The organism is Streptomyces sp. NPDC031064, from assembly GCF_055570965.1.
In genome coordinates this window covers 1-55,232 of sequence record NZ_JBVIGF010000009.1, presented here as the reverse complement: position 1 = coordinate 55,232, position 55,232 = coordinate 1, and the positions used below count along the sequence as shown (strand labels likewise).

Below are 55,232 nucleotides of genomic sequence, written 5' to 3'. Positions count from 1 at the left end.
CCACAGCGTCGTCGTCCACGAACCCGTCGGCGTCTGCGCGCTGATCACACCGTGGAACTACCCGCTCCTCCAGGCGAGCTGGAAGATCGCCCCGGCGCTGGCCGCGGGCAACACCTTCGTGATCAAGCCGAGCGAGATCACCCCGCTCACCACCGTCGCCCTCATCCGGCTCCTCGCCGAGGCCGGTCTCCCGGCCGGCGTCGCCAACCTCGTCACCGGCCCCGGCGACCCCGTCGGCGCCCGCATGTCCGAACACCCCGACGTGGACCTGGTGTCCTTCACCGGCGGACTCGTCAGCGGTACGAAGGTGATGCGCGCCGCCGCCGACAGCGTCAAGAAGGTCGCCCTCGAACTGGGCGGCAAGAACCCCAACGTCGTCTTCGCCGACGCCTGCGCCACCGACGAGGGCTTCGACACCGCCGTCGACCAGGCCCTCAACGCCGCGTTCATCCACAGCGGCCAGGTCTGCTCCGCCGGCTCCCGGCTCATCGTCGAGGAGTCGCTGCGCGAGCGGTTCGTCGCCGAACTCGCCCACCGCGCCGAGAAGATCCGCATCGGCCGGGGCACCGACAAGGGCGTCGAGTGCGGCCCCCTCGTCTCCGCCCAGCAGCTCGCCCGCACCGAGGAGTACGTCGCCTCCGCCCTCGCCGAAGGCGCCGTCCTCCGGGCCGGCGGCGAACGGCCGCAGGGCCCCGGCTTCTTCTACCGCCCCACCGTCCTCGACCGCTGCCACCGCGGGATGCGCGTCGTCCGCGAAGAGGTCTTCGGCCCTGTCCTCACCGTCGAGACCTTCCGCACCGAGGACGAGGCCGTCACCCTCGCCAACGACACCGAGTACGGGCTCGCCGGCGGCGTCTGGTCCGCCGACCCCGGCCGCGCCCGCCGCGTCGCCGGGCGGCTCCGCCACGGCACCGTCTGGATCAACGACTTCCACCCCTACCTGCCGCAGGCGGAGTGGGGCGGCTTCGGCAAGAGCGGCATCGGCCGCGAACTGGGCCCGGCCGGGCTCGCCGAATACCGCGAGACCAAGCACGTCTACCAGAACCTCGCCCCGCGCCCCGTGCGCTGGTTCGCGGGCTGAGCAGGGAAACGAACGCACCATGAACGAGCACACCACGTACGACTACGTCATCGTCGGCGGCGGCACCGCCGGCAGCGTCATCGCCCACCGCCTCACCGCGAACCCCGACGTCACCGTCGCGGTCATCGAAGGCGGCCCGTCCGACGTCGACCGCCCCGACGTCCTGACGCTGCGCCGCTGGATGGGCCTGCTCGGCGGCGACCTCGACTACGACTACCCCACCACCGAACAGCCGCGCGGCAACTCCCACATCCGGCACAGCCGCGCCCGCGTGCTGGGCGGCTGCTCGTCGCACAACACGCTCATCTCCTTCAAACCCCTGCCGTCCGACTGGGACGAGTGGGAGGAGGCCGGGGCGGAGGGCTGGAACGCCGCCGCCATGGACCCGTACTTCGACAAGCTCCTCAACAACATCGTCTCGGTCGACGAGAAGGACCGGAACGCCATCGCCCGCGACTTCGTCGACGCCGCCCAAGCCGCGCTCGGCGTCCCGCGCGTCGAGGGCTTCAACAAGAAGCCGTTCCACGAGGGCGTCGGGTTCTTCGACCTCGCCTACCACCCGGAGAACAACAAGCGTTCCTCGGCGTCGGTCGCCTACCTCCACCCGATCATGGACGAGCGCCCGAACCTCCATCTGATGCTGGAGACCTGGGCGTACAGGCTGGAGCTGGACGGCACCCGCGCCACCGGCGTCCACGTCCGTGCCAAGGACGGCACCGAGCAGCTCGTCACCGCCCGGCGCGAAGTCCTCGTCTGCGCGGGCGCCGTGGACACCCCCCGGCTGCTGCTGCACTCCGGCATCGGCCCGGCCAAGGACCTCGAAGAGCTCGGCATCCCGGTCGTCCACGACCTGCCGGGCGTCGGCGAGAACCTGCTCGACCACCCCGAGTCGGTCATCGTCTGGGAGACCGACGGGCCCATTCCGGAGAACTCCGCCATGGACAGTGACGCGGGCCTCTTCGTGCGCCGCGACCCCGAGTCCAAGGGCCCGGACCTGATGTTCCACTTCTACCAGATACCGTTCACCGACAACCCGGAGCGGCTGGGCTACCAACGCCCCGCCCACGGCGTGTCGATGACCCCGAACATCCCCAAGCCGCGCAGCCGCGGCCGCCTCTACCTCACCAGCGCCGACCCCGAGGTCAAGCCCGCCCTCGACTTCCGGTACTTCACCGACGAGGACGACTACGACGGCCGCACCCTCGTCGACGGCATCCGCATCGCCCGCGAGATCGCCAAGACCGAGCCGCTCGCCGGCTGGCTCAAGCGCGAGGTCTGCCCCGGCCCCGAGGTCACCGGCGACGAGGAGCTGAGCGAGTACGCCCGCAAGGTCGCCCACACCGTCTACCACCCCGCCGGCACCTGCCGCATGGGCGCCGTGGACGACGAACAGGCCGTCGTCGGACCCGACCTGAGGATCCGTGGGCTCGACGGCATCCGCATCGCCGACGCGTCCGTCTTCCCGACCATGCCCGCCGTCAACCCGATGATCGGGGTGCTGATGGTCGGCGAAAAAGCAGCCGAACTCCTGGGAGGTGGTGCCCGATGAGTACGACCCCGGTCGACACGACACCCGTCTTCTCCGTCGAGAACCTGTGGAAGGTCTTCGGCCCCAAGGCCGACCGCGTACCCGGCTCCCCCGAGCTGGCCGCCCTCCCCACCGCCGAACTGCGCGAACGCACCGGCTGCACCGCCGCCGTCCGGGACGTCTCCTTCGACGTCCGCAAGGGCGAGGTGTTCGTCGTCATGGGCCTGTCCGGCTCCGGCAAGTCCACCCTCGTGCGCTGCCTGACCCGGCTCATCGAGCCGACCTCCGGCACCGTCGCCATCGACGGCGAGGACATCCTGTCCATGGACAAGTCCCGGCTGCGCGAACTGCGCCGCCACCGGGCCGCCATGGTCTTCCAGCACTTCGGGCTGCTGCCGCACCGCTCGGTCGTCGACAACGTCGCCTACGGCCTCGAGATCCAGGGCATGAGCCGCGCCGAACGGCGCGCCAAGGCCGCCGAGGTCGTCGCCAAGGTGGGCCTGGAGGGCATGGAGGACCGCAAGCCGGGCCAGCTCTCCGGCGGCCAGCAGCAGCGCGTGGGCCTCGCCCGCGCCCTCGCCGTCGACCCCGAAGTGCTGCTGTTCGACGAGCCGTTCAGCGCCCTCGACCCGCTGATCCGGCGCGACATGCAGGAGGAGGTCATCCGGCTCCACCGCGAGGAGGGCCGCACGATGATCTTCATCACCCATGACCTCAACGAGGCGCTGCGCCTGGGTGACCGCATCGCGCTGATGCGCGACGGCCGGATCGTCCAGCTCGGCACGCCCGAGGAGATCGTCGGCTCGCCCGCCGACGACTACGTACGCGACTTCGTGCGGGACGTGCCGCGCGAGCAGGTGATGACCGTGCGCACCGCCATGCGCCCGCCGTGCGACGGCGACGCAGACTCCGGTCCGGCCGTCGCGCCCGGCGCGACCGTGTCCGAGGCCATCGAGGCGGTCGCCCGCAGCGGCGGCCCGGTACGGGTCGTCGACTCCGGCCGCTGCGTGGGCGTCGTGGACCACGAGGGCCTGCTGTCGGTCGTTGCCGGTGTCCCCGCCGGGAAGGCGGCGGCATGACCGCAGCCGTCACCGCCCCCGCCCGGCCCCGCCTGCCGGCCGCCGCCCTGCGCCGCTACTGGCCGCTGGCCGCCGCCCTCGTCCTCCTGCCGCTCGGCTTCCTCCTCGCCGGCGGCGGCAGTTGGCCCGCCGCCCTCTCCGTCGACCTGTCCGGGCCGCTCGGCACCGCCAGCGACTGGATCGTCGACAACCGCGACAGCCACCCGCTGTTCCTGTACTTCTTCGGGCACGTCAGCAACGCCGTCGTCCTGTCCGTGCGCGCCGTCTACCTGGTGCTCCTCGCCGCCGGCTGGGCCGGCGTCACCGCCGTGGCCGGCATCGTCGCCTGGCGCGTCGCGGGCCTCCGGCTCGGGCTGACCACCGTCGCCGCGTTCGCCGTGTGCGGGCTGCTCGGCATGTGGGTGCCCACCATGCAGACCCTGGCCCTCATGGTCGTCGCGGTGGCCGCGTCCGTCGTGCTGGGCGCGCTGCTCGGCCTCGGCGCCGGGCTGTCGGACCGTACGTACCGGGCGCTGCGCCCCGTCCTCGACACCATGCAGGTGCTGCCCGCCTTCGCGTACCTGCTCCCCGTCGTGCTGGTCTTCGGCATCGGCGTCCCCGCCGCCGTCCTCGCGACCGTCGTCTACGCCGCCCCGCCCATGGCGCGCCTCACCGCGCTCGGCCTGCGTGGCGCCGACCCCGGCGTGCTGGAGGCCTCCGCCTCGCTCGGCGCCACCGGCAAGCAGCGGCTGCTGACCGCCCGCCTGCCGCTGGCCCGCAAGGAACTGCTCCTCGGCGTCAACCAGTCGATCATGATGGCCCTGTCGATGGCGGTCATCGCGTCCGTCATCGGCGCGGGCGGCCTCGGCGACCGGGTCTACCAGGCGCTCGCCTCCGTCGACGTGGGCGCCGCCCTCGCCGCCGGCATCCCGATCGTGCTGCTCGCGGTCGTGCTGGACCGCACCGCCACCGGCGCGCGTGCGGTACGCGGCCGGGACTGGGCGGCCTGCGGCGTGGCCGTGGTGGCCGCCGCGGTGACCGGCCGGCTGGCCGGCGGGCTCACCTGGCCCCAGGCGTGGCACGTCGACATCGCCGAGCCGGTCAACCGCGCCGTCGACTGGATGACCGCCCACCTCTACTCGGGCGTCCCCGTCATCGGCGGCACCGCCGACTGGGCGGCCCACTTCACCGGGTGGGTCCTCGACCCCGTACGCGACGGGCTCCAGGCGCTGCCCTGGTGGTCGCTGCTGCTGGTGGTCGGCGTGCTCGCGCTGCTCGTCGGTACGTGGCGCACCGCGCTGACGGCCGTCGCCGCGATGGGCGCCATCGGTGTCCTGGGCGTGTGGGACGCGTCGCTCGACACCCTCTCCCAGGTGCTGGCCGCCGTCGCGGTCACGCTGGTGCTCGGCTTCGCCATCGCGGTGGCGGCGGCGCGCAGCGCGCGCGTGGAGCGCTGCCTGCGCCCGGTCCTGGACGTCTTCCAGACCATGCCGCAGTTCGTGTACCTGATCCCGGTGGTCGCGCTGTTCGGCGTGGGCCGCGCCCCGGCGGTCGCCGCCGCCGTGGTGTACGCCCTGCCCGCCGTCGTCCGCATCACCACCCAGGGCCTGCGCGGCGTCGACCCCGTCGCGCTGGAGTCCGCCCGCTCGCTGGGCGCCACCGGCTGGCAGCAACTGCGCCAGGTGCAGCTCCCGCTCGCCCGCCCGGCGCTGCTGCTGGCCGTCAACCAGGCGGTCGTCCTCGTCCTCGCCGTCGTCATCATCGGCGGCCTGGTCGGCGGTGGCGCGCTCGGCTACGACGTGGTGTTCGGCCTCGCCCAGGGCGACCTGGCGACCGGCCTGGTCGCGGGCGCCGCGATCGTCTGCCTGGGCCTGATGCTCGACCGGGTCACCCAGCCGACCGGAAAGGAGGCCTGAGCATGCGCAAGCGCATCATGGCCCCCCTGATCGCCGCCGTGACCCTGCTGCCCCTGGCCGGCTGCGGCGCGGCCGACATGACCAAGCAGGCGTCCCCGTACGCCGCCGCCCAGGGCTCCAGGACGGTCACCCTGTCCGTCCAGTCCTGGGTGGGCGCGCAGGCCAACGTGGCCGTGGCGAAGTACCTGCTCGAACACGAACTGGGCTACCGCGTCGACACCGTCCAGGTCGACGAGATCCCCGCCTGGGACGCCCTCAGCCAGGGCCGGGTGGACGCCCTCCTGGAGGACTGGGGCCACCCGGAGCAGGAGCAGCGGTACGTCAACGACAAGAAGACCATCGCGCGCGGCGGGGACCTGGGCGTGACCGGCCACATCGGCTGGTTCGTCCCCACCTACTTCGCCAAGGCGCACCCGGACGTCACCGACTGGAAGAACCTCAACAAGTACGCCGACCAGCTCCGCACGGCCGAGAGCGGCGGCAAGGGCCAGCTCCTGGACGGCTCCCCGTCGTACGTGACGAACGACAAGGCGCTGGTGAAGAACCTGGGCCTGGACTACAAGGTCGTCTTCGCGGGCTCCGAGGCGGCTCAGATCACCCAGATCAAGCAGTTCGCCAAGGAGAAGAAGCCCTTCCTGACGTACTGGTACAAGCCCCAGTGGCTCTTCGAGAAGGTCCCGATGACGGAGGTGAAGCTCCCCGCCTACAAGGAGGGCTGCGACGCCGACCCGAAGAAGGTCGCCTGCGCCTACCCGCACACCCCGCTCCAGAAGTTCCTCAACGCCGACTTCGCCGAGAAGGGCGGCAAGGCGGCCGCCTTCCTGAAGAACTTCCGCTGGACGACGGAGGCCCAGAACGACGTGTCCCTGATGATCGCCGAACAGAAGCTGTCGCCCGAGGAGGCGGCCGAGAAGTGGGTCAAGGCCAACGAGGCGACGTGGCGGGCCTGGATGCCGTAGCGACTAGAGGTCGTCGAACATGGCCAGGAGGGACTGCTCGTCCGGTTCGGGGGCGGAGTGCGGGCCCGGGGGGACCTGTTCGGCCCAGACCGTCTTGCCCTGGGGCATGAAGCGGGCGCCCCAGCTCTTGGTGAACTGCGCCACCAGGAAGAGGCCACGGCCGCCCTCTTCGGTGGTGGCCGCGCGGCGGATGCGGGGAGAGGTGTTGCTGCGGTCGGAGACCTCGCAGATCAGGGAGCCGTCGCGGAGCAGGCGGAGGCAGACGGGGCCCTGGCCGCCGTAGCGCACGGCGTTGGTGACCAGCTCGCTGACCACCAGGCCGGTGCTGAAGTCCAGGTCGGTCAGGCCCCATTCGGCGAGCTGGCGGTGCGTCAGGGACCGTGCCTCGGCCACCACCGAGGGGTCGGAGGGCAGCTCCCAGGAGGCGACCCGGTCGGCGGGCAGGGCGTGGACGCGGGCCAGGAGCAGGGCCACGTCGTCGCGGGGGCCGTCGGGCAGGAGGGTGGCCGTGACCCGGTCGCAGACCCGCTCGAGTGACGGTTCCGATCCGGTGAGCGCGGCCAGGAGCTGTTTGGTGCGGGCGTCGGTGTCGGTGTCGCCGAAGCCGCGGCTCTCCTTGAGCAGGCCGTCGGTGTACAGCGCCAGCAGGCTGCCCTCGGGCAGATCGGCGGTGGCCGGTTCGTACGGCTGGAGCCCGCCGAGCCCGAGGGGCGGGCCGGCCGGCAGGTCGAGCAGCCGGGCCGGGCCGTCCGGTGGCAGCAGCGCGGGCGGCGGGTGACCGGCCCTGGCGGCCGTGCAGTGGCAGGAGACCGGGTCGTACACGGCGTACAGGCAGGTCGCCGCCGTGGCGGGGTCCTCCTCGTGGGCCGGGCCGGACGCACGGGAGACCAGGTCGTCCAGGTGGCTCAGCACCTCCTCGGGCGGCAGGTCCATGGCGGCCAGCGTGTGCACCGCCGTCCGCAGCCGGCCCATGGTGGCCGCCGCCTGGAGGCCTTGACCGGCCACGTCCCCGACGACCAGGGCCACGCGCATGCCCGACAGCGGGATGGTGTCGAACCAGTCGCCGCCCACACCCGCCCGGGCGTCCGCGGGCAGGTAGCGGGAGGCGACGTCGACGGCCGTCAGCCGGGGCGTCTCGCGCGGCAGCAGGCTCCGCTGGAGGGTCAGGGAGGCCTGGTGCTCCCGGCTGTAGCGGCGGGCGTTGTCCACGCTGATCGCGGCCCGCGCCGCGAGCTCTCCCGCCAGGGTCAGGTCGTCCTCCTCGTACGGCCTGGTCCTGCCGCGCCGGTAGAACCCCGCCAGGCCCAGCACGGCGCCCCGCGCGCGCAGCGGGGCGCCCAGGTAGGAGTGGACGCCCTCGCCGAGCAGGTCGATGGGGTGCTCGTCGCCGGCCGGGGGCCCGGTCAGGGCGGCGGTCAGCACCGAGTCCGTGACCGGCCGGCCGCCGGCCAGGCACCGGGCCTGCGGGGTGCCCGGCGGGTAGGCGACCGGCTCGCCGAGGCGGCCGATCCGCGCGTCGCGGGAGTCCTCGCCGGCCCAGACCGCCGCCCGGCGCAGCGCCGCGCCGGTGACCACGCCCCCGGCCGGGGGCTCCTCGCCCGCCAGGGCGCTCTCGACCAGGTCGACCACGACGACGTCGGCGAAGCGCGGTACGGCGATCTCCGCCAGCTCCTCGGCGGTGCGCCGCGCGTCCAGGGTGGTGCCCAGGCGGGCGCCCGCCTCGTTCAGCAGCGCCAGCCGCCCGCGCGCCTCGGCGGCCAGCCGGCCGACGCCCGGCTCGCCCACCAGCAGCAGCCACGCGTCGGGCCGTGACGGGCCGGACGCGGAGGGCCGGTCGGGCGGGCCCGGCGGGCGCCCCAGCAGCGGTACGTCACGTCCGTCCGGCGCGGTCGCGGTGGCCCCCGTACCGGCGCGGTCGCCGGCGAGGCCGGCGGTGCGGTCACCGAGGCATCCGTCCGGCGCGGTCGCGGTGGCCCCCGTACCGGCGCGGTCGCCGAGGCGTTCGCCCACGCCGTCCTCCCGGAAGGTGACCTCCACGGCCGCGCCCTCCGCGTCGCCGTGGTGCAGTTCCCGGCGCCGCAGCGTCGCGACACGTCCGCCGCCCAGCGACACCTCGGCGAACGGCTCGCCGCTGGAGGAGATCAGGTCGATGGCGTTCTCCAGCAGCGCCAGCCGCTCCTCCGGGGCCAGCCGGGGCGCCGCCGCGCCGAGCCGGGCGAGTTCGCCGGAGTCGAGGCGCAGCTCGGCGTGCTCGCCGCGCTCCCGGGCGTGGAGGAAGGAGCTCATCAGGTTGCGCTCGCGTGCCGTGCTCAGTTCCAGCAGGCGTTCGGCGATGCGGTCGGTGGCGTCCTGGAGGGCGAGCGCCATGCCCGGCTGGGCCAGTTCCCGGGGGATGGAGAGGTTGACCGCGCCCTGCACGGTGCCGCCCACGGGGTCGCGCACCGGGGCGGCCATGCAGGTCAGTTCCTTGAGGTTGTGCAGGAAGTGCTCCTGGCCGACGACCACGAAGGGTGACCGGGTGCTCAGCACCATGCTGACGCTGCTGGTGCCCATGAACCGTTCGTCGACATTGGCGCCCGGCACCAGCGAGGCGGCGTCCATGAGCTCCAGCCCGACCGGGTCGCCCCGCCGGTCCACGATGTTGGCCTTGGCGTCGGCCAGCGTCACCGTGACGGGCAGCCCCGAGAACCGCTCGCACAGGTGCTCCAGCACGGGCGCGGCGGCCCTGATGAGCCGGGAGTCCGGATCGAGGTCGCTCTCGACCGGCAGGGCGGCGCCGCCCTCGGTGTCGATCCCCAGCGACTTCGAGCGCTGCCAGGAGGCGAGGATCTCCGGACGCACTCCGTCCTCGCGTGGCCTCTGCTCACCGCGATCATCCACATAACCAGGATAATCGGGCGAATCCCCCCGCGCGGTTCCGCCAGGTCAGCCCGCGGCGAGCGTCTCCGGGTCGATGACCTTGGTGTTCTGCGCGGCGGCGACCCGCCACACGCCGTCGTCCTTGGCCAGGACGTACAGCGGGGTACCGGGCACCGCGTCCGGGTGGGCGGCCACCAGCGCCTCCGGGTCCGCCTGCCCGTGGAACACCGCGTCCAGCCGCTCCCCGTCGCGGGTGACCGGCCGCTGGCGCACCTTGACCGCGGCGACGTCGGGGCGGACGAACAGGATGTGCTCGACCTCGTAGGTGGCGGTCACGTCGTGGTCGATCGTGGCGGGCAGGACCTTGTGCGTGAAGGCGCTGATCTCCTCGTAACCGGTCAGCAGCTTCCCGTGGGCGGTGGTCCAGAACGCGTCCTGGCGGAACCCGCTCATGAACGCGTCGGGCAGGGCGTGCTGCTGCGCGTGCTGCACACCCGCGACGAACGCGACGATGGCGTCCACGTCCTCCTGCGGGACGGCGACGCCGGTGACCTGAGGGCTCATGATGTCTCTCCAAGCGGCTGCGGGCTCGTTGCGGACCTCGTTACGCCGGACAGCCTCCGACCTCAAGTGCGGTTGATGTCAACGCCCTGGGCGATCAGGGCCCGACCGTGCCGTCGACGCCCTCGCGGAGGAAGTCCGCGTGGCCGTTGTGGCGGGCGTACTCGTGGATCAGGTGCAGCATGACGTGGCGCAGGGACACGTCGACGTTCCAGCGGGCGTTGTGGCCGGTGACGTCGAGGGACGGGGCCGACTCCTCGATACGGCGGGCGTGGTCGACCTCCTCCCGCCAGGCGGCGAACGCCTCGGAGCGGGTGGACGCCGTCGCGTCGTACGCCACCTGGTAGTCGCCCTCGGGCGACCAGACGAGCGGGACGTCCTCGCCGTTGATGGTCCGGCGGAACCAGGCGCGTTCCACCTCGGCCATGTGGCGGACCAGGCCGAGCAGGGAGAGCGTCGACGGCGGCATCGAGCGGCGGCGCAGCTCCTCGTCGGACAGGCCGTCGCACTTCATGGCGAGGGTGGCGCGGTGGTAGTCCAGGAAGGCGCGCAGCATCTCGCGTTCGTCGCCGACCAGCGGCGGGCCTATGCGTTCGGTGGTCATGGACCAATCCCTTCGAAGGGCACGTGCGGACGGGTCCCAGGATGGATCAGCCGCCAGGGCGCGGCCCAGCGGTTATCCGCGAAAACCGGTGGCTGCGCCGGGCGTTCGGCCCTAGGGTCGCGGCCATGACGATCACGGCGGCGCAGGACGTCGACGAAGCGGTCGCCGTCACCGCCCGCGCTCTGCGCGAGGTGGCGGACCGGGACTGGACCGGCGCGGCGGCCGGGCTGGAGTGGAGCTGTTACGACACGGCGGTCCACATCGCCGACGACTTCATCGGCTACGCCACCCAGTTGACCGGCCGGGCCACCGACTCCTACGCCCCCTTCGGGATCGCCGCCGAGCCCGGGGCCACGCCCGCCGGGCTGGTCCGCGTCATCGAGGCGACCGGCGGGCTGCTGTCCGCCGCCGTGCGCACCACGCCCGACGACGTACGGGCCTGGCACCCGTACGGCATGGCCGGGCCGGGCGGCTTCGCGGCGATGGGCGTCGTCGAGACGCTGCTGCACACGTACGACATCCTCGGCGCCCTCGGCGTCCCCGGCTGGCGGCCGCCCGGTCACCTGCCCGCCCGCGTCCTGGACGCCCTCTTCCCGCACGTCCCGCGCACGGACGACCCGTGGCGGGCCCTGCTGTGGGCGACGGGGCGGGCCGAGTTGGACGACCGGCCGCGCCTGGCCGCCTGGCGCTGGTACGCCGACCCGGTGGTCGCCGAACGCCTGGTGCTGTGCGAGGTCTCCCCGCACGTCGCCGCCGACCTGCACGGCGGCGGTACCGGCGGCTTCGCGTGGGCCGACGGCGGCCCGCCGGAGGGCACCCGGTTCGCCGCCGGGATGGTGACCGAGGCCCGCGAGGCGGGGACGTACCGCCCCGGCTGGGGCACGTACGCCATCGTCCGCGCCTCCGACCGCCGCGCGGTGGGTGCCATCGGCTTCCACGCCGCCCCGGACGCCGACGGCCGTGCGGAGATCGGCTACGACCTGGTGGCGGGCGCCCGCGGCCACGGTTACGCCACCGAGGCCGTGCGCGCCCTCACCGGCTGGGCCCTCGCCCGGCCGGGGGTGACCGTGCTGCGCGCCACCGTCGACCACGGCAACACCCCCTCGCACGGCGTCGTCACCCGCGCCGGTTTCACCAAGGCCGCCGAGGACGGCGACAACACCGTCTACGAGCTGCGCCGCAACTGACCGGCGATGTCCCGCACCGCGTCCATCGCGCGGTGCAGCAGCCCCGGCCCGAACGTGATCCGCGTGGCACCCAGCCGGCCCAGCTCGGCGACCGGCGGACCGCCGGGGAACGGGGCCACGTTGACGGGCCCGTCGACCCCCGCCCGGAGCGCCGGGATCCGCTCGGGTGGCACGCCGATGGGGTAGACGCAGTCGGCGCCCGCCGCCACGTACAGCCGTGCCCGGGCGATGGCGTCCTCCGGGTCGGGCAGGCCCCGGATGAAGGTGTCCACGCGGGCGTTGACGAACAGCCGGTCGCCCGCCTCCGCCCGCACCTCCGCCAGCCAGTCGGCGTGCGCGCGCGGGTCCCTGAGCGTCCCGGCCCGGGAGTCCTCCAGGTTCACGCCCACCGCGCCGGCGTCCAGGACGCGGGCGACCAGCTCCTTGGGCGCCAGCCCGTAGCCGCCCTCCACGTCCGCCGACACCGGGACGGACACCGCGCGGGTGATCCGGGCGACGGCCGCGAACATCTCGTCGGCGGGCGTCGCCCCGTCCTCGTACCCGAGCGACGCCGCCACCCCCGCGGACGGCGTGGCGAGGGCCGGGAACCCGGCCTCCTCGAAGGCCCGCGCGCTGGCCGCGTCCCACGGGCCGGGCAGGACCAGGGGGTCCTCGGGGGCCCGGCCGTGGTGCAGGGCGCGGAACGCGGCTACGGCGTCCGTCACTTGGCCGTGCCCTTGAACTGGCCCGGGGTGTAGTGGCCCGGCACCATGCGGGTGGAGACGGCGAACCGGTTCCAGGCGTTGATGACGGTGATCGCGGCGATGAGCTGGGCCAGTTCGGTCTCGTCGAACTGCTTGGCGGCCTTCTCGAACACCTCGTCCGGCACGAAACCGTCCGTCACGACGGTGATCGCCTCGGTGAGTTCGATCGCCGCCAGCTCCTTCTCGGTGTAGAAGTGCCGCGACTCCTCCCAGGCGCTGAGCTGGACGATCCGCTCGACCGACTCACCGGCCGCCAGCGCGTCCTTGGTGTGCATGTCCAGGCAGTAGGCGCAGTGGTTGAGCTGCGAGGCACGGATCTTCACCAGCTCCAGCAGGACCGGGTCGAGGCCCTGCCGGGCGGCCGCGTCCAGCCGGACCATGGCCCGGAAGACCTCGGGCGCGTGCTCGTGCCAGGTGAGTCGGGGGGTGTGCTCGGTGGCGTACTCGGCGGTCTTCGTGCCGGTCGTCTCTGTCGTCGTCATGGCTATGACCGTACGGGGATTGTGGCGCAGGGGTATGGTCCACTTCCATGACGGATTCCTGGGCCACTTTCGGGGCCGACCTGCACCTGGAGCTGCGCGGCCCGGGGCTGCGGTCCGGCCTGATGGACGCGCTGCGGGAGGCCGTCCGGACCGGGCGGCTCGCCCCCGGGACGCGGTTGCCGTCCTCCCGGTCGCTCGCCGCCGACCTGGGCATCGCCCGCAACACGGTCGCCGACGCGTACGCCGAGCTCGTCGCCGAGGGCTGGCTCACCGCCCGGCAGGGCTCCGGCACCCGCGTGGCCCGGCGCGCCGCCCCGCGCCCCGGCCCGGGCACGGGGGCGCGCGGCGGGACGCGCGGCGCGTCACGCGGGGGCGCCCAGGCAGGCCCCGCGCCGGTCCGGCGCCCACCGGTCCGCCGCCCCGCCGCGCACACCCTGCACCCCGGCACGCCCGACCTCGGGTCGTTCCCGCGCGGCGAGTGGCTCAAGGCGGCCCGCCGCGCGCTGACGTCCGCCCCCAACGAGGCGTTCGGCTACGGCGAACCGCACGGCCGTATCGAGCTGCGTACCGTCCTCGCCGACTACCTGGCACGGGCCCGGGGCGTGTACGCCCACCCCGACCGCATCGTCGTCTGCTCCGGCTTCGTCCACGGGCTGCGCCTGATGGCCCAGGTGCTGCGCGGGCGCCAGGTGCGCGACGTCGCCGTCGAGTCGTACGGGCTCGACATCCACTGGGACCTGCTCACCGGGGCCGGCCTGCGCACGCCCGCGCTGCCGTTCGACGAACACGGCACGCGCGTCGGCGCCTTGGGCGGCCAGGGCGCGGTGCTGATGACGCCCGCGCACCAGTTCCCGCTCGGGGGCGCGCTGCCGCCGGACCGGCGCGCCGAGGTCGTCGACTGGGCGCGGCGGACGGGCGGGCTGATCCTGGAGGACGACTACGACGGCGAGTTCCGCTACGACCGGCAGCCGGTCGGCGCCCTCCAGGGCCTGGACCCCGAGCGCGTGGTCCACCTCGGTACGGCGAGCAAGTCCCTGACGCCCGGGCTGCGGCTGGGGTGGATGGTGCTGCCCGAGGCCCTGGTGGGGGACGTACTGGCGGCGAAGGACCACTCCGACTGGGTGTCGAGCGCGCTGGACCAGCTCACCCTGGCGGAGTTCATCCGCTCGGGCGCGTACGACCGGCACGTGCGGGGCATGCGGCTGCGCTACCGCCGGCGGCGCGACCAGCTCGTGGCCGCGCTCGCCGAGCGGGCGCCCGACATCCGCGTCACGGGCATCGCGGCCGGCCTCCACGCCGTACTCGCACTCCCGCCCGGCACGGAGCGGTCCGTCGTTCAGTCAGCCGCCTGGCAGGGCCTGGCCGTCCAGGGCCTGGACCGCTTCCGCCACCCGGACGTCCCGCGCGGCCGCGACGCCCTGGTGGTGGGCTACGCCACCCCGACCGACAGCGCCTGGGCGGGCGCCCTGGACGCCCTGTGCCGCGCGCTGCCCTGAACCGTCAGCGCAGCACCTGGCGCAGTTGCTCCAGGCCCCAGTCCAGGTCCTCCTTGCTGATCACCAGGGGCGGGGCGATGCGGATGGTCGAGCCGTGGGTGTCCTTCACGAGGACACCGCGGTCCATCAGCTTTTCGGAGATCTCCCGCCCCGTGCCCAGGCTCGGCACGATGTCCACGCCGGCCCACAGGCCACGGCCGCGCACCGCCTCCACGGCTCCGCCGCCCACCATGAGCCCCAGCTCGTGGTGGAGGTGGTCGCCCAGCTCGGCCGCGCGCTGCTGGTACTCGCCGGTGCGCAGCATCGCCAGCACCTCCAGCGCCACCGCGCACGCCAGCGGGTTCCCGCCGAACGTCGACCCGTGCTCGCCCGGCCGGTGGACCCCGAGCACCGCCGCGCTCGACACGACCGCCGACACCGGTACGACGCCGCCGCCCAGCGCCTTGCCCAGCAGGTACATGTCCGGGACCACGCCCTCGTGTTCGCAGGCGAACGACCGGCCCGTGCGCCCCAGGCCCGACTGGATCTCGTCCGCGATGAACAGCACGTCCCGCCGCCGGGTCAGCTCCCGGACCGCCGGCAGGTACCCGGGCGGCGGCACCAGCACCCCGGCCTCGCCCTGGATCGGCTCCAGCAGCACGGCCACGGTGTTGTCCGTCATGGCCTCGTCCATCGCCGTCAGGTCCCCGTACGGCACGATCTCGAACCCCGGCGTGTACGGGCCGTGGTCCGCCCGGGCCTCGGGGTCGGTGGAGAAGCTGACGATGGTGGTCGTCCGGCCGTGGAAGTTGTTCGCCGCCACGATGATCTTCGCCATGCCGTCGGGCACGCCCTTGACGCGGTAACCCCACTTGCGGGCGGTCTTCACGGCGGTCTCCACCGCCTCCGCGCCGGTGTTCATCGGCAGCACCATCTCCATGCCGCAGAACTCGGCGAGCCGTGTGCAGAACTCGGCGAACCGGTCGTGGTAAAACGCCCGCGACGTCAGCGTCACCCGCTCCAACTGCGCCTTCGCCGCCTCGATCAGCCGCCGGTTGCCGTGGCCGAAGTTGAGCGCCGAGTAGCCGGCGAGCATGTCGAGATAGCGCCGCCCCTCGACATCGGTCATCCAGGCACCCTCCGCCGACGACACGACGACGGGCAACGGGTGGTAGTTGTGCGCGCTGTGCGCCTCGGCGGAAGCGATCGCGTCTTGTGTGCTCGACACGGGATCTCCGTTCGTCCTGCGGCGTGGGGCGGGAGTGGCGCCTCTTTCTATCGTCGCTCGCCATGCGGACGAAGAAACCTCGCGCCCTGGGTGGCGGCTAGGCTAAGGGATACGCGCGGCGACTGGCGTACGGGGAAGCGACCCCGGGGGAGCCGTGCGCGGCAGACCACACGAGGGTGCCGCCCGCCTGGGCACCCGGAGACCTCGTCCGTGCTGCCGGCCCCCTGGAGGACGCCATGACCAGCCTTCCCCTTCCCGCCCACCACCCGGCCCTGTCCGCCGCCGATCCCGAACTCGCCGCGCTCGTCGGCGCGGAGGAGCGGCTTCAGGCCGAGACGCTGCGGCTGATCCCGAGTGAGAACTACGTCTCCCACGCCGTACTGGAGGCCTCGGGCACCGTCCTGCAGAACAAGTACAGCGAGGGCTACGCGGGCCGGCGCTACTACGAGGGCCAGCAGAACATCGACCAGGTCGAGCTGCTCGCCATCGGCCGGGCCAAGGCCCTCTTCGGCGTCGACCACGCCAACGTCCAGCCCTACTCCGGCTCCCCGGCCAACCTCGCCGTCTACCTCGCCTTCGCCGAGCCCGGCGACACCGTGATGGGCATGGCCCTCCCCATGGGCGGCCACCTCACCCACGGGTGGGGCGTCTCCGCGACCGGCAAGTGGTTCCGGGGCGTGCAGTACGGGGTGCGCCAGGACACCGGGCTGATCGACTTCGACGAGGTGCGCGACCTGGCCCTCAAGGAGCGCCCCAAGGTCATCTTCTGCGGGGGCACCGCCCTGCCGCGGACCATCGACTTCGCCGCCTTCGCCGAGATCGCCCGTGAGGCCGGCGCCGTCCTCGTCGCCGACGTCGCCCACATCGCCGGCCTGATCGCGGGCGGCGCGCACCCGTCGCCCGTGCCGCACGCGGACGTGATCTCCACGACCACCCACAAGACCCTGCGCGGACCGCGCGGCGCGATGCTCATGTGCCGGGAGGAGCACGCCAAGGCCATCGACAAGGCCGTCTTCCCCGGCCTCCAGGGCGGCCCGCACAACCAGACCACCGCCGCCATCGCCGTCGCCCTCCACGAGGCGGCCCAGCCCTCCTTCCGGGACTACGCGCACCAGGTCGTCGCCAACGCCAGGGCCCTCGCGGAGGAGCTGCTCGCCCGCGGTTTCGACCTGGTCTCCGGCGGCACGGACAACCACCTGATCCTGATGGACCTCACCCCCAAGGACGTGCCGGGCAAGGTCGCCGCGAAGGCCCTGGACCGCGCCGGGATCGTCGTGAACTACAACACCGTCCCCTACGACCCGCGCAAGCCCTTCGACCCCTCCGGCATCCGCATCGGCACCCCCTCGCTCACCTCCCGGGGTCTCGGTACGCAGCACATGGCGGCCGTCGCCGACTGGATCGACCGGGGCGTCACCGCCGCCCGCACCGGCGACGAGGACGCCCTCACCACGATCCGCGCCGAGGTCGCCGCCCTGATGGCCGAGCACCCGGCCCCCGGCATCCCGGCGTAACGAGCCCCGTCGGCGCCCCTCGGCGTCCCGTCGGCGCCCCGGCCGTGACACCGCCGGGGCGCCGCCGGGCACTGTGTTTCTCGTCTCATTCGCGGCGGTCACCGGCAGCGGCCCGCATCCGTTCCCGAGCTGTCGGTGGCACCTGAGAGAATGAGGAACATGGCCTCTGATCGTCCTCGTGTGCTCTCCGGAATCCAGCCCACCGCCGGCTCGTTCCACCTCGGCAACTACCTCGGCGCGGTCCGTCAGTGGGTCGCGCTGCAGGAGACCCACGACGCCTTCTACATGGTCGTCGACCTGCACGCGATCACCGTCCCGCAGGACCCGGCCGAGCTGCGCGCCAACACCCGGCTCGCCGCCGCCCAGCTCCTCGCCGCCGGCCTCGACCCGGAGCGGTGCACGCTCTTCGTCCAGAGCCACGTCCCCGAGCACGCGCAGCTCGCCTGGGTCATGAACTGCCTCACCGGCTTCGGCGAGGCGTCCCGCATGACCCAGTTCAAGGACAAGTCCGCCAAGCAGGGCCTCGACCGCGCCACGGTCGGCCTGTTCACGTACCCGATCCTCCAGGTCGCCGACATCCTGCTGTACCAGGCCAACGAGGTGCCGGTCGGCGAGGACCAGCGCCAGCACATCGAGCTCACCCGCGACCTGGCGGAGCGGTTCAACGCCCGCTTCGGTGAGACGTTCACGGTCCCGGCGCCGTACATCCTGAAGGAGACCGCGAAGATCTACGACCTTCAGGACCCCTCGGTCAAGATGAGCAAGTCGGCCTCCACCCCGAAGGGCCTGATCAACCTCCTCGACGAGCCGAAGGCGACCGCGAAGAAGGTGAAGAGCGCGGTGACCGACACCGACACCGTGATCCGCTTCGACCCCGAGAACAAGCCGGGCGTCAGCAACCTGCTGACGATCATGTCCACCCTCACCGGCACCTCCGTCCCCGACCTGGAGCGGAGCTACGAGGGCAAGCTGTACGGCGCGCTGAAGACCGACCTCGCCGAGGTCATGGTCGACTTCGTGACCCCGTTCAAGACCCGCACCCAGGAATACCTGGACGACCCCGAGACGCTGGACTCCATCCTGGCCAAGGGTGCGGAGAAGGCCCGCGCGGTCGCCGGCGAGACGCTCGCGCAGACGTACCAGAAGGTGGGCTTCCTGCCCGCCAAGCACTGAGACCGGCGCGAGCGCCGGTGCGTGTCCGCACAGCACCGGCACAGCACCGGCGCTGCTCCGGTGCCGGATCCAACGACTCTGGCCACACGACGGGTCCAGCCGCCACACTGGCGGCTGAAGCCGATGACTGGACGACCGAACTGAGGAGAACGACGTGGGGACCGTAACGCTCGGCGTTTCGATCGCGGTCCCGGAGCCGTACGGCAGCCTGCTCCAGGAGCGGCGCGCGGGCTTCGGTGATCCCGCCGCGCACGGCATCCCCACGCACGTCACGCTGCTCCCGCCGACCGAGGTCGATGCGGTGCGACTGCCCGCGATCCGGGCGCACCTCGCCGAGGTCGCCGCGGCCTGCCGGGCGTTCCCGATGCGGCTGTGCGGTACGGGGACCTTCCGGCCGCTGTCGCCGGTCGTCTTCGTCCAGGTCGTGGAGGGCGCGGCGGCCTGCTCCTGGCTCCAGAAGCGGGTCCGGGACAGCTCGGGCCCGCTGGAGCGGGAGCTCCAGTTCCCGTACCACCCGCACGTCACCGTGGCGCACGGCATCGCCGATGAGGCGATGGACCGGGCGTACGAGGAGCTGGCCGACTTCGAGGCGTCGTGGACCGTCGGCTCCTTCGCCCTGTACGAGCAGGGACCGGACGGGGTGTGGCGGCAACTGTCCGAGTACGAGTTCGGCGTCGGCCGCCCGGCTCCCTCCGTGCCCGCCCAGGGCTCACCCGTCGACGAGCCGGCCACCACCCGTAGCTGACGCCGGCGCTTTCACAGCGGCAGGCGGCGGAAGACCGGGCGCGGCAGGTGCCGCAGGGCCGCCATCACCAGGCGCAGCGCGCCCGGCACCCACACCGTCTCCGACCGGCGCCGCAGCCCCAGCTCGATCGCGTACGCCACCGCCTCCGGCGTCGTCGCGAGGGGCGCCTCGGCCAGCCCGGCGGTCATCCTCGTCCGTACGAAGCCGGGCCTGACGACCATGACGTGGACGCCCGTGCCGTGCAGGGCGTCGCCCAGGCCCTGGGCGAAGGCGTCCAGCCCGGCCTTGCTGGAGCCGTAGATGAAGTTGGCGCGCCGGGCGCGCTCGCCGGCCACCGACGACAGCACGACCAGGGAGCCGTGGCCCTGGTCCTGGAGGGCGCCGGCGCAGGTCAGCCCGGCCGAGACGGCGCCGGTGTAGTTGGTCTGGGCGACCTGGACGGCGGCGAGCGGCGTCGCCTCGTCGTGCGCCTGGTCGCCCAGGACCCCGAAGGCGAGCAGCACCATGTCGATGTCGCCCTCGGTGAAGATCTTCCCCAGGGTCTCCTGGTGCGCGGCCGGGTCCAGCGCGTCGAACGGCACGGTGTGCACGACGACACCGGCGCGCAGCTCCCGGAGGGACGCGGCGGCGGCGTCCAGGGCGGGGGAGGGGCGGCCGGCCAGCCAGACCGTGCGCGTGCGGCGGGCGATCAGCCGGCGGGCGGTGGCGAGGGCGATCTCGGACGTGCCGCCGAGGACGAGCAGGGACTGGGGGGCGCCGAAGGCGTCCTTCATGACGACGTACTCCTTGCGTCGGGGCTACATGCCGAGGCGGCGGGCGAGGTCCGAGGTGAACACCGCGCGGGGGTCCAGCTCGGCGCGGAGGGCGAGGAAGTCCGGCAGCCGCGGGTACATGGCGCGCAGCGCGTCCGGGCGCAGCCGCGAGTCCTTGGCGAGGTAGACGCGCCCGCCCGCGCCCGCGACCTCCTCGTCGAGCTCGTCCAGGAACGTGCCGAGGCCGCTGAGCCCGGCCGGGATGTCCAGCGCCAGCGTCCAGCCCGGCATGGGGAAGGAGAGCCAGCCGGGGTCGCCCTCCCCGAACCGTTTCAGGACGGCCAGGAACGAGGGGCAGCCCCGGCGCGCGATGCGGCGCACGATGCGGCGCAGGGTGTCCTCCCGCCCGTACCCGACGACGAACTGGTACTGGACGAAGCCGCCGCGCCCGTACACCCGGTTCCAGTGCGGGACCCCGTCCAGGGGGTGGAAGAAGGCGGACAGCCGCTGGAGCTCGCCGGTGCGGTGGCGGGGCGCCTTGCGGTACCAGAGCTCGTTGAACAGCCCGACGGTCGCGCGGCTGAGCAGCCCCTCGGGTACGCGGGCGGGGGCGGCCGGCAGCCTGCCGGGGCGGAACGCGAGGGGGTCGCGCCGCAGCCGGGCCGGGAGCGCGTCGTACGGGGCGTGGTCGCCGCGCGTGAGGACGGCGCGGCCGGTGGCGGCGCCGCGCGCGAGGAGGTCGATCCAGGCGACGGAGTAGCGGTAGCCGTGGTCGTTGGCGGTGAGGCGGGCCATCAGGTCGTCGAGGTCGGCGGCGCGTTCGGTGTCGACGGACATCAGGGACGTCTCGACGGGGAGGAGCTGGACGGTGGCGGAGAGGATCACCCCGGTCAGGCCCATGCCTCCGGTGGTGGCGTCGAACAGGTCGGTGCCGGGGACGACGGTGCGGATCGTGCCGTCGGCGGTGAGGAGGTCGAAGGCCCGCACGTGGCGGCTGAAGGAACCGGAGACGTGGTGGTTCTTGCCGTGGATGTCGGCGCCGATGGCTCCGCCGACGGTGACGTAGCGGGTGCCGGGGGTGACCGGGACGAACCAGCCGAGCGGCAGCAGCACCTCCATCAGGCGGTGCAGGCTGACGCCCGCGTCACAGACCACGACGCCCGCGTCCGCGTCGATCGAGCGGATGCGGGCGAGGGCGGTCATGTCGAGCACGGCGCCGCCGGCGTTCTGCGCCGCGTCGCCGTAGGCGCGGCCGAGACCGCGGGCGATGCCCCCGCGCGTGCCGCAGGCCCGGACCGCCTCGGCGGCCTCCTCATAGCTGCGGGGACGCAGGACGCGGGCGACGCTGGGGGCGGTGCGGCCCCAGCCGGTCACCGGCTCGGCGGGCTCGGCGGAGGTGTCGACGTGAGACATGAATGCGACCGTATCGCCGAGGTTGTCACGTTTGACGGGTTTGTCGGTCGAGTCGCCCGGCTCGCCGAAATGGGTGATTAAACGAGTGTCATGAAAGATTGCCGCCTCCTCCGGCGCGCGGCGCGCCAGAGTCGCCCTTGGTGCACACGTCCACGGACGACGAAAGGGGTGGCGGAGGATGCGATACGCGGGGGCCGACCGGTCGTTGCTGTACGCGCTGCACGCCTGGGGGTGCCGCCGGCCGACGGTGGCGGCGGCCGCGCGCACGCTGTCGTACGCCGGCGAGCACGGCGCCCTCTGGCTCGCCGCCGGCCTCGCCGCCGCCGCGGCCGACCCCGCACGCCGCACCCCCTGGCTCCGCGCCACGGCCCTCACGGCCACGGCCCACCTGGCCGCCATGGCCCTCAAACCCCTCGCCCGCCGCCCCCGCCCGGCCTTGGCGCCCCCGCCGGTAGCGGTGCCCTCCGGTGGTCCTCCCGCCACGCCCGCGCCCCCGCCGGGCGCCGTGGCCCCGGTCGCCCCACCCGTCCCGGGCGCGCCCCCGCCGGGCGTCGTCGCCCCGGTCATGGCGCCCGCGCCCGCCGCGCGGGCCCTGGGTGGTCGCCCTTGCCCGTGCGCCGAGCCCGCGCCCGGTTCCGGCGCCCCGGGCGCCGCGCCCGGTGGCGTGGGCGCCTGCTCGTGCGTCGCGCCGGTGTCCGTGGTGGCGGGTCCGGGTGTCGCGGATCCGGCCGGCTTCACCGTCGTCCCGTACGGCTCTCCCGTCCCGGCCGTCGAGGGCGTCCCGGCCGTCGAGGGCGTCCCGGCCGTCGAGGGCGCCCCGGCCGTCGAGGGCGCCCGGGGCCGCGTGGGGCGGGGCCTGCCGGCGCCCGTCGTGGGGCGGTACTCGTTCCCCAGTTCGCACGCCGCGTCGGCGGCTGCCGCGGCGGTGGCGTTCGGGGCGGTGCGGCCGGGCGCGCGGTGGGTGGGCGTGCCCGTGGCGGCGGCGATGTGCGTCTCCCGCCTGGTGGTGGGCGTGCACTATCCGACCGACGTGGCGGCCGGAGCCCTGCTGGGTGCCGTGACGGCCTGGCGCCTGCGGGACGCGGCGGATCGTTTCTGCAATAGGTGCCGCCGTGGCTGAGCCGACCGTCGCGGCGGCCGCCGCCACCCGGCCGGTACCCCCGGCGGTCGTCCTGCCGCTCGGGCTCGTACGGGCGGCGCGGCCCCGCCAGTGGGTCAAGAACGTGCTCGTGGCCGCCGCGCCCGCCGCCGCCGGGCAGCTCGCCTCCCGGCACACCGCCCTCCAACTGGGCATCGTCTTCACGCTGTTCACCGCCGCGGCCGCCGCCGTCTACCTCGTCAACGACGCCCGTGACGCCGACGCCGACCGCGCCCACCCGGTCAAGTGCCACCGCCCCGTGGCCGCCGGGGAGGTACCCGTGTCCGTGGCGTACGGGACCGGCGGCGTCCTCGCGCTCGGTGCGCTCGCCGGCGGGGCCGTGCTGTGCAACACCCTGACGGCCGCGCTGCTGGCCGCGTACCTGGTGATGCAGCTCGCCTACTGCCTCCGCCTCAAGCACGTCCTCGTCGTCGACCTCGCCGTCGTCACGACCGGCTTCGTCATGCGCGCCATGATCGGCGGGGTGGCGCTCGGCATCCCGCTCTCGCGCTGGTTCCTCATCACCACCGGCTTCGGCGCCCTCTTCATGGTTGCCGCCAAGCGGTACTCGGAGGCCGTGCAGATGGAGGGAAGGGGCGAGACACGGGTGCTGCTCACCGAGTACACGACCGGCTACCTCCGCTTCGTCTGGCAGCTCGCCGCCGGTGTCGCCGTGCTCGGCTACTGCCTCTGGGCCCTGGAGCACAGCGGCACCTGGCGCCAGCTCTCCACCATCGCCTTCATCCTCGCCGTCCTCCGCTACGCCGTCTTCGCCGACCGCGGCACCGCCGGCGCTCCCGAGGACGTCGTCCTGCGCGACCGCCCGCTCGCGGTCATCGGCCTCGCGTGGCTCGCGATGTACGGGATGGCGGTGGCGGACCTGTGAGGCGCGAGGCGGCGGGCTTCCTGCTCGCGGGCGGTGTCGCGTACGCCGCCGACCTCGGCCTCTTCCTCCTGCTCCGGCCCCACCTCGACCCGCTGCCCGCCAAGGCGCTCGCCTTCCTCGCCGGCTGCACCGTCGCCTACCTGGGCAACGCCCTCGGCACGTACCGCCGCCGCGGCGTCCACCTCCGCGAGTACGGGGCGTTCTTCGGGGTCAACCTGGCGGGCGCGGCCGTGCAGATGGCGTGTCTCGGCGCGTCGCACTACGGGCTCGGGCTCACCTCCCCGTTCGCCGACACCGTCTCGGGGCTCGGCGTGGGCATGGTGCTCGCCACCTGCCTGCGCTTCTGGGGCACCCGCACCCTGGTCTTCGGGTCAGTCGGATCAAGGGGGTAGGGGCACGGCATGGACTGGCTGACCAAGCTCCCCGTCATCGGCCCTTGGGCCGCTCGCCTGCTGCGGACGCACGCCTGGCGCTCGTACGAGACCCTCGACCACGCCCACTGGACCCGCCTGGCCGCGGCCATCACGTTCATCAGCTTCCTCGCCCTCTTCCCGCTGATCGCCGTCGCCGCCGCCGTCGGCGCCGCGCTGCTCAGCGCCGAACAGCTCCGCGACATCGAGGACAAGCTCGCCGAGCAGGTCCCCGGCATCTCCGAACAGCTCGACCTGGACACGCTCGTCGCCAACGCCGGGCCCGTCGGACTCGTCGCCGGCGCGTTCCTCCTCTTCACCGGCATCGGCTGGGTGGGCTCCATGCGCGAGTGCCTGCGCGCGGTGTGGGGCCTGGACGACGGGGACGACAACCCCTTCGTACGCAAGGGCAAGGACGCCGTGATCCTCCTCGGCCTCGGCGCGACCGGGCTCGCCTCGCTCGCCGCCTCGGGGCTGGGCTCCACCGCCGTCGGCTGGACCGCCGAACGGCTCGGGATCTCCGGGAGCGGCGCCGGTGGCGTCCTCCTCCAGGCCGGGGCCCTCGCGGTCGCCGTCCTCGCCGACTTCCTGATCCTGCTGTACGTCCTGAGCCTGCTGCCCGGCGTCCAGCCGCCCCGCCGCCGCCTCGTCGTGGCGGGGCTGATCGGCGCGGTCGGCTTCGAGGCGCTGAAGCTGCTGCTCGGCGGCTATATGAAGGGTGTGGCGGCGAAGTCGATGTACGGGGCGTTCGGGGTGCCCGTGGCCCTCCTGCTGTGGATCAACTTCACCGCCAAGCTGCTGCTGTTCTGTGCCGCGTGGACGGCGACCGGCTCTAGGACGGAGGCTGCTGAGAAGGAGCCTGCTGCCGACGACGGCGTACCAGCTCCGGAAGCGGCCAACGGCGGTTGACGAGGAAGACCCCGCCCGCCAGCAGCACCAGCACCCCGCCGGCCACCGCCAGCGCCGTCCCGGCCCCGCCCGCGCCGCCGGCCGCCGCGACCGTCGCCTTGCCGTTGCCGTTGCCGTCACCGGCCGCCTGGTCGCCGCCACCCGTCCCGGTCTGGCCGTTCCCGCCGCTCTCGCCCGTCCCGGTGCCGGTCTTCGCCGACTTCGGCGGCACCAGCTCACCGACCGGCTTCACCTTCCCGGACGCCGCGAAACCCCAGTCCAGCAGGCGCGCCGCCTCCTTGTAGACGGCGTGGCTCTCCTTCGCCGACGGGTTCATGACGGTGACCAGCAGCACCTTGCCGTTCCGCTCGGCGACCCCGGTGAAGGTGGCGCCCGCGTGCGTGGTGCTGCCGTTCTTGACCCCGGCGATGCCCTGGTAGGCCGGGATGCCGTAGTCACCGGTCAGCAGCCGGTTGGTGTTCTGGATCTCGAACGTCGAGCGCTTCTTGTTGCCGGGCTTGACCTCCCCGGGGAACTTCGCGCGGGGCGTCGAGCAGTACTCCCGGAAGTCCTTGTTCTGCATGCCGCTGCGCGCGATGAGGGTGAGGTCGTACGCGGAGGAGACCTGGCCCACGGCGTCGTACCCGTCCGGGGAGACGACGTCGGTGTCGAGCGCCTGGAGTTCGTCGGCGCGGTCGTTCATCTCCTTGACCGTCTTGTCGATGCCGCCGTTCATCGCCGACAGGACGTGCACGGCGTCGTTGCCGGAGCGGAGGAAGACGCCGAGCCACAGGTCGTGGACGGTGTACGCCTGCTTCTCCTTGACGCCGACGAGGCTGGAGCCCTCACCGACCTTCGCGAGGTCCTGGGGCGTGACCAGGTGCGACCGGGTGCGGGGCAGCTTGGGCAGCAACGTGTCCGCGAACAGCATCTTCAGGGTGGAGGCGGGAGGCAGCCGCCAGTGCGCGTTGTGCGCGGCCAGCACATCGCCGCTCTCCGCGTCCGCGACGATCCAGGAGCGCCCCGTCACCTCCTTGGGCAGCACGGGCACGCCGGGGGCCAGGTTGACCTGCGTACCGGGCTTGCCCAGCATCGCCCCGCCGACCGTGGACATGACGGCGGGCGGCTTCGGCTGCTTGTCCTCCTTGTCCGGGCCCGGAGCCGCCACGGCCGGGGCGGCGGTGAGGACGGGCAGCAGCGCGGCGGCGGCGACCGAGAGCACGGTCTTTTTCAAAGCTGACACGGTCGAGAACGTACAGGGAGCGTTCATCGAACCCGACACCACACCCCGCAGAAGGCCCCCGACCGGCGGTGGTGATACTGAACCCATGAAGCTCAGCCGCTCCGCCTCCTGGTTCCTGCTCGCATTCGGGGTGTGGAGCTGGTTCATCTGGATCACTTTCGTCAAGAATCTCTGGAACGACGGGAGCGGTCTCGCCTTCGACGACGCGGGCGACCCGACTGCCTACTTCTGGGTTCATCTGCTGCTCGCCATCACGTCCTTTGTTCTGGGGACGGTGGTGGGCGTCATCGGGTTGCGTGGCGTACGCGCATTGCGCCGCGACCGCGGATAGGGGAGTACGGGGTCGTGCTGGTCGTCCTGTTGGTGATCGTGGTCGTGCTCGCCCTGCTGGCGGCGGTGCACTGGTACGTGTGGCGCCGCCTGGTGCGCGACGTGACGCGGCCGGGCGGCGTGGCGCGACGCGTGGGCACGGTCGCCGTGGTCGTGCTGCCGCTGCTGTCGGTGGGCGCGCTGACGGCGGGACGGGCGGGGGCGCCGTTCGCCCTCCAGCAGGCCGTGGCCTGGCCGGGCTTCCTGTGGCTGGCGCTGCTGCTGTACGTGGTGCTCGCCCTGGTGGTGGGCGAGGCGGTCCGTCCGCTGCTGCGCCGCGCCCTGGAACGCCGGGCCGCCTCCGCTGTGGCGCCCGCGCCCGAGCCGGACGCCGCACCCGAGCCCGGTGCACCCGAGCCGGACGGTGTACCCGTGCCCGGTGCACCCGTGCCGGTCGCCGCGCCGGGCCCCGCCCAGGCCGCCCCCGAGGCGCCCGCACTCGCGACCGCTCCCGCTCCCGCTCCCGCGACCGCTCCCGCTCCCGCGACCGCTCCCGCTCCCGCGACCGCACCCGCTCCCGGGCCCGGCGGCCCGGCCTCCCCACCACGGGAAGTGGGCGACACCCCCGCCGTCTCCCGGCGGCTGTTCGTGTCCCGGGTCGTCGGCGGCACCGCCGCGGCGGCCGCGCTGGGCACCGTCGGGTACGGGACGTACGGCGTCATGCGGGGGCCGCGCGTCAAGCGGGTCACCGTGCCGCTCGCGAAGCTCGCCCGGGGCGTGCACGGGTACCGGATCGCGGTCGTGAGCGACATCCACCTGGGGCCCATCCTGGGGCGGGCCCACACCCAGCGGATCGTCGACGCGATCAACGCCACCCAGCCGGACCTCGTCGCCGTCGTCGGCGACCTGGTCGACGGCAGCGTCGAGAACCTGGGCCCGGCCGCCGAGCCGCTCGCACGGCTCCGGGCCCGGGACGGCTCGTTCTTCGTGACCGGCAACCACGAGTACTTCTCCGGCGCCGAGGAGTGGGTCGACCACGTGCGCGAACTCGGGCTGCGCCCGCTGCGCAACGAGCGCGTCGAGATCGCCGGGTTCGACCTCGCCGGGGTGAACGACGTCGCCGGGGAGAACTACGACGACGGCCCCGACTTCGCCGCCGCCCTCGGCGACCGCGACCGGGCGCGCGCCGCCGTGCTGCTCGCCCACCAGCCGGTCGTCATCCACGACGCCGTACGGCACGGGGTCGACCTCCAGCTCTCCGGCCACACCCACGGCGGCCAGCTCTGGCCCGGCAACTTCCTCGCCGAGCTGGCCAACCCCACCGTCGCCGGGCTCGAACGGTACGGCGACACCCAGCTCTACGTGTCCCGGGGCGCGGGCGCCTGGGGCCCGCCCGTCCGCGTCGGCGCCCCCTCCGACATCACGCTCGTGGAGCTCGCCTCCAAGCAGACCTGAGAACTCCATGTGATGGCGGTGTGAAGGTTCAGACTTCCACAATTCAACAGCGTGTGATTGGGTGACTCCGTCGCGGCAGGGGTGGCGTGAAGGGAATCACGGCATGCGCTCGGTGCGTCTTCGGATCCTCGTCTTGTGCGTCGTCTTACTCGCCGCCGGGATCGGGGGATGGCAGTTACTTCCCTCGGCCGGCGCCCGGGACGACCCGATCACCGTCGGTACGACGGACGAGGTCACGTCCCTCGACCCCGCCGGGGCGTACGACGCCGGCTCGTGGGCCCTGTACAGCAACGTCTTCCAGTCGCTGCTGACCTTCGAACCGGGCTCCCCGGTCCCTGTCCCGGACGCCGCCACCGGCTGCGAGTTCACCGGGATGAACCTCCAGACCTACCGCTGCGAACTGCGCGACGACCTCCGGTTCGCGAGCGGCCGCAAGGTCACCGCCGAGGACGTCAAGTACTCCTTCGACCGCATGCTCGGAATAGGGGCGGACGTCGGGCCCCGCGCCCTGTTCACCGCTCTGCGCCGCGTCGACGCCGACGGCTCCACGGTGACGTTCCACCTCGGCGCCCGGGACGCGACCTTCCCCCAGAAGCTGGCCACCGGCGCCGGCGCCATCGTCGACCGCACCCAGTACCCGAGGGGCGCCCTGCGCGAGGGCCACGGCGTCGACGGCTCGGGGCCGTACGTCCTCGCGGCGTACGAGCCGGGCGTCCGTGCCCTGCTGGAGCCCAACCCGCGCTACAAGGGCGCCGTCCGCAAGATCGGCGGTCCGGTGGAGGTCCGTTACTTCAAGGAGTCCGGTGACCTCGCCGCCGCCTGGACGGACCGTCAGGTCGACGTCATCCACCGTCAGTTGCCGCCGAAGACGCTGTCCGGGATGGACGCGAACGCGGACGGCACGCACATGACGGAGGCCGGCAGCGCCGAGATCCGCAACCTGGTCTTCAACGTGCGGCCGGGCTCGCCGATGGCGGACAAGGCCGTACGCCGGGCCGTCGCCGCGCTCATCGACCGGCCCGCCATCGTCACCCGCGCGCACCACTCCACCGTGGAGCCCCTCTACTCGCTGATCCCCCAGGGCTTCGCGGGCCACAACACCGCCTTCCACGACGTGGACCCGGAACCCAGCGCCGAGCGCGCGAGGCGACTGCTGCGCGACGCGGACGTCGAGACGCCGGTCCGGTTCACCTACGCCCACCGCGCCGGTCCCACGTACGCCGCCGAGGCCGCCGAACTGCGGAGGCAGTTGGAGGCCGCCGGCCTGTTCGAGCTGAAGGTCGTCGAAGTGGAGTGGAAGGCCTTCCAGAAGGGGTACGCGAGCGGCGCCTACGACGCCTACGGGCTGGGCTGGGTCCCGGACTTCCCCGACCCCGACAGCTTCACCCAGCCCCTCGTCGGCCGTGCCAACACCCTCCACAACGGCTACGCCAGCCCACGCGTCGACCGGCTGATCGCCTCCACCCAGCAGTACGGCGACCGGGGCCGGGCCATGAAGGACTTCGAGTCGATCCAGCGGGAGGTGGCGGCGGACGTGCCGCTCGTCCCGCTGTGGCAGAAGAAGGACTACGTCGTGAGCACCGACGACGTCGCCGGTTCGCCGTACCTGTCGGACGGCACGGGCATCTGGCGTTTGTGGCGGCTCAGTTGGATCTAGTCCGCCGCTCGACGGCACCCGGCATGAACTCCTCCAGGACCTCGTGCACCTGCCGCACCAGCGGCCGCAGCACCCGGAACCGCGACAGCCCGATGGCGCGCGCGGCGATGGGCGCGGTGCGCTCGACGAGGCGGCGGCTGCGTTCGGTGCCCTCCGTCCGGTCGTACACCCAGAACAGCACCAGCCCCATCTGCATCAGCCACATCAAGTGGGGGAGCATCTGGGCAAGTTCGGGCGCGGTCTTGGTGTCGGAGCCGAACAGGACCCGCTCGTGGATGGAGATGGCGGCCTCACGGGCGGCGACCGACTCGTCGGAGAAGGGGCTGAGCGGGCTCTCGGGGTCGGCGGCGTTCTTGAAGAACTGGGTCGCGAACGGGTGGTACGGCTCCGCCACGTCCAGCCACGTCAGCAGCGAGTCCCGGATCCGTACCGCCAGGTCCTCGTCGCCCGACAGGACCGGCTGGACCGCAGCCTCGTGCTCGGCGGCCAGCCGGTCGTAGAAGCCCTGGACCAGGTGCTCCTTGGAGGAGAAGTAGTAGTAGGCGTTGCCGACGGAGACGCCCGCCTCCTGGGCGATGGCCCGCATCGTCGTCTTGTCGTACCCGCGCTCCTGGAAGAGCCGGAGCGCGGTTTCGAGGATGAGGGTGCGGGTCTGCTCGCTCTTGGGCGCCTTGGCGGGCCTCGTGGCCTTCGCGGGCTCCGGAGCCTGGGCGTCCGTCACGTCGTTCACGTCCTTCACGGTCCCCGAGCCTAGTGGGGCGCGTCCGGTACGCCGCACCGGCCGTCCCCGCACCCCGGGCCACCGGCGGGGGCGAGCGCCTCGCGCCACTTGGCGGCGGCCATGACGGTGGCCCGGGCGAAGGGCATCCCGGCCGGGGTGGCCAGCCAGTGGGCCTTGGACCGGTACTCGACCAGGGCCCACAGGCACACGATCAGCGCGGCGTTCGAACGGTAGACCTGCCCGCCGTCCCCGACCACCGTGATCTCCTTCAGCGTGGCGCGGTGGTCCAGCTCCGGGAAGCGGCGGCGGGCCTCCTCGGAGGCGGCGGGCACCAGGTCCAGCGGGACGAGCTGCGGCTGCCGCCGCAGCCAGTGCCGCAGGTGGACGCAGAGCGGGCAGTGCGCGTCGTACAGCACGGTGAGCCGTCGCACGGGCAGGCCGGTCACGGTCGCCTCACACGCCGGTCGCGGTGGCCGGGCCGGTCCAGCCCTGCGGCGGCACCGGCGGCGTCTGCTCCCGCTCCAGCGCGCCGCGCCGGCGGATCTTGTTGAGCACGTAGACGTTGCCGAGGTGCATCACGCCGAGGACGAGCAGGACGACGCCGAGCTTCACCGACAGGGCCTCGAACAACCGCCGGGCGTCGGCGACGCTCTCGTCCTGGCTCAGGTAGAGCGCGACGAAGCCGAAGTTGACCAGGTAGAAGCCGACCACCAGCAGGTGGTTCACGGCCTCGGCGAGCTTCTCGTTCCCCCGCAGCACATCGGCGAGGAAGATCCGCCCGTTCCGGCTGAGCGTGCGCGCCACCCAGATGGTGAGCGCCACGCTGATCAGCAGGTAGATGACGTACGCGACCACAGTGAGGTCCATCCCCCACCCTCCTTTGAACGCGTTCAAATGGTGATGACCCTGACTGTAGACCTCTCTTTGAACATGTTCAACTCGCATGACGACGCCCGGCGGGGAGCACTCCTCGCCGGGCGGTCATCCGGTGTCCGGGTACCGCTACGGCGCCACCTTGATGGCGCTCACCGGGCAGGCCCGGGCGGCCTCTCTCACCAGAGGGCTGCCGGCGCCGTTCTCGCTGCCGGGTACCAGCTCGCTGAACCCGTCGTCGTCCTGGGTGAAGACGTCCGGCGCGGTCAGGGCGCACTGGCCCGCGCCGATGCAGACGTCCTTGTCGATCAGAATGTCCATGGGCCTCGTCCTCACCATGTGACGGGGAGCTCCAGCATCCCCTGGATCGTGTCCCCCGGTTTGAAGGGGATCTCCTCGGCCGGTGCCGCCAGCCGCAGCCCCGGCAGGCGCTCGAAGAGCGTCCGCAGCGCGATCTCCATCTCCGCCCGCGCCAGATTCTGGCCCAGGCACTGGTGGATGCCGAAGCCGAACGCGACGTGGTGGCGGGCCGACCGGTGCCAGTCCAGCGTGTCCGGGTCGGCGTAGGCGGCCGTGTCCCGGTTGATGACCGAGGTCGAGAAGACGACGCCCTCGTCCGCCCGGATCGTCACGCCCGCGATGTCGATGTCCTCCTTCGCCACCCGCAGCATCCCGTCGGCGATCGACAGGAACCGCAGCAGCTCCTCCACGGCGGCCGGCATCAGCGCCGGGTCGGCCTTCAGCTCGGCCAACTGCTCCGGGTGCCGGAGCAGCGTGAACGTACCGAGCGAGATCATGTTCGCCGTGGTCTCATGGCCCGCCACGAGCAGGATCGTGGCGAGCTCGACGAGTAACTGCTTGTCCGGGTGACCCTGGGTGAGTTGCTGCGCGATCAGGTCGTCGAGGACGCCCTCCCCGGGTTTGTCGCGTTTACGCTCAACCAGATCGCCGAGATAGCCCTCCAACTGGTTACTGGCGTCCTCCGTGTCCTCGGCCGTGGGTCCGCGCAGCAGCCTGCGCGACTGCGACTCGAAGAACTCGTGGTCGGCGTACGGCACGCCCAGCACGTCGCAGATGACGATGGACGGCACCGGCAGGGCGAACGCCGACACCAGCTCGGCCGGCGGCCCCTGCTCGACCATCGCGTCGATGAGCTCGTCCACCGTCTGCTGGATGCGCGGCCGCAGATCGGCCGTGCGCTTGAGGGTGAAGCTCGGGATCAGCATCCGCCGCTGGACGTTGTGCTCGGGGTCGTCCACGCCCAGCAGGGCCGAGCGGCGGTCGCGTACGGCGGCGAAGCGCTCCGACGGTATCGGGAACGACTCATGGGTGTTGTCGGTGGACAGTCGCTGGTCGGACAGCAGTTGGCGCGCGGCGGCGTGCCCGGTGACGACCCACACCGAGCGGCCGTCGTAGAGCGTCACACGGGACAGCGGCCGCTCCTCGCGCAGCGGCCGGTAGGCGGTGGGCGGGTGGTAGGGACAGGTGCGGTCCTGGGGGAACGCAACGGCTTCCGTCATGGTGGCCTCGCAAGCGACGAGATTCGGATTCCCGATCACCACTACATGCCCGAGGCATCCATCCGGTCTACGCGCAGTTCGGCCAAACCACCGCTATGGGCGATGCGCAGGACAAAGGGCCCGCTTCCGTGAGGAAACGGGCCCTTCGCCTGAGAACCAGAGAAAGCGTCAGTAGCGGCGCGTGATCAGCGCGCGCTTCACTTCCTGGATCGCCTTGGTGATCTCGATACCGCGCGGGCAGGCCTCCGTGCAGTTGAACGTGGTGCGGCAGCGCCACACGCCGTCCTTGTCGTTGAGGATCTCCAGCCGCTGCTCCCCGGCCTCGTCGCGCGAGTCGAAGATGAAGCGGTGCGCGTTGACGATCGCGGCCGGACCGAAGTACTGGCCGTCGTTCCAGAACACCGGGCAGGACGACGTGCACGCGGCGCACAGGATGCACTTGGTGGTGTCGTCGAACCGCTCGCGGTCCTCGGCGGACTGGATGCGCTCACGCGTCGGCTCGTTGCCCTTGGTGATGAGGAAGGGCATCACGTCGCGGTACGCCTGGAAGAACGGCTCCATGTCCACGACCAGGTCCTTGAGGACCGTCAGGCCCTTGATGGCCTCGATCGTGATGGGCTTCTCCGGGTTGATGTCCTTGATCAGCGTCTTGCAGGCGAGCCTGTTCTTGCCGTTGATCCGCATCGCGTCGGAGCCGCAGATGCCGTGCGCGCAGGAGCGCCGGAAGGTCAGCGAGCCGTCGACGTCCCACTTGATCTTGTGGAGACCGTCGAGCACACGCTCCTTCGGGTCGATCTCGATCTGGAAGTCCTGCCACTGCGCCTCGTCCGAGACCTCCGGGTTGAACCGGCGGATCCGGAAGGTGACCGTGATGTACGGCGAGGCTGCGGAGTCCTTCTCCACCTTGTCCAGTACGGGGGTAGCCATCAGTACTTACGCTCCATCGGCTGGTAGCGGGTCTGGACGACGGGCTTGTAGTCGAGACGCACGGTCTCGGAGCCGTCGGCGCCGACCTCGCGGTACGCCATGGTGTGGCGCATGAAGTTGACGTCGTCGCGGTTCGGGTAGTCCTCGCGGTAGTGACCGCCGCGGGACTCCTTGCGGGCCAGCGCCGAAACGGCCATGACCTCGGCCAGGTCGAGCAGGTTGCCCAGCTCGATGGCCTCCAGCAGGTCCGTGTTGAACCGCTTGCCCTTGTCCTGGATGGCCACGTTCTGGTACCGCTCGCGCAGCTCGGCGATCTTCTCGACCGCCGTCTTGATCGTCTGCTCGGTGCGGAACACCATCACGTTGGCGTCCATCGTCTCCTGGAGCTCCTTGCGGAGTACGGAGACCCGCTCGGTGCCGGTGGAGTTGCGCAGCCGCTCGACCTGCTCCCGCACGAAGGAGGCCGGGTCCTCGGGCAGCTCGACGTAGTCGGCCTTGGCCGAGTACTCGGCGGCGGCGATGCCGGCCCGCTTGCCGAAGACGTTGATGTCGAGGAGCGAGTTGGTGCCCAGGCGGTTGGCGCCGTGCACCGACACGCACGCCACCTCGCCGGCGGCGTACAGGCCCGGCACGACGGTGGTGTTGTCCGCCAGGACCTCACCCATCACGTTCGTCGGGATGCCGCCCATCGCGTAGTGCGCGGTGGGCTGGATCGGGATCGGGTCCGTGTAGGGCTCGATGCCCAGGTACGTACGCGCGAACTCGGTGATGTCCGGGAGCTTGGCGTCGAGCTGCTCCGGCGGCAGGTGGGTCAGGTCCAGGTACACGTGGTCGCCCTCGGGGCCGCAGCCACGGCCCTCGCGGATCTCCGTGTAGATGGAGCGCGAGACGACGTCACGGGACGCGAGGTCCTTCATGACCGGCGCGTACTTCTCCATGAAGCGCTCGCCGTCCTTGTTGCGGAGGATGCCGCCCTCACCGCGGGCGCCCTCCGTCAGCAGGATGCCCATGCGCCAGATGCCCGTCGGGTGGAACTGGAAGAACTCCATGTCCTCCAGCGGCAGGCCGCGCCGGTAGCAGGCGGCCTGGCCGTCGCCGGTCAGGGTGTGCGCGTTGGACGTCACCTTGAAGAACTTGCCGGTGCCGCCGGACGCGTAGATCACGGCCTTCGCCTGGAAGACGTGGATCTCGCCGGTGGCCAGCTCGTAGGCGACCACACCGGCGGACTTCTTGACGCCGCCCACCTCGGTGATGAGCTGGTCGAGGACGTAGAACTCGTTGAAGAACTCCACGCCCTCCTTGACGCAGTTCTGGTACAGCGTCTGGAGGATCATGTGGCCGGTGCGGTCCGCGGCGTAGCAGGACCGGCGCACCGGCGCCTCGCCGTGGTTGCGGGAGTGGCCGCCGAAGCGGCGCTGGTCGATGGTGCCGTCCGGGGTCCGGTTGAACGGCAGGCCCATCTTCTCCAGGTCGAGGACGGCGTCGATGGCCTCCTTCGCCAGGATCTCGGCGGCGTCCTGGTCGACCAGGTAGTCACCGCCCTTGACCGTGTCGAAGGTGTGCCACTCCCAGTTGTCCTCCTCCACGTTCGCCAGCGCGGCGGCCATGCCGCCCTGCGCGGCGCCCGTGTGGGAGCGGGTCGGGTAGAGCTTCGTCAGCACGGCGGTACGGCTGCGCTTCGTCGCCTCGATGGCGGCGCGCATGCCCGCGCCACCGGCGCCGACGATGACGGTGTCGTACTTGTGGATCTTCATGCGGATTTCCTCAGCCCCGTGCCTAGCGGATGTTCGGGTCGAAGGTGAAGATCACCAGCGTGCCCAGAAGGATGGTGAACACCGTGGCGGTGTACAGCAGGCCCTTGAGCCACAGGCGCGTGTTCGGGCGCTCGGCGTAGTCGTTGATGACGGTACGCAGGCCGTTGGCGCCGTGCAGCATCGCCAGCCACAGCATCAGCAGGTCCCAGACCTGCCAGAACGGGGACGCCCAGCGGCCGGCCACGAAGGCGAAGCCGATCTTGGAGACGCCGCCGTCCAGGACGAGCTGGATCAGCAGGTGGCCGATGACGAGGACGACCAGCACGATGCCGGACAGGCGCATGAAGAGCCACGCGGCCATCTCGAAGTTGCCGCGGGTCGACTTCGGGGTCTTCTTGGTCCGCTTGCGGGGCGGCTCGATGAGCGGCGCCGGGTTGTCCACGTCGTAGAGGCTCTCGCCCTCGACGGGACCGACAGCGGACTTGGTGAGGTCAGTGGACATGTCTGGCGTCAGCTCCCGAACCATTCACGTGCGGCGTGGCCCAGGACGGGGTAGATCGCCCCGACCATCAGCACGAACCAGATGGCCATCACGGTCCAGAGCATGTGCTTCTGGTAGCGCGGGCCCTTGGACCAGAAGTCCACGGCGATCACGCGGAGACCGTTGAGCGCGTGGAACAGGATGGCGGCCACGAGGCCGTACTCCAGCAGCGCGACGATCGGCGTCTTGTAGGTGGCGACCACCTCGTCGTACGCCTCGGGGGAGACGCGGACGAGAGCGGTGTCCAGCACGTGTACGAACAGGAAGAAGAAGATGAGGACGCCGGTGACTCGATGAGCCACCCACGACCACATGCCTTCCCGGCCGCGGTACAGCGTTCCAGCCGGCACGGAAAAACCCTCCGGGAGCGGGATTGGGGCCGGCCGGCTTCTCTGTCGGTCTGGCCCGGCCGGGTACGGTCCACCGGCCCCGGTCATCGTAGCGACGAGTTGTCGGTTCGCTCGCTCGGGGTCCGCCAGTGTGATCAAACAGGCAATCAAACGAGCACGGACGGGCTATTGGGGTGCCCGGGTCCGGCGACAAGACGGGACAATCTGGCACGAGCCAGGCGGCGCAGCTCGTCGGCGGCGATCGCCCGCTCCTCGTCCGGCTGGTTCCCCATGCGCGAGCGGATGCCCGCCAGCGCCTGGTCGAGCAGCTCCTCGGGCCGGTGGCCGTCGAGGCAGATCACGAACGCGTGACGGAAGCGGGCCTCGTACGCCGCGTGGGCGGCGTCCCAGGCGGTGTGGGCGGCGGCGGGCGTGCCGGGCGGCAGGCCGGCCGAGGTCTCGTCGGCCAGCGCCTCGTCCAGGTCGGCGCCGGACAGGTCGTAGCTGGCCTCGTCCGCGGCGGCGAGCAGCGCGTCGAGCGTGGGGTACGGGCGGTGGGCGGCGATCCGCTGCGCCCAGCGGCGGCTGCCGCAGCAGGCGAGCAGGGCGCCCTCGGCGGCGCGGGCGGGGGCGGCGTTGAAGCGGACCAGGCCGTCGAGGGCGTGGGAGTCGGCGGCCTGGGCAGGTATGGCGCCGGTACGGCCGGGCATGGCGGGCGTGTCGGGCCCGCCGGGCGTGGCGGGCCCGGGTCGTGGCGCGCCGCCGGGCGTGGCGGCTGCGGTGGGCGTGGCGGGTGTGGCGGGTCCGGTGGCTGCGGTGGGCGTGGCGCGTGGCGGCTCGGGTGGGGCTCCCTGGCGGCCGAGCGCGTGGGCGGCCTCCGGCTGGGTCAGCCGGGGGCGGGCGGCGCCCGCGCCGGGCGTGCCGGACCTGGCCGGGAGCGTGGGCGGTCGCTTCGGGGCGCCTGCGGTGGAGTCGCCGGCCATCGTGGGCTCCTCGAAAGGGACAGCGGGAGATGTGGGGAAGATGTGAGGGAAGGGGCACAACGTTACCCAGGGTGAGCGAGCGCTGTACGGGAGATGCACGAATTTCACCCGGAAGGGAGAGTTTCCGTACAGCCATGGACAGCCCATGCACGGAGGTAAGCGCGTGAACCGGCATTCCACAGGGGGTCTCGTCGCGGCCGTGGTGCTCTCCCTCACGGTCGCGGGCTGCGGGAACGACGGCGACGCCGACCGGGGCACAGCCGCCCCCGGCACCACGACGACACCCGCGGCCACCACCACACCGAAGGCCACGACACCCGAAACCTCGCCCGCGCCACCACGCACGCCGTCACCCACACGGACGTATCCGCTCTCCACCGCGCCCCGCACCATCCCCGCCGTGCGCGAGCACGAACCCGCCCGGGGTCCCGGCTGGCGGCCCGGCAGCGGCAGCGCGGTCGTGGTCGCCAAGGGCAGCGGCGCCCTCGCCGACGAGGCCCGGCTGCTCGCCGGCGAGCTGAAGACCGCCTACCGGGGCGAGGCCGCCGCCCGCGCGGGCGACATCGAGCTGGCCCTGAACACCGGGCAGGCCGGTGGCCCCGAGTCGTACACCCTCACCACCCGGGCCGGCCGGGTACGGATATCCGGGCCCGACGAGGCGGGCGTCTTCTACGGCACCCGGACCGTCAAGCAGGCGCTCCGCTCGGGCGGCACCGTGCCGGAGGGCGTCATCCGCGACCGGCCCGCCAAGCCGCAGCGCGGCCTGATGGTCGACATCTCCCGCAAGAACTACCCGGCCGGCTGGATCGAGAGCCGGGTCCGGGAGCTGGCCGACCTCAAGCTCAACCAGCTCCACCTGCACTTCGCCGACGACCAGGCCATCCGGATCGCCTCCGACTCGCACCCCGAGGTGGTCGCGGCGCAGCACCTCAGCAAGGCCGAGGTCCGCCGCATCCTCGCCCTGGCGCGGCGCCTGCACGTCACCGTCGTGCCCGAGTTCGACTCGCCGGGGCATCTCGGCGCGGTCCTGCGGGCGCACCCGCAGCTCCAGTTGCGCAGCGTCCAGGGCACGCCCCGGCAGGGCGCCATCGACATTTCCAGGCCCGAGTCCGCACGGATCGTCGACGACCTGCTGCGCGAGTACGCGGAGCTGTTCCCCGGCCCCTGGTTCCACATCGGCGCCGACGAGTACCAGGCGCTGACCGTGCGCGACCCGGCCGCCTCCTACCCGCAGCTCGCCAGGGCGGCGCGGCAGAAGTACGGACCGAACGCGGGCGTCGAGGACCTGGCGACCGGCTGGCTGAACGACCGGGCGGCCGTGGTGCGCGCGGCGAAGAAGAAGCCCAAGGCCTGGAACGACGGCTTCTTCTCCGGTGGCGCGGTCAGCGCCGACAAGGGCATCGAGGTCGAGTACTGGACCGGCAAGGAGATCGGCGCGCGCGAGCCCGTCGAGTACCTCCGCGAGGGCCGCCAGGTGGTGAACCTCAACGACGAGTACCTCTACTACGTGCTCGGCGAGCCGAACCAGTTCACGTACCCCACCGGCCGCCGGATCTACCAGGAGTGGACGCCGCTGGTGCTGCGTGGTTCGTCGGCGGTGCCTGAGCGGTACGCGGACCAGATCCTCGGCGGCCGGTTCGCCGTCTGGGGCGACCGGCCGAACGCCCAGACCACGGACCAGGTGGCGCGCGGCATCCGGCTGCCGCTGCGGGCGACGGCCCAGAAGCTGTGGAACCCGGCCAGACCCCAACTGACCTGGGAGGACTTCCGCACGCTCGCGGACCGGCTGGGCGGCGGCTCCTGATGCGGCCCTGAGGTACGGTGCGCGGGCGGCCGCGACCGGTCGCGTACATGACCACACCCGCGGGGGCCCGCTCACATGTCCGCTCACACCATGCCCGTCCTCCGCTCACCCGTCGGACTGAGCAGGGCCGTTGTGGCCCTGCTCGGCGTCGTGATCGCCGTGGACCTGTTCGCGATCTTCGCCGACCTCCATATGCACGGGTTCATGAGCGACGTGGCGGCGGGCGACTGGGACGGGCTGGAGTCCGGGGCCGAGCAGGCCGACTGGCTCATGACCACGGCGGGCCGGCTCCAGGTGCTGACACTGCTCGCGACCGCCGTCGTGTTCATCGTCTGGCTCCACCGCGTGCGGGTGAACGCCGCCGTCTTCGCCCCCGACGTGCTGACCAGTGGGCCGGGCTGGGCGATCGGCGGCTGGTTCGTCCCCGTGCTGAACCTGTGGATGCCGCGCCGGATCGTCCGCCAGAGCTGGCGGGCGAGCGCACGCGACCCGCACGGTGAGCTCGCCGGGGACGAGCCCGCCACCGTCGTGAACGTGTGGTGGACGCTGTGGCTCCTGACGGCCTTCCTCGGGCGCGCCGCGGCGATGGCGTACGACAAGGCGGACACGCCGGACCGGATCGTGGGTGCCGCTCGGCTGATGGTGGCCGCCGACACCATGAGCGCCGCGGCGGCCGCGTGCGCCATCGTGGTCGTCCGCCGTCTGACGGTGATGCAGAACGCCAAGGCGCTGCGCGGGCCGGAGGCGGTCGTTGTTGCTGAACCGATGGGTTCCAGCCACACGCAGTGACGAAATCCGGTCATGTGGCGCAGTAAGGGGAGTACCGCGTCCGCGACGGGAGACGTCCATGAGTCAGAGCGCGCAGGAACTGATCGCCGAGGCCGGTGAACGGGGGCTGGCGGCCTCCGCGCTGGCCTGCCTCGACCGCTGCCTTCCCCTGCTCGGGCCCGTGCCCGACGACCTCCTCCGCCCGTTGTGGCAGAGCGTCGCCGAGGGCGGGGCGGGCTGGGCCGACCGGCTGGTGGAGGTCCGGGGCGCGCTGGCCGACACCGACGACGCGGAATCCGCCGTACTCGTACGGAAAATGCTGGGCGCCGCCCCGTCCGAGTGGGACGGGGCGGCGCTGCGCGCATGGGCCGGGGCGTGCTCGGCCACCGCGCTGGAGCTGCACGAACAGCTCGGCGGCGGGCCGCTGGTGGACGGCGAGGAACGGCGCCAGACGCAGATCCTGGAGTTCCTCGCCGACACACCGTCCGCCGGTCCGGGTGCCGCCGGGCTCCGGCCGGTACTGGACGTATCGGCCGAAGGCCGGCGGGTGCTGCGGGCCGTGGTCTCGCGCCGCGAGCGCGGCGCGTGACCCTGCCGGTGAGCGGTGGGATCAGGGCGCGAGCAGACGGCCGATGTTCAGGCCCGTCCCTGCCCCCAGGCTGTTGACGCCGTAGTAGATGCCGGACGACGGCACCACGCCGGACGTGCTGCTGTTGTCGAGCTGGAGGATCACGCCGTTGTTGGCGTCCTCGCCGTCCGCGCCGAGCGCCAGGTCCGCCCGGCTGTAGCCGGACAGGTCGGTCAGCACGACCGCCGAGCCGAGCCGCTCGTTCGGCGCCGAGTCACCGGGCACCCCGGTGGTGTCCTCGGAGTACGCGACCGAGCCGGTGGCCGTCATGCCGGTGGACGAGCCGCGCAGCAGGATCGCCTGCCCGGCGTTGCCCTGGTTGGCGCCGCTCCGGGTGAGGTCCTCGCCCGGCAGGCCGGTCAGGACGTCCTCGTACCCGTCGAGGTCGACGTCGCCGATCGCGACCGAGGCGCCCATGGTGTCGCCCGACTCGTCGGTGTCGGGGACACCGGTGGAGTTCTGCTGGAACGTGGCCCGGCCGGTCGCCGTCAGGCCCGTGGCGGAGCCCAGCACCTGGGCGACCGCGCCGCCCGTGGCCGTGTGGCCCGACTCGGTGGCGTTGGGCTGGCCGATCGCGAGGTCGTCGTACCCGTCGCCGTTGATGTCACCGGCGGCCAGCGAGCGGCCACCGCGCGGGTAGAGCACACCGATCCGCTCCAGGCCGTTCGCCGAGCCCTTGAGGGCGACGATGCGACCGACACCGGAGGAGTCGCGGTAGGTGATCGCGGCGTCCGCGTACCCGTCCTTGTTGAAGTCACCGCTCGCGGCGGACGCGAAGGACACCACCGAGGTGTTGGCCGTGTCGCTCAGGTAGCCGGCCTTCGTCGGGTAGGCGGCGTTCTTCGACTCGAATACCCACCAGCGGCCCGGGATACCGGGCGCGACCGACAGCACGTCGGACTTGCCGTCGGCGTTGAAGTCGCCCATCGTGACGGCGGTGCCGAGCTTGTCGCCGTTGACCCGGTAGGCGGGCGACGTCATGTAGGAGGCACCGGAGTCCAGTTTCGGCCCGGTCAGCACGGTCACCGAACCGGTGTCCGTGTGGCCCGAGTCGTCGTCCTCACCGGGCGCGCCGACCGCCAGGTCCGCGTACCCGTCGCCGTTGAAGTCGCCGTACGCGGTGGCCGTGCCGAAGGAGTCGGAGGCCTCGTTGTCGCCCGGGACCCCGGCGCTGTCCTGGTCGATCGTCAGGCGCGAGGTGAGGCTCGGCCCGTCGGTGGTGCCGTGCACCACCTTCACCTGACCGGCGCCGGACGCGTACTTGGGCAGCGAGGCGACCAGGTCGGTGATGCCGTCGCGGTTGATGTCGTCCGTCGGGATCGCGGAGTTGCGGCCCGCACCGGCGGCGAAGTCCCGGATCGGGGTCAGTTGCGCGTACAGGTTCTTGCCGGGGCAGGCGGTCGCGAACGCGTCCCGGTGACCGGAGATGACGTCGAGCGTGGCGCTCTGGCCCTCCTTCCACACACCGGTGTTGCCCTGGGCGGTCAGCGTGACCTTGCCCTTCGGGTCGCCGCCGTACTGCCCGAGCTTCCAGGCGGCGACGCGGGCGGCCGACTCCAGCGCGGCCCGGGTCGGCTTGCCGGCGGGCTTGCCCGTGGCGGCGTCGCCCTCGAAGTCACCGAGGAAGGCGATGGCGGTGGAGTAGCTGTTGAAGCCGTAGGTGTGCGCGCCCTTGACCGGCAGGTCGACGCCGCCGCCCCGGCCCTCGAAGACCCGGCCGCACTTGTCGACCAGGAAGTTGTAGCCCAGGTCGTTCCAGCCCTCGGTCTTCACGTGGTACGTCATGATCGCGCGGACCATGGCGGGGGACTGGGCGCAACTGTAGTTGTTGGTGTCGACGGTGTGGTGGATGAACACCGCCTGGATCTTGTCCAGGTACTCGGGCGGGTCGGCCACCATCGACTCGTCGGCGCCCCACTCGGCGCGCGAGATGATCGGCGGCCGGTTGACCGTGGACGGCGGCGGTACCGGGACCGTCGCGGTCGGCGTCGGGGTCGCGGTGGGCGTCGTCGCCGTGGGAGCCGGCGCGGTGGGCGTCGTCTCCGTGGGCGCCGGAGCCGTCGTGGTCTCCGTGGCCGTGGGGGCGGGGGCCGTGGTGGTCTCCGTCCCCGTCGGAGTGGGCGCGGTGGTCTCCTCGACGGCGTACGCCGCGTTCTCGGGGGCGAAGGGCTCGCCCCGGTCCTTCGGCGCCGCCGCCCCGTTCGCCGACTCGGTGGCGGTGACGCCCGGGTCGACCAGGTGCAGTTTCAGGTCCTTGGGCAGGGCCTTGCCGGAGGTCACCTTGACCTGGACGGCGGTGGAGGGACCGACCCAGGTGGGCTCGGACGCCCCGCGCTCGGGCGTCTCCGTGCCGTCGGGCAGGTGGGAGTCCAGGTCCAGCGGCTGCCAGTCGGTCCACTTGCCGGTCACGGCGTCCCGGGTACGGACCTTGGCCTCACCGGTCACTCTGGTCTTCGCGTCGCCCCAGCCGATGCCGACGAGCGAGAACTCCTCGGTCTCGGTGCTCGGCAGCGACCGCTCGCCGGCCTTGCCCGCTCCGAGCCCCAGCGTCCGCAGTTTCGCCGGCCGCTCGGCCGGCCCCTTGGCCGGCCCGTCGCCGGACGGCCCGGCGACGGCGACGGTGACCATCCCCGCGCCACCGGCCACGACGGCACCGAGGGTCAGCCAGGCTCTGCGTTTCATGCTCAGGGGTTTGTAGGCGTGCGCTTTGCGTCGCGGGCTCAAATGCCCCACTCCTCGGAAGAATTAGCGTGCTGAAAAATCAATTCAGGGTTGCTCGGCGGGAACCGGGCGGTTATACACCACGCGACGCACTCACCGCGAGCGACCGGAGAAATCGGGCGAATTGGCGCTCATTTCGTCGGCGCCGGGAAAACGACCGCGCCGGGGTGTGACGTTTTTCGATCTCCGTGCGCTCCTCTTGAGGACCGGGTAATCCGGCCACCAACAGAAGAAGGAGCTCAAGTGCGTCTTTCGCACGTCGCGTTGTCCCTTGGAACCGCTTTTGCGTTGAGTCTTCCCATGGCGGGCAGCGCGCAGGCCGGGGAAGCCGTGGGTACCGGCGGGTTGACCGTCACCGATTACAGTGCCGGTTCCGGGGTCATGCGGTTGATGGACCCGTCGAACGGCGCGGTCTCCGGGGCCCTGGCGGAGGGCGTCGACGGTGTTCTCTCCGCGAAGACCGGCCTCGTCGCCTACATCCGCTACCGCGACACCTGCATTCCGCGGGACGAGGGCTGCGTGTACGTTCCGGACCTCGTGACGGCCGCGGCCGACGGCAGTCGACAGCGCGTCCTGGTGCCGGGTGTCGAGGCCGAGACCGGCGAGTACTACGTCGGCCGCCCGGACTGGTCGCCCAACGGCAAGCGGGTCCTCTACGACACCCCGCGCGGCCTGGAGTGGATCGGGGCGGACGGCAGTGGGTCCGAGGTGCTCACGTACAGCGGGAGCAACGGCACCTTCTCGCCCGACGGCCGCAGCATCGCCTTCCTGAGCACGACCCGGTACGAGACGCCGGACGGCTGGGAGACCAGCCAGGACGTGAACGTCATGGACCTCGCCACCCGTGAGGTGCGCCCGCTGACCACGCAGCAGCGCGCCTCGACCGCGCCCGACTGGTCGCCCGACGGGCAGCGCGTCGTCTACGCGGCCGAGTACGGCATACGCGTCGTCGACGTGGCGACCGGCACCGTCACCGAGCTCGCCACCCCCGGCCTCTCGGGCTTCTCGACCCCGGTGTACTCGCCCGACGGCAGCCGGATCGCCTTCCGGGCCCTCGACGACGCCACCGGTACGAGCGCCGTCCACGTCGTCGACGCCGACGGCTCGAACCTGCGCGTCCTGACGGACCGGGCCGTGACCCTCACGGACTGGATCACCAAGTAGGGCAAGCGCCCCTGTCCTGCGGGCGGTCAGGGCAACCTTTCGGGGCGGTGGTGAGTCTCCTCAGTGATCACACCGTGATCGCACTGACGAGGAGACCATCATCACCGCGATACGCAAGACCCTGACCGCCACCGCAGTCGTCGGCGCCGTCCTGGCGGGCTCGGCCGCCTGCGGCACGGTGGAGCAGCTCTCCGCCGGGAAGAAGCTCGACCAGGCCTTCGAGAAGCTCGGCAAGGAGAAGTCGATCTCCTTCGAGCTCGACCTCGACACCGACGCCGCGAGCCTGAAGGCGCTGGACGCGTCGTCGAACCCGGAGCCCGGCGACGAGATCCCCGACGAGGCCGCCGATCTGCTCAGCGGTGCGAAGATCAGTGTCACCGTGCAGTCCAAGAAGCCGATCGAGGAGTCCGGCGAGAAGGACTACGTCGGCATGGCCATGAAGGTCAGCACCCCGGACGGCGACCTGGTCGAGTACCGGGTCGTCGGCGACTACACCTACATCCGCTCCGACGTGGAAGCCCTCGGCAAGGCAATGGGCACCCCCATGCCGTCCGCCAAGGAGCTGCCCCCGGAGGCGGGCGGCCTGAAGAAGGCGTTCGAGGGCGAGTGGGTGAAGTTCAACACCAAGGAGATGGAGAAGGCCGGCGCCGAGATGGGGGCCGAGCCCGGCGCGAAGCCCGCACCGGAGCCCACCCTCGACGCCAAGACCCAGAAGAAGCTCCTGGACGCCCTCCGGAAGACCATCGCCCGCGAGGTCGACTTCAAGACCACCAGCGAGAAGGACGGCACCGAGCACATCACCGCCACGGCACCCTTCCGTACGCTGATCACGGAGCTGTTCGGCGAGATCCGCCCGTTCGCGAAGGACCTGCCCCCGGGCATGGAGCTGCCGACGGACAAGGAGCTCAAGGAAGCCCCGGACACCAAGGTCACGGCCGACTTCGCGCTCAAGAACGGCGAGCTGACCGAGGTGAACATCGACCTCGCCAAGCTCGCCGAGGACGCGAAGGTCAAGAAGTTCGGCCTGGTGCTGCGGATGAGCGAGGGCCAGGCGCCCACGGCCCCGGCCGGCGCCACGGAGCTGAACATGGACGAGATCCTGGGCGGCTTCGCCGGCGCGATGATGTCCGACGAGGAGGGCTTCGAGGAGGGCGAGTTCCCCGAGGAGGAGTTCCCCGAGGACGCGGCGTAGGCACGCGCCGGGACGGGGGCGCGCCATGGGAATCCTGATGTCCGCGGGGCTGCTGGGGTTGCTCGCCCTCGTCCAGTGGTGCCTGGAGTTCATGCGGGTGGCGGCCGGTGTTCTGTGCCTGGTCGCCGCGCCCCTGCTCCTCTTCCGCCGCCGCCGCTGGGTGCGCGTGACGGCGTACGCGCTGGGCGGCATAGGCATCATCGGGCTGGCGGTGTCGTCCGGGGTGCTCTGGGCGGGGCAGGAGCTGGGGGTGTGGGTGTTCTGAGGGGGCTCACCGGGGCACTCGTCGTCAAGGTGGTGGAGGCGGCAGCGCTCCGGGAGGTCGGCGATGGCGAGGGGTCGGCGAGTGGATCCCGTGCAGATCCTCATCCGGGTCGGCGACACCGATCCGGATGCCGGCGGGAACGAAGAGGCCTACCAGGAGTGGGTGTACCTCGCCCGCGAGGCCGGGTGGGACGTGGTCGAGAGCCCCGGCTTCCAGGAGCCCCGGGACGGCGGCACGGAGTGCGGGCAGGTGGAGATCGAGGGCCTCACGTACCGCATCCACTACGGGCCGCGGGCCCGGCTGGACGTGTCGGACGGGGAGCCGGTACTCGGCTACGCCGCCTGGGCGGAGCCCGTACAGTGAGTAACTGTACGGGTACATGGGGGGATGGTGATCACCATGAAGCTCAGGTACCAGTTCCGCGTGTACCCGAGCGCTTCCCAGCAGCGGGAGTTGGCGAGGGCGTTCGGGTGCGCCCGCGTCGTATGGAACGACGCGCTGCGCATCCGACAGGACGCCTACCAGCAAGGCAAGTCGATGCCCTCGATCACCGCACTGGCGAAACTGGTGATCACCGAGGCCAAGAAGACGCCCGAGCGTGCATGGCTGGGCGAGGTTTCGGCAGTCGTGCTGCAGTCGTCCCTGCGTGATCTCCAGACGGCATACGGCAACTTCTTCGCGTCGAAGAAGGGCACCCGCAAGGGGCCGAAGATCGGACCGCCGCGCTTCAAGAAGAAGGCCAGTCGCCAGGCGGTCAGGTTCACCAAGGCCGCCCGCTTCGCCGTCACCAGGGACGGAAACCTTCGGCTCCCGAAGATCGGGGACGTGTCCGTTCGCTGGTCCCGCGCACTTCCCTCCGACCCGTCGTCCGTCACGATCGTCAAGGACCCGGCCGGAAGGTTCTTCGCGTCCTTCGTCATCGAAGCCAAGGAGAAGCCCCTGCCGGAGCTGGATGTCGAGGAGACGGACACGGGTATCGACCTGGGTCTGTCCTCCTACGCGGTGCTGCGTGGGCGGAAGATCGCCTCGCCGAAGTTCTTCCGCCGCCAGGAGAAGAGGTTCCGCCGCGCCCAGCGCAAGCTTTCTCGCTGCCAGAGGGGCAGCGCCAACCGGCGCAAGGCCAAGCTGGCCGTCGCCAAGATCCACGCCCGCATCGCCGACCAGCGGCGCAACTTCATCGAGCAGGAAACCACCGAAGTGGTCCGCGAGAGCCAAGCGGTCTACCTGGAGGACTTGAACGTGAAGGGCATGGCCTCGGCGAAGGGCAAGCTCGGCAAGTCGCTGCACGATCAGTCGCTCGGCATGTTCGCCCGCCTCCTCGAGGCGAAGTGCGCGAGGTATGGGCGAACCTTCGTCAAGGTGGGCAGGTTCTTCCCGAGCACCCAACTGTGCTCGCACTGCGGTTCCCTGTCGGGACCGAAGGGACACGAGGGCCTGCGGATACGCACGTGGACGTGCGACTGCGGCACGACCCACGATCGGGACCAGAACGCCGAACACAACCTGCGCCTTGAGGGGCGCCGCATCGTGGCCGAGGGACGACCGGACACGTAAAACGCCTGCGGAGCCCGTGTAAGACCCGGCAAGCCGGGCGGTGGGTAAGGAAACAGGAACCACCCGAAGGCCTGCCGTGACAACGGCGGCCAGGCGGGAATCCCTCACATGCATGTGGGGGAGACGTCAAGGGAAACTGCGAGCGCCGGCCCTCACACCGGATGACTCCAAGGGCCTGCTGTCGCGACTGCGAGGAGCGCTATGAGCACCAACCAACTGGCCTGGTTCAAGAGCAGCTACAGCGGCGGCGACGGCGACAGTTGCGTCGAAGTCGCCCTCTCGCCCACCGTCTGGTCGTCCTTCGTCCAGTACACGGTGGCCCGTTGAGCTCCGGTCCCGTCAACGGTGACGACGTCCTGACCGCCGTCCGCCTTGCGGTGGGTACCTTCCGCCTGGCGGACGGCGGCGCCGACTGGGACGCCAAGGCCGGGTCCCTGGAGTGGACGTGCTGGGAGACGGTCGAGCACCTCGCCGACGACCTGTTCGCGTACGCCGCCCAGCTCGGCCCCGAGCGCCCGCCCCTCGACGACGAGGTGCCGTTCCTGTGGGAGGCCCGCCGCCCGGGCGGCCCCGCGAACGTCACGTACGCCGACCGGCGGGCCGGGCCGGCCGGGCTGCTCCAGGTCCTGGAGGCGTGCGGGGCGATGCTTGCCGCGATGGTGCGGGTCACGCCTCCTCACGTGCGGGCGTACCACGCGTTCGGGGTGTCCGACCCGGAGGGCTTCGCCGCGATGGGCGTCGTCGAGACCCTCGTACACGCCCACGACGTCACCCAGGGCCTCGGCCTGCCCTGGGACCCGCCCCCGAAGCTCTGCCACCGCGTCCTGCTGCGGCTCTTCCCCGACGCCCCCACCGACACTCCCGCCTGGCACACCCTCCTCTGGGCCACCGGGCGCGGCGAGATCCCCGGCCGCGAGCGGCTGACGGAGGGCTGGCGCTGGTACGGGACCGTGGCGGAGGACAGGGAGTTCTAGGCCTGGCCGGACGGGTCGTCATCCTCTCCGGTGAGGTACGCGTACGGCGCCACGGACACGCCTTCGGCGACGGCGCGACGGTCGTCCTCGTCGGCCGCCGGGTCCAGGTCGCCGGCCCACAGGGACCTCATGGACCACACGGCGAACCCGGCGTGGAAGTCGTGGCCGATGTCGGAGGGTGTGCTGGTGTACCCCACGACATGGAGATCGGCGATGACGTCGTCGAGGAACCGGTGGGTGAGCTGGACACCGGCGCAGTGGGCTTCGGCGTCGCCGCCCGCACCGCTGTAGCTGATCTCCACGAGTTCGACGGTGTCGTCCGCCGCGTAGGTGACCACGAGCATCGGCGAGGTGTCGTAGACGGCGCGCTCACCCCCGGGCCCGTGATGCGGTGGTCCGACGCGCTCCTCGACGTCCGAGCGACGCTCTCCGATCCTGACGAGGTCGACACCGACTCCGGGAATGATCTGCATGCCGGGGATCATGTCAGGACGAGGCGCGCAGACGATCGACAGGTGCGAATGGTTGTACGGGTTCGGTGAAGTCGCCGTATGAGAAGCCACACATTCCGTTTGCGTGACGGTTGAGGTGTGCACGTCGCTGGGTCAGGCATGGATGGGGACTTCAGCACACTGCCGGGCGCTCAGCACGTCCGCGCCTATGTGACGCAGTTCGTGGCGCGGGTGACCGAGCGGAACCGGCTGCCGCTCGACTACAGCGTCGCCAGCCTGAGGCTCGTCGACCTCGTCGTCGACGGTCTGCGGCGCGACCAGCCCGAGCGGCCGCGGGTCGAACCGTTCCTGTGCGGGCTCGGTGCGTACACCGGGGAGGTCATCGTGCGGCGGGCCGGGGCGGAGTGGGTGGACTTCGACGAAGGGCAGCGTGCCTACTTCGGGCAGCCGGTCGGCATAGTGATGCCGGACGGCCGGGCCTGGAACCCCCTGGGCAAGGTGGTGAACCGGTTCGAGGTGGGGGCCGAGGAGTCCGTACAGCGCTTCTACCTGATGCTGCACGGGCGCGCCGCCCGCAAGGTGCTGCTGTGACGTTTTCACGCGCCCGGACGCAGAGGGAGGTGGGGGAACTGTGACGGGCGGCGCGAAGAGGGAAGTGTGGGGGCGTACGACACGGAGCTCGGCGCTGCCGTCGAGCGCGCCCAGCGGGGGGACGAGGACGCGTTCGCGCGGGCGTACCGGCTGGTCCACCCAGGGCTGCTCGGGTACGTTCGCGGGCTGGTCGGCGACGACGCGGAAGACGTGGCCGCCGAGGCGTGGCTGGAGATCGCCCGGGACCTCGGGCGCTTCCAGGGCGACGGCGCCGGCTTCCGCGGGTGGACGGCTACGATCGCCCGCCACCGGGCGCTCGACCATCTGCGCAAGCAGAAGCGGAGCCCCCGTACCTCTTTAATCGAACAGGACGTACTGGACCTGCCGGGCGGCCAGGACACGGCCGCCGCGGCGCTGGAGAGCCTGTCGACGGAGCAGGCGCTCGCGATGATTCGCGGGCTGCCGCGCGAGCAGGCCGAAGCGGTGCTGCTGCGTGTGGTCGTGGGGCTGGACGCTCCCGCGACGGCGCGTGTGCTGGGCAAGCGGCCGGGAGCGGTGCGCACCGCCGCGTACCGAGGACTGAAGAAACTCGCCGGGCGACTGGCGCAGGGCGGAGCTAGGGGATGAGCAGGGACAGGAAGCGACTGGACGACGGCGACGACGCCGTGGTGCCCGCCGCGTTGCTGGCGGCTGCCCTGCGGGGCGGCGAGATCGACCCGGCGGGCGAGGAGCTGGCGGTCGCGGCGTTCCGGGCGGCCCGGGACGCGGGCGCGCACGCGGCGGGCCGGACCCGGCGGCGCGACGACTGGCGGCCGGCCCGGGAGCGGCGCCGGCGGAGTTCGCTGCGGGCCGCCGCGATGGGGCTGGCGGCGACCGTGCTGCTGGGCGGTGTCGCGGTGGCGGCGCAGACCGGTGCGCTCCGCTCGCCGTTCGGCGGCGGTGACGGCGACGCGGCCCCGAAGCCCCGGCCTTCGACGGCGTCCACGCCGGACGGTGGCGTGCCCGCCACGCCGCTCGCGGAGCGGGACCACCCGGGGCAGCGCCCGGACGCGTCGCCGACGCGTTCGACGCGTGAGCCCGGCCCGGACGACAAGGGCCAGGGCAAGGGCGCGCCCGGGGGTGCTGACGGCGCCAAGGACGGCGCCAAGGAGGGCGCCGGGAACGCCGACGGTGGCCAGGGCGCCGGAGACGGTGCCAAGGACGGTGACAAGGCTCCGCGTTCGGGGAACACCGGGTCGGGCAACACCGGGTCGGGCAACACCGGGTCGGGCAACACCGGGTCGGGGAACACCGTGGGCAAGGAGCCCGGCGCGAAACCCGGCACGAAGGCGGGGCGGAAACCGGCCCCGCAGGCGGGCCGGCCGGGGCAGGCCGGGAACACCGGGAAGGCCGGGTCCACCGGGAAGGCCGGGTCCACCGGGAAGGCCGGTAAGCCGAACCAGTCGGCTGAGGCCGGTAAGCCGGGGCAGGCCGGGAAGACCAAGAACGCCGGGAACACCGGGAAGCACGGGAAACCGAAGCAGTCCGGCGAGGCCGGGAAGACCGGGAAGACCGGGGGAGCCGGGAAGCCGGGGGGCACCGCGCACTCCGGGAAGACCGGCGGCACGGACGCGGCCCAGCCGGGCGCCAAGGGCGAGGGAAAGAGCGGCAAGCCATGACCTGCACCCGCGTCCGGGGCGGAGGACGACCGGGGCCGCCACCCCCCACAGGAGAGGCCCCGGTCGTCGTCCACGGGTCCGTGGTACGGCCCCGTACTCCTATCAGCGCCACGCGTGCGGTTTCTGTCACACCGCACTGCGTCGCAGAGCTGTTGCAGGTTGTACAAGACGTGGACGTGATGCCGGATGACCACGTAGCGTGCTGCTGCGCGCCGGGCGTAGCAACGGCGGTGACCAGCCGCGATGACGAACAGGTAGTGGAAGTGCTGGGGGACGACGCGGAGCTGACCACCGCGGTGCTCGCGGCTCAGGACGGGGACGAGGACGCCTTCCGTGCTGTGTACCGCGCCGTGCACCCGCGGTTGCTCGGCTACATACGCACGCTGGTCGGCGACGCCGACGCGGAGGACGTCGCATCCGAGTCCTGGCTCCAGATATCCCGCGACCTCGACCGGTTCAGCGGGGACGCCGACCGCTTCCGTGGCTGGGCTGCCCGCATCGCCCGCAACCGCGCCCTCGACCACCTCCGCATGCGCGGCAGGCGACCGGCCATCGGCGGGGACGAGACGGAGCTCACCGAGAAGCCCGCCGAGGCGGACACGGCGGACGAGGCCATGGAGGCCCTGTCCACCGGCCGCACCATGAACCTCATCGCGCAACTCCCGCAGGACCAGGCCGAGGCGGTCATCCTGCGCGTCGTCGTCGGGCTGGACGCCAAGAGCGCCGCCAAGACGCTGGGCAAGCGGCCCGGTGCCGTACGTACCGCCGCGCACCGCGGACTGAAGCGGCTGGCCGAGCTGCTGGAGGCGGACGCGGAGGCCGGTGCGGCGTCCGGGAACCCGCCCGGTGCGCTGGGCGGCGTACCGCCACAGCCCAAGCGGCGGGTGGCCTCCGGGGTGCGTACCGGTGTGACGCATTGGCGTTCGCGGACGCAGAAGGACATGTGATGGCCGACGAGCGGGATGAGTGGCTCGACCAGGACGCGGTGGAGAGACTGCTGCGGGGTGAACCGGTCGGACCCGTCGACGATCACGCGCGGGAGCAGGCCCGGCGGGTCGCGCGGGCGCTGGACGCCCTGCGTGCCGCCGCCGACCCCGCGACCGGTGCGCTGCCCGGTGAGGAGGCCGCGCTGGCGGCCTTCCGTGAGGCGCGGGCGGACAAGGCCGCCGGGGCATCCGCCGCTGTGACAACGTCGTCCGGGGCCGCCGGGACCGCCGGGACCGCCGGGTCGTCCGGAGCCTCCGGTGTGCAGGGCGTCTGCGACATCTCGGAGCCGGGTGCGGTACGCGACCGGTCGGTGCCCCGACGGCGCACGCGCTGGGTGCGGCCCGTTCGCTGGGGCCTGGCCGCCTCGGTGGCGGGCCTCGCGGCCGGCGGGGTGGCCGTGGCCGCCGGTACGGGCGTACTGCCCGTCCTGGGCGGCGACAGCGAGCCGCTGCCCGCCGCGTCGGTGTCCGCCGCCGCCACGCCGGGTACGTCGGCGTCGGGTGAGCCCACCGGCGGGTCGGATTCCGCCACGCCCGGTACGGCCGGTGAGCCCGGGAGCGTGCCGCCGTCCGCGTCGGCGACGGCCGGGGCGGCCACGGAGGGCGCGGAGCGGGTTCCGGGTCGGCCGGACCACGGGCGCACCGGTGGCGTCGGGGACGACGGTGCCTCGGGCGGGTGGCCCGGGAGCGACGTGGGCGGCGTCGAGGGCGGGACCGGCTCGGTGGCCGGGTCCGGCTCGGGTGACAACTGGTTCGCGCGGACCGCCCAGGACTGCCGCGACTACCGCGACGGCCGCCTCGACCGCGAGCGGCGGGAGCAACTGGAGGCGGCGGCGAACGGGCCGGTCAAGCTGAAGGCCCTCTGCGACAAGGTGCTGGCCGGCGACGCCCAGTACCAGAACGGCTCCGGCTCCGGCTCCGGTGACGGTGCGGGCGGTGGCCCGGGCGACGGTGGCGACGGCGGCAAGGACGAGGGCCGCGACGAGGGCGAGGGCGGCGACGAATCGGACGCGGCGCGCCCGTCCGCCTCCTGGGCCCCGCAGGCTCCCGCGCTGTCGGTGCGCCGTACCGGCCTGGTCTTCTGACCGCCGCACCGCCTCTGACCTGCGTTTTTAAAATTTCTTCCGCGAGGGTGTGACGTTTTTCCGCCCCATGGCGCAGTACTGAGTGAGCCGACTGGTCATCGGCAGCGCGAAGAGCCGGGGTTCCCCCCGTACCTACGGCTCAGCGCACATGGCGCGGGCGGGACACGTTCCCCCGGTCCCGCCCGCGCCCTCTCCCTCTCCCCGCCGATCAGGCGATCAGGCCGATCAGGCCGATCAGGCGATCACCAGTGGACGACGACCTTGTCGCCGACCTTCACCTGGTCGAAGACCGAGGCGAGCCGGTCCCTGTCCCGCACGTTGACGCAGCCGTGCGAGCCGCCGTTGTAGCCGCGGGCCGCGAAGTCGGCCGAGTAGTGCACCGCCTGGCCACCGCTGAAGAACATCGAGTACGGCATCGCCGTGTGGTAGAGCGTCGACTCCCACTCCCGCTCCTTGCGGTCCACCTTGAAGGTGCCTTCGCGGGTCGGCGTGTTCTCCGAGCCGAAGCGGACGTCCATCGCCGAGACGACCTTGCCGTCGATCATCCAGGCGAGGGTCCGGCTCTCCTTGCTGATGCACAGCACCCGGCCGGTCATGCAGCGCGCGTCCGGCTTGTCCAGCTCGTTGGTCGTCGGCGGCCGCAGCTCCTGGGCGGTGGGCTTGCGGGACGCGGCCGTCAGCCGCTGCCAGGTCGTCTCGTCGACCGTGCCGGTGGCGGACAGGCCCTGCTTCTTCTGGAAGGCCGAGACCGCCTTGCCGGTCATCGAGCCGTAGAAGGCGGTGGGGCTGCGGTGGAAGTGCCCGAGCTGGCGCAGCCGCGCCTGGAGCTCGCGGACCTGCTCGTTCTCCGTACCCTCCGCCATCAGGACCTTCGACGCCCCGGGCGATGCGGAGCCGGCCGGCGAGGACGCCGCCGGCTCGGCGCCGCCGGCGGCCGACGCGCCCGACGACGGCGAGGCGGAGGCCGAGGGCGACGCGGGCGACGGCTTGGCCGACCCCCCGGCCGCCCCCACGGCCTGGGTGCAGCCGGTGGCGGCCAGGGTGACGGCGGCCGCGGCGAGTACTGCTCTGCCTATGACGGACGTACGGTGCATGAGAGCCCCCCGAGTTGATGATCTGTACCTAATGGATGCTTCCCAGGGGTGCTTGGTTGCGCACCGCGGCGCATGCTGTGAGCAAGGTCCCAGCGTGCGGCTCTCCACCCGCCGCACGCCCGCCGCTACAGTCCGTCGCGAGGGTCGGTACCAGCGAGTAGGTCTATCGGAAGGCACAGCACATGGCGCGCGAGTCGGAGTCGGGACTGCCCATTGAGCCGGTGTACGGGCCGGACGCGCTCAGCGGGTGGGACCCCGATGAGAAACTGGGCGAACCGGGTTCGTACCCCTTCACGCGTGGTGTCTACCCGACGATGTACACGGGCCGGCCGTGGACGATGCGGCAGTACGCGGGTTTCGGTACGGCGGTGGAGTCCAACGCCCGGTACAAGCAGTTGATCGCGAACGGCACGATGGGTCTGTCGGTGGCGTTCGACCTGCCGACGCAGATGGGGCACGACTCGGATGCGCCGATCGCGCATGGTGAGGTCGGCAAGGTGGGTGTGGCGATCGACTCGATCGACGACATGCGGGTGCTGTTCGGCGGGATCCCGCTGGACAAGGTCTCCACCTCGATGACGATCAACGCCCCGGCCGCTCTGCTGTTGCTGCTGTACCAACTGGTGGGTGAGGAGCAGGGCGTCCCTGCCGACAAGCTGACGGGCACGATCCAGAACGATGTGCTCAAGGAGTACATCGCGCGCGGTACGTACATTTTCCCGCCGAAGCCGTCGCTGCGGCTGATCGCGGACATCTTCAAGTACTGCAGGGCCGAGATCCCGAAGTGGAACACGATCTCGATCTCCGGTTACCACATGGCGGAGGCGGGGGCCTCGCCCGCGCAGGAGATCGCCTTCACCCTGGCGGACGGCATCGAGTACGTCCGTACGGCCGTGGCCGCCGGGATGGACGTGGACGATTTCGCGCCGCGCCTGTCGTTCTTCTTCGTCGCCCGCACCACGATCCTGGAGGAGGTGGCGAAGTTCCGGGCCGCGCGGCGGATCTGGGCGCGGGTGATGCGGGAGGAGTTCGGGGCGAAGAACCCCAAGTCGATGATGCTGCGGTTCCACACGCAGACCGCGGGGGTGCAGCTGACCGCCCAGCAGCCGGAGGTGAACCTGGTGCGGGTGGCGGTGCAGGGCCTGGCGGCGGTGTTGGGCGGGACGCAGTCGCTGCACACCAATTCCTTCGACGAGGCCATCGCGCTGCCGACCGACAAGAGTGCGCGCCTGGCGCTGCGCACGCAGCAGGTCCTCGCGTACGAGACCGATGTGACCGCCACGGTCGATCCGTTCGCCGGGTCCTACGTCATAGAGAAGATGACCGACGAGGTGGAGGCCGCAGCCCTCGAACTCATGACAAAGGTCGAGGACCTCGGTGGTGC

General features: G+C 72.2%; 54 protein-coding genes, 1 pseudogene and 1 riboswitch (1 of these 56 running past the window's edge). Of the genes and pseudogenes, 33 read left to right on the top strand and 22 right to left on the bottom strand.

Going from position 1 to position 55,232, the window contains the following annotated elements:
* The 5 genes in view from ACZ46W_RS28955 to ACZ46W_RS28935 are tightly spaced (at most 19 nt apart) and all read left to right on the top strand, a layout consistent with a single transcriptional unit that may run on beyond the window.
* Positions 1-1,081: the 3' portion of an aldehyde dehydrogenase family protein gene (locus ACZ46W_RS28955; protein WP_468343599.1), read on the top strand. The gene continues 404 nt to the left of window position 1, outside the view; the window shows 1,081 of its 1,485 coding nt (coding positions 405-1,485); its start codon lies beyond the left edge, outside the window; the stop codon is at positions 1,079-1,081.
* A gap of 19 nt (positions 1,082-1,100) precedes the next feature.
* Complete coding sequence (locus tag ACZ46W_RS28950) at positions 1,101-2,630, top strand: GMC family oxidoreductase (protein WP_468343596.1); 1,530 nt, start codon at positions 1,101-1,103, stop codon at positions 2,628-2,630.
* The gene (locus ACZ46W_RS28945; protein ID WP_468343593.1) at positions 2,627-3,688 is read left to right on the top strand and encodes a quaternary amine ABC transporter ATP-binding protein; all 1,062 of its coding nucleotides are present in this window, start codon (positions 2,627-2,629) and stop codon (positions 3,686-3,688) included. Before ACZ46W_RS28950 ends, ACZ46W_RS28945 begins: the two co-directional genes overlap by 4 nt.
* Complete coding sequence (locus ACZ46W_RS28940; RefSeq protein ID WP_468343590.1) at positions 3,685-5,583, top strand: ABC transporter permease subunit; 1,899 nt, start codon at positions 3,685-3,687, stop codon at positions 5,581-5,583. Before ACZ46W_RS28945 ends, ACZ46W_RS28940 begins: the two co-directional genes overlap by 4 nt.
* A 2-nt stretch (positions 5,584-5,585) precedes the next feature.
* On the top strand, positions 5,586-6,542 hold the full coding sequence (locus ACZ46W_RS28935) for an ABC transporter substrate-binding protein (RefSeq protein WP_468343587.1): 957 nt from the start codon (positions 5,586-5,588) through the stop codon (positions 6,540-6,542).
* A 3-nt stretch (positions 6,543-6,545) separates the two neighbouring features.
* Here the strand turns inward: ACZ46W_RS28935 and ACZ46W_RS28930 are convergent, their stop codons facing one another.
* The 3 genes from ACZ46W_RS28930 to ACZ46W_RS28920 all read right to left on the bottom strand — a co-directional run bounded on the left by ACZ46W_RS28930 (position 6,546) and on the right by ACZ46W_RS28920 (position 10,566).
* Complete coding sequence (locus ACZ46W_RS28930; RefSeq protein ID WP_468343584.1) at positions 6,546-9,422, bottom strand: SpoIIE family protein phosphatase; 2,877 nt, start codon at positions 9,420-9,422, stop codon at positions 6,546-6,548.
* Positions 9,423-9,467: 45 nt separating this feature from the next.
* Positions 9,468-9,965, bottom strand: a complete 498-nt coding sequence (locus tag ACZ46W_RS28925) for an SgcJ/EcaC family oxidoreductase (RefSeq protein ID WP_468343581.1) — start codon at positions 9,963-9,965, stop codon at positions 9,468-9,470.
* Positions 9,966-10,059: 94 nt separating this feature from the next.
* On the bottom strand, positions 10,060-10,566 hold the full coding sequence (locus tag ACZ46W_RS28920; RefSeq protein WP_468343578.1) for a DinB family protein: 507 nt from the start codon (positions 10,564-10,566) through the stop codon (positions 10,060-10,062).
* A gap of 125 nt (positions 10,567-10,691) precedes the next feature.
* On the opposite strand from ACZ46W_RS28920, the gene ACZ46W_RS28915 reads away from it, so the two are divergent.
* Positions 10,692-11,753 (top strand): GNAT family N-acetyltransferase, encoded by a 1,062-nt coding sequence (locus tag ACZ46W_RS28915; RefSeq protein ID WP_468343575.1) that lies wholly within the window; start codon positions 10,692-10,694, stop codon positions 11,751-11,753.
* Here the strand turns inward: ACZ46W_RS28915 and ACZ46W_RS28910 are convergent.
* Both ACZ46W_RS28910 and ACZ46W_RS28905 read right to left on the bottom strand, forming a co-directional pair.
* Positions 11,732-12,457 (bottom strand): isocitrate lyase/PEP mutase family protein, encoded by a 726-nt coding sequence (locus ACZ46W_RS28910; protein WP_468343572.1) that lies wholly within the window; start codon positions 12,455-12,457, stop codon positions 11,732-11,734. The genes ACZ46W_RS28915 and ACZ46W_RS28910 overlap by 22 nt on opposite strands.
* Positions 12,454-12,978, bottom strand: a complete 525-nt coding sequence (locus ACZ46W_RS28905) for a carboxymuconolactone decarboxylase family protein (RefSeq protein ID WP_468343569.1) — start codon at positions 12,976-12,978, stop codon at positions 12,454-12,456. Before ACZ46W_RS28905 ends, ACZ46W_RS28910 begins: the two co-directional genes overlap by 4 nt.
* A 47-nt stretch (positions 12,979-13,025) precedes the next feature.
* Here ACZ46W_RS28905 and pdxR point away from each other — a divergent pair, with 47 nt between their 5' ends.
* A complete protein-coding gene (pdxR, locus tag ACZ46W_RS28900; RefSeq protein ID WP_468343566.1) occupies positions 13,026-14,474 on the top strand; it encodes a MocR-like pyridoxine biosynthesis transcription factor PdxR in 1,449 nt (482 codons plus the stop codon).
* A 4-nt stretch (positions 14,475-14,478) separates the two neighbouring features.
* On the opposite strand, the gene rocD is transcribed toward pdxR, so the two are convergent.
* Positions 14,479-15,681, bottom strand: a complete 1,203-nt coding sequence (gene rocD, locus ACZ46W_RS28895) for an ornithine--oxo-acid transaminase (RefSeq protein ID WP_468343563.1) — start codon at positions 15,679-15,681, stop codon at positions 14,479-14,481.
* A 108-nt stretch (positions 15,682-15,789) separates the two neighbouring features.
* A riboswitch (ZMP/ZTP riboswitch) is annotated at positions 15,790-15,881 on the top strand.
* A 36-nt stretch (positions 15,882-15,917) separates the two neighbouring features.
* On the opposite strand from rocD, the gene ACZ46W_RS28890 reads away from it, so the two are divergent.
* From ACZ46W_RS28890 to ACZ46W_RS28880, 3 genes are all read left to right on the top strand, one after another.
* Complete coding sequence (locus tag ACZ46W_RS28890) at positions 15,918-17,195, top strand: serine hydroxymethyltransferase (protein WP_468343560.1); 1,278 nt, start codon at positions 15,918-15,920, stop codon at positions 17,193-17,195.
* Between the two features lie 159 nt (positions 17,196-17,354).
* A complete protein-coding gene (gene trpS / locus ACZ46W_RS28885; protein ID WP_468343557.1) occupies positions 17,355-18,368 on the top strand; it encodes a tryptophan--tRNA ligase in 1,014 nt (337 codons plus the stop codon).
* Positions 18,369-18,522: 154 nt separating this feature from the next.
* Complete coding sequence (locus tag ACZ46W_RS28880; RefSeq protein ID WP_468343554.1) at positions 18,523-19,113, top strand: 2'-5' RNA ligase family protein; 591 nt, start codon at positions 18,523-18,525, stop codon at positions 19,111-19,113.
* An 11-nt stretch (positions 19,114-19,124) separates the two neighbouring features.
* On the opposite strand, the gene ACZ46W_RS28875 is transcribed toward ACZ46W_RS28880, so the two are convergent.
* On the bottom strand, positions 19,125-19,886 hold the full coding sequence (locus tag ACZ46W_RS28875) for a decaprenylphospho-beta-D-erythro-pentofuranosid-2-ulose 2-reductase (RefSeq protein ID WP_468343551.1): 762 nt from the start codon (positions 19,884-19,886) through the stop codon (positions 19,125-19,127).
* A gap of 24 nt (positions 19,887-19,910) precedes the next feature.
* The gene (locus ACZ46W_RS28870; protein WP_468343548.1) at positions 19,911-21,278 is read right to left on the bottom strand and encodes an FAD-binding protein; all 1,368 of its coding nucleotides are present in this window, start codon (positions 21,276-21,278) and stop codon (positions 19,911-19,913) included.
* Between the two features lie 787 nt (positions 21,279-22,065).
* On the opposite strand from ACZ46W_RS28870, the pseudogene ACZ46W_RS28865 reads away from it, so the two are divergent.
* The 4 genes and pseudogenes from ACZ46W_RS28865 to ACZ46W_RS28850 all read left to right on the top strand — a co-directional run.
* Positions 22,066-22,398 (top strand): annotated as a pseudogene (locus ACZ46W_RS28865) (phosphatase PAP2 family protein); the annotation flags it as partial.
* A complete protein-coding gene (locus tag ACZ46W_RS28860; RefSeq protein ID WP_468343545.1) occupies positions 22,391-23,302 on the top strand; it encodes a decaprenyl-phosphate phosphoribosyltransferase in 912 nt (303 codons plus the stop codon). The pseudogene ACZ46W_RS28865 and the gene ACZ46W_RS28860, both read left to right, overlap by 8 nt.
* A complete protein-coding gene (locus ACZ46W_RS28855) occupies positions 23,299-23,694 on the top strand; it encodes a GtrA family protein (RefSeq protein ID WP_468343542.1) in 396 nt (131 codons plus the stop codon). The genes ACZ46W_RS28860 and ACZ46W_RS28855 overlap by 4 nt, the downstream gene beginning before the upstream one ends.
* Before the next feature lie 9 nt (positions 23,695-23,703).
* Positions 23,704-24,621 (top strand): YihY/virulence factor BrkB family protein, encoded by a 918-nt coding sequence (locus ACZ46W_RS28850; protein WP_468343539.1) that lies wholly within the window; start codon positions 23,704-23,706, stop codon positions 24,619-24,621.
* Here ACZ46W_RS28850 and ACZ46W_RS28845 read toward each other — a convergent pair.
* Positions 24,545-25,843 (bottom strand): D-alanyl-D-alanine carboxypeptidase family protein, encoded by a 1,299-nt coding sequence (locus ACZ46W_RS28845; protein WP_468343536.1) that lies wholly within the window; start codon positions 25,841-25,843, stop codon positions 24,545-24,547. The two genes, ACZ46W_RS28850 and ACZ46W_RS28845, sit on opposite strands and share 77 nt — an antisense overlap.
* 85 nt (positions 25,844-25,928) lie before the next feature.
* Between ACZ46W_RS28845 and ACZ46W_RS28840 the strand changes: the two genes are divergently transcribed.
* From ACZ46W_RS28840 to ACZ46W_RS28830, 3 genes are all read left to right on the top strand, one after another.
* Entirely contained in the window at positions 25,929-26,174 is a 246-nt protein-coding gene (locus ACZ46W_RS28840) for an SCO4848 family membrane protein (RefSeq protein ID WP_366130551.1), read from the top strand.
* A 14-nt stretch (positions 26,175-26,188) separates the two neighbouring features.
* Entirely contained in the window at positions 26,189-27,607 is a 1,419-nt protein-coding gene (locus tag ACZ46W_RS28835; protein WP_468343533.1) for a metallophosphoesterase, read from the top strand.
* 103 nt (positions 27,608-27,710) lie between these two features.
* Positions 27,711-29,264 carry an ABC transporter substrate-binding protein gene (locus tag ACZ46W_RS28830; protein ID WP_468343530.1) on the top strand — a complete coding sequence of 518 codons (1,554 nt, stop codon included), beginning with the start codon at positions 27,711-27,713 and terminating at the stop codon, positions 29,262-29,264.
* Here the strand turns inward: ACZ46W_RS28830 and ACZ46W_RS28825 are convergent.
* The 10 genes from ACZ46W_RS28825 to ACZ46W_RS28780 form a co-directional block, all read right to left on the bottom strand.
* Positions 29,251-29,994 carry a TetR/AcrR family transcriptional regulator gene (locus ACZ46W_RS28825; RefSeq protein WP_468344365.1) on the bottom strand — a complete coding sequence of 248 codons (744 nt, stop codon included), beginning with the start codon at positions 29,992-29,994 and terminating at the stop codon, positions 29,251-29,253. The two genes, ACZ46W_RS28830 and ACZ46W_RS28825, sit on opposite strands and share 14 nt — an antisense overlap.
* A 20-nt stretch (positions 29,995-30,014) precedes the next feature.
* On the bottom strand, positions 30,015-30,431 hold the full coding sequence (locus ACZ46W_RS28820; RefSeq protein WP_468343527.1) for a thiol-disulfide oxidoreductase DCC family protein: 417 nt from the start codon (positions 30,429-30,431) through the stop codon (positions 30,015-30,017).
* Between the two features lie 7 nt (positions 30,432-30,438).
* Positions 30,439-30,852, bottom strand: coding sequence for a hypothetical protein (locus ACZ46W_RS28815; RefSeq protein WP_468343524.1), 414 nt, complete (start codon positions 30,850-30,852; stop codon positions 30,439-30,441).
* 135 nt (positions 30,853-30,987) lie between these two features.
* Positions 30,988-31,179: a ferredoxin gene (locus ACZ46W_RS28810; RefSeq protein ID WP_468343521.1), complete on the bottom strand. Its 192-nt coding sequence runs from the start codon at positions 31,177-31,179 to the stop codon at positions 30,988-30,990.
* Positions 31,180-31,190: 11 nt separating this feature from the next.
* Positions 31,191-32,378: a cytochrome P450 gene (locus ACZ46W_RS28805; RefSeq protein WP_468343518.1), complete on the bottom strand. Its 1,188-nt coding sequence runs from the start codon at positions 32,376-32,378 to the stop codon at positions 31,191-31,193.
* A 168-nt stretch (positions 32,379-32,546) separates the two neighbouring features.
* Positions 32,547-33,305, bottom strand: coding sequence for a succinate dehydrogenase iron-sulfur subunit (locus ACZ46W_RS28800; protein WP_468343515.1), 759 nt, complete (start codon positions 33,303-33,305; stop codon positions 32,547-32,549).
* Positions 33,305-35,059 (bottom strand): succinate dehydrogenase flavoprotein subunit, encoded by a 1,755-nt coding sequence (sdhA, locus tag ACZ46W_RS28795; RefSeq protein ID WP_468343512.1) that lies wholly within the window; start codon positions 35,057-35,059, stop codon positions 33,305-33,307. The genes ACZ46W_RS28800 and sdhA overlap by 1 nt, the downstream gene beginning before the upstream one ends.
* 22 nt (positions 35,060-35,081) lie before the next feature.
* Positions 35,082-35,561 (bottom strand): succinate dehydrogenase hydrophobic membrane anchor subunit, encoded by a 480-nt coding sequence (locus ACZ46W_RS28790; protein WP_351809476.1) that lies wholly within the window; start codon positions 35,559-35,561, stop codon positions 35,082-35,084.
* Positions 35,562-35,569: 8 nt separating this feature from the next.
* Positions 35,570-35,950, bottom strand: coding sequence for a succinate dehydrogenase, cytochrome b556 subunit (gene sdhC / locus ACZ46W_RS28785; protein WP_366130560.1), 381 nt, complete (start codon positions 35,948-35,950; stop codon positions 35,570-35,572).
* 146 nt (positions 35,951-36,096) lie between these two features.
* Positions 36,097-36,912: a 2-oxo-4-hydroxy-4-carboxy-5-ureidoimidazoline decarboxylase gene (locus ACZ46W_RS28780; protein WP_468343507.1), complete on the bottom strand. Its 816-nt coding sequence runs from the start codon at positions 36,910-36,912 to the stop codon at positions 36,097-36,099.
* Positions 36,913-37,057: 145 nt separating this feature from the next.
* Here ACZ46W_RS28780 and ACZ46W_RS28775 point away from each other — a divergent pair, with 145 nt between their 5' ends.
* The 3 genes from ACZ46W_RS28775 (at position 37,058) to ACZ46W_RS28765 (ending at position 40,073) form a co-directional block, all read left to right on the top strand.
* Positions 37,058-38,716: a family 20 glycosylhydrolase gene (locus ACZ46W_RS28775; protein ID WP_468343504.1), complete on the top strand. Its 1,659-nt coding sequence runs from the start codon at positions 37,058-37,060 to the stop codon at positions 38,714-38,716.
* A gap of 75 nt (positions 38,717-38,791) precedes the next feature.
* On the top strand, positions 38,792-39,505 hold the full coding sequence (locus ACZ46W_RS28770) for a DUF4328 domain-containing protein (protein ID WP_468343501.1): 714 nt from the start codon (positions 38,792-38,794) through the stop codon (positions 39,503-39,505).
* A gap of 58 nt (positions 39,506-39,563) precedes the next feature.
* On the top strand, positions 39,564-40,073 hold the full coding sequence (locus ACZ46W_RS28765) for a hypothetical protein (protein ID WP_468343498.1): 510 nt from the start codon (positions 39,564-39,566) through the stop codon (positions 40,071-40,073).
* Between the two features lie 21 nt (positions 40,074-40,094).
* Here ACZ46W_RS28765 and ACZ46W_RS28760 read toward each other — a convergent pair whose 3' ends face one another.
* On the bottom strand, positions 40,095-42,794 hold the full coding sequence (locus tag ACZ46W_RS28760; RefSeq protein ID WP_468343495.1) for an FG-GAP-like repeat-containing protein: 2,700 nt from the start codon (positions 42,792-42,794) through the stop codon (positions 40,095-40,097).
* 429 nt (positions 42,795-43,223) lie between these two features.
* Here ACZ46W_RS28760 and ACZ46W_RS28755 point away from each other — a divergent pair, with 429 nt between their 5' ends.
* From ACZ46W_RS28755 to ACZ46W_RS28725, 7 genes are all read left to right on the top strand, one after another.
* Positions 43,224-43,997, top strand: a complete 774-nt coding sequence (locus tag ACZ46W_RS28755) for a TolB family protein (protein WP_468343492.1) — start codon at positions 43,224-43,226, stop codon at positions 43,995-43,997.
* A gap of 178 nt (positions 43,998-44,175) precedes the next feature.
* Positions 44,176-45,189: a hypothetical protein gene (locus tag ACZ46W_RS28750; protein ID WP_468343489.1), complete on the top strand. Its 1,014-nt coding sequence runs from the start codon at positions 44,176-44,178 to the stop codon at positions 45,187-45,189.
* 25 nt (positions 45,190-45,214) lie between these two features.
* Positions 45,215-45,454 (top strand): hypothetical protein, encoded by a 240-nt coding sequence (locus ACZ46W_RS28745; protein ID WP_468343486.1) that lies wholly within the window; start codon positions 45,215-45,217, stop codon positions 45,452-45,454.
* Positions 45,455-45,535: 81 nt separating this feature from the next.
* The gene (locus ACZ46W_RS28740) at positions 45,536-45,817 is read left to right on the top strand and encodes a hypothetical protein (RefSeq protein WP_468343483.1); all 282 of its coding nucleotides are present in this window, start codon (positions 45,536-45,538) and stop codon (positions 45,815-45,817) included.
* Between the two features lie 36 nt (positions 45,818-45,853).
* Positions 45,854-47,008 carry an RNA-guided endonuclease InsQ/TnpB family protein gene (locus ACZ46W_RS28735; RefSeq protein WP_468343480.1) on the top strand — a complete coding sequence of 385 codons (1,155 nt, stop codon included), beginning with the start codon at positions 45,854-45,856 and terminating at the stop codon, positions 47,006-47,008.
* Between the two features lie 201 nt (positions 47,009-47,209).
* Positions 47,210-47,335, top strand: coding sequence for a DUF397 domain-containing protein (locus ACZ46W_RS28730; RefSeq protein WP_468343477.1), 126 nt, complete (start codon positions 47,210-47,212; stop codon positions 47,333-47,335).
* Entirely contained in the window at positions 47,332-47,982 is a 651-nt protein-coding gene (locus ACZ46W_RS28725; protein WP_468343474.1) for a hypothetical protein, read from the top strand. The genes ACZ46W_RS28730 and ACZ46W_RS28725 overlap by 4 nt, the downstream gene beginning before the upstream one ends.
* On the opposite strand, the gene ACZ46W_RS28720 is transcribed toward ACZ46W_RS28725, so the two are convergent.
* Positions 47,979-48,455: a hypothetical protein gene (locus ACZ46W_RS28720; protein ID WP_468343471.1), complete on the bottom strand. Its 477-nt coding sequence runs from the start codon at positions 48,453-48,455 to the stop codon at positions 47,979-47,981. The two genes, ACZ46W_RS28725 and ACZ46W_RS28720, sit on opposite strands and share 4 nt — an antisense overlap.
* A 138-nt stretch (positions 48,456-48,593) precedes the next feature.
* Here ACZ46W_RS28720 and ACZ46W_RS28715 point away from each other — a divergent pair, with 138 nt between their 5' ends.
* From ACZ46W_RS28715 to ACZ46W_RS28695, 5 genes are all read left to right on the top strand, one after another.
* Positions 48,594-49,025 (top strand): hypothetical protein, encoded by a 432-nt coding sequence (locus ACZ46W_RS28715; protein ID WP_468343468.1) that lies wholly within the window; start codon positions 48,594-48,596, stop codon positions 49,023-49,025.
* A 66-nt stretch (positions 49,026-49,091) separates the two neighbouring features.
* Positions 49,092-49,652, top strand: a complete 561-nt coding sequence (locus ACZ46W_RS28710; protein ID WP_468343465.1) for an RNA polymerase sigma factor — start codon at positions 49,092-49,094, stop codon at positions 49,650-49,652.
* On the top strand, positions 49,649-50,683 hold the full coding sequence (locus ACZ46W_RS28705) for a collagen-like domain-containing protein (RefSeq protein WP_468343462.1): 1,035 nt from the start codon (positions 49,649-49,651) through the stop codon (positions 50,681-50,683). Before ACZ46W_RS28710 ends, ACZ46W_RS28705 begins: the two co-directional genes overlap by 4 nt.
* A gap of 263 nt (positions 50,684-50,946) precedes the next feature.
* Positions 50,947-51,630: an RNA polymerase sigma factor gene (locus ACZ46W_RS28700; protein ID WP_468344362.1), complete on the top strand. Its 684-nt coding sequence runs from the start codon at positions 50,947-50,949 to the stop codon at positions 51,628-51,630.
* Positions 51,630-52,754, top strand: a complete 1,125-nt coding sequence (locus ACZ46W_RS28695; RefSeq protein ID WP_468343459.1) for a hypothetical protein — start codon at positions 51,630-51,632, stop codon at positions 52,752-52,754. The genes ACZ46W_RS28700 and ACZ46W_RS28695 overlap by 1 nt, the downstream gene beginning before the upstream one ends.
* Positions 52,755-52,996: 242 nt before the next feature.
* On the opposite strand, the gene ACZ46W_RS28690 is transcribed toward ACZ46W_RS28695, so the two are convergent.
* The gene (locus tag ACZ46W_RS28690) at positions 52,997-53,848 is read right to left on the bottom strand and encodes a L,D-transpeptidase family protein (RefSeq protein ID WP_468343456.1); all 852 of its coding nucleotides are present in this window, start codon (positions 53,846-53,848) and stop codon (positions 52,997-52,999) included.
* A gap of 182 nt (positions 53,849-54,030) precedes the next feature.
* Between ACZ46W_RS28690 and ACZ46W_RS28685 the strand changes: the two genes are divergently transcribed.
* Positions 54,031-55,232 (top strand): acyl-CoA mutase large subunit family protein (locus tag ACZ46W_RS28685; protein WP_468343453.1); only part of this gene is annotated, 1,202 nt, incomplete at its 3' end.

Coding starts and splice junctions, on each gene's coding strand:
- ACZ46W_RS28950 (WP_468343596.1), top strand. CDS start 1,101: ATGAACGAGCACACCACGTACGACTACGTCATCGTCGGCGGCGGCACC.
- ACZ46W_RS28945 (WP_468343593.1), top strand. CDS start 2,627: ATGAGTACGACCCCGGTCGACACGACACCCGTCTTCTCCGTCGAGAAC.
- ACZ46W_RS28940 (WP_468343590.1), top strand. CDS start 3,685: ATGACCGCAGCCGTCACCGCCCCCGCCCGGCCCCGCCTGCCGGCCGCC.
- ACZ46W_RS28935 (WP_468343587.1), top strand. CDS start 5,586: ATGCGCAAGCGCATCATGGCCCCCCTGATCGCCGCCGTGACCCTGCTG.
- ACZ46W_RS28925 (WP_468343581.1), bottom strand. CDS start 9,965: ATGAGCCCTCAGGTCACCGGCGTCGCCGTCCCGCAGGAGGACGTGGAC.
- ACZ46W_RS28920 (WP_468343578.1), bottom strand. CDS start 10,566: ATGACCACCGAACGCATAGGCCCGCCGCTGGTCGGCGACGAACGCGAG.
- ACZ46W_RS28915 (WP_468343575.1), top strand. CDS start 10,692: ATGACGATCACGGCGGCGCAGGACGTCGACGAAGCGGTCGCCGTCACC.
- ACZ46W_RS28905 (WP_468343569.1), bottom strand. CDS start 12,978: ATGACGACGACAGAGACGACCGGCACGAAGACCGCCGAGTACGCCACC.
- pdxR (WP_468343566.1), top strand. CDS start 13,026: ATGACGGATTCCTGGGCCACTTTCGGGGCCGACCTGCACCTGGAGCTG.
- ACZ46W_RS28890 (WP_468343560.1), top strand. CDS start 15,918: ATGACCAGCCTTCCCCTTCCCGCCCACCACCCGGCCCTGTCCGCCGCC.
- trpS (WP_468343557.1), top strand. CDS start 17,355: ATGGCCTCTGATCGTCCTCGTGTGCTCTCCGGAATCCAGCCCACCGCC.
- ACZ46W_RS28875 (WP_468343551.1), bottom strand. CDS start 19,886: ATGAAGGACGCCTTCGGCGCCCCCCAGTCCCTGCTCGTCCTCGGCGGC.
- ACZ46W_RS28870 (WP_468343548.1), bottom strand. CDS start 21,278: ATGTCTCACGTCGACACCTCCGCCGAGCCCGCCGAGCCGGTGACCGGC.
- ACZ46W_RS28850 (WP_468343539.1), top strand. CDS start 23,704: ATGGACTGGCTGACCAAGCTCCCCGTCATCGGCCCTTGGGCCGCTCGC.
- ACZ46W_RS28840 (WP_366130551.1), top strand. CDS start 25,929: ATGAAGCTCAGCCGCTCCGCCTCCTGGTTCCTGCTCGCATTCGGGGTG.
- ACZ46W_RS28830 (WP_468343530.1), top strand. CDS start 27,711: ATGCGCTCGGTGCGTCTTCGGATCCTCGTCTTGTGCGTCGTCTTACTC.
- ACZ46W_RS28815 (WP_468343524.1), bottom strand. CDS start 30,852: ATGGACCTCACTGTGGTCGCGTACGTCATCTACCTGCTGATCAGCGTG.
- ACZ46W_RS28810 (WP_468343521.1), bottom strand. CDS start 31,179: ATGGACATTCTGATCGACAAGGACGTCTGCATCGGCGCGGGCCAGTGC.
- ACZ46W_RS28805 (WP_468343518.1), bottom strand. CDS start 32,378: ATGACGGAAGCCGTTGCGTTCCCCCAGGACCGCACCTGTCCCTACCAC.
- ACZ46W_RS28800 (WP_468343515.1), bottom strand. CDS start 33,305: ATGGCTACCCCCGTACTGGACAAGGTGGAGAAGGACTCCGCAGCCTCG.
- sdhA (WP_468343512.1), bottom strand. CDS start 35,059: ATGAAGATCCACAAGTACGACACCGTCATCGTCGGCGCCGGTGGCGCG.
- ACZ46W_RS28790 (WP_351809476.1), bottom strand. CDS start 35,561: ATGTCCACTGACCTCACCAAGTCCGCTGTCGGTCCCGTCGAGGGCGAG.
- ACZ46W_RS28780 (WP_468343507.1), bottom strand. CDS start 36,912: ATGGCCGGCGACTCCACCGCAGGCGCCCCGAAGCGACCGCCCACGCTC.
- ACZ46W_RS28775 (WP_468343504.1), top strand. CDS start 37,058: ATGCACGGAGGTAAGCGCGTGAACCGGCATTCCACAGGGGGTCTCGTC.
- ACZ46W_RS28770 (WP_468343501.1), top strand. CDS start 38,792: ATGTCCGCTCACACCATGCCCGTCCTCCGCTCACCCGTCGGACTGAGC.
- ACZ46W_RS28765 (WP_468343498.1), top strand. CDS start 39,564: ATGAGTCAGAGCGCGCAGGAACTGATCGCCGAGGCCGGTGAACGGGGG.
- ACZ46W_RS28760 (WP_468343495.1), bottom strand. CDS start 42,794: ATGAAACGCAGAGCCTGGCTGACCCTCGGTGCCGTCGTGGCCGGTGGC.
- ACZ46W_RS28755 (WP_468343492.1), top strand. CDS start 43,224: ATGGACCCGTCGAACGGCGCGGTCTCCGGGGCCCTGGCGGAGGGCGTC.
- ACZ46W_RS28745 (WP_468343486.1), top strand. CDS start 45,215: ATGGGAATCCTGATGTCCGCGGGGCTGCTGGGGTTGCTCGCCCTCGTC.
- ACZ46W_RS28735 (WP_468343480.1), top strand. CDS start 45,854: ATGAAGCTCAGGTACCAGTTCCGCGTGTACCCGAGCGCTTCCCAGCAG.
- ACZ46W_RS28730 (WP_468343477.1), top strand. CDS start 47,210: ATGAGCACCAACCAACTGGCCTGGTTCAAGAGCAGCTACAGCGGCGGC.
- ACZ46W_RS28720 (WP_468343471.1), bottom strand. CDS start 48,455: ATGCAGATCATTCCCGGAGTCGGTGTCGACCTCGTCAGGATCGGAGAG.
- ACZ46W_RS28715 (WP_468343468.1), top strand. CDS start 48,594: ATGGATGGGGACTTCAGCACACTGCCGGGCGCTCAGCACGTCCGCGCC.
- ACZ46W_RS28705 (WP_468343462.1), top strand. CDS start 49,649: ATGAGCAGGGACAGGAAGCGACTGGACGACGGCGACGACGCCGTGGTG.
- ACZ46W_RS28695 (WP_468343459.1), top strand. CDS start 51,630: ATGGCCGACGAGCGGGATGAGTGGCTCGACCAGGACGCGGTGGAGAGA.
- ACZ46W_RS28690 (WP_468343456.1), bottom strand. CDS start 53,848: ATGCACCGTACGTCCGTCATAGGCAGAGCAGTACTCGCCGCGGCCGCC.